The 56,061-nt window shown below is 72.9% G+C and carries 54 protein-coding genes (1 of these 54 running past the window's edge); 34 read left to right on the top strand and 20 right to left on the bottom strand.

Features of this window, described 5'->3' with window-relative positions; all coding sequences use genetic code 11:
* Positions 1-284 precede the first annotated feature (284 nt).
* A complete protein-coding gene (locus V7S47_RS23535; protein WP_336563857.1) occupies positions 285-1,772 on the bottom strand; it encodes a FadD3 family acyl-CoA ligase in 1,488 nt (495 codons plus the stop codon).
* Between the two features lie 87 nt (positions 1,773-1,859).
* On the opposite strand from V7S47_RS23535, the gene V7S47_RS23540 reads away from it, so the two are divergent.
* From V7S47_RS23540 to V7S47_RS23555, 4 genes are read left to right on the top strand one after another with little or no spacing between them, the layout of a single operon-like run.
* The gene (locus tag V7S47_RS23540) at positions 1,860-3,044 is read left to right on the top strand and encodes an acyl-CoA dehydrogenase family protein (RefSeq protein ID WP_336563858.1); all 1,185 of its coding nucleotides are present in this window, start codon (positions 1,860-1,862) and stop codon (positions 3,042-3,044) included.
* Positions 3,041-3,844, top strand: a complete 804-nt coding sequence (locus tag V7S47_RS23545; protein ID WP_336563859.1) for an SDR family oxidoreductase — start codon at positions 3,041-3,043, stop codon at positions 3,842-3,844. Before V7S47_RS23540 ends, V7S47_RS23545 begins: the two co-directional genes overlap by 4 nt.
* A 13-nt stretch (positions 3,845-3,857) precedes the next feature.
* Positions 3,858-4,448: a TetR/AcrR family transcriptional regulator gene (locus tag V7S47_RS23550; RefSeq protein WP_336563860.1), complete on the top strand. Its 591-nt coding sequence runs from the start codon at positions 3,858-3,860 to the stop codon at positions 4,446-4,448.
* A 3-nt stretch (positions 4,449-4,451) separates the two neighbouring features.
* Complete coding sequence (locus V7S47_RS23555) at positions 4,452-5,600, top strand: acetyl-CoA C-acetyltransferase (RefSeq protein ID WP_336563861.1); 1,149 nt, start codon at positions 4,452-4,454, stop codon at positions 5,598-5,600.
* 70 nt (positions 5,601-5,670) lie between these two features.
* Here the strand turns inward: V7S47_RS23555 and V7S47_RS23560 are convergent, their stop codons facing one another.
* Complete coding sequence (locus V7S47_RS23560) at positions 5,671-6,693, bottom strand: alcohol dehydrogenase catalytic domain-containing protein (protein WP_336563862.1); 1,023 nt, start codon at positions 6,691-6,693, stop codon at positions 5,671-5,673.
* Between the two features lie 47 nt (positions 6,694-6,740).
* On the opposite strand from V7S47_RS23560, the gene V7S47_RS23565 reads away from it, so the two are divergent.
* The 3 genes from V7S47_RS23565 to V7S47_RS23575 are packed head-to-tail and all read left to right on the top strand — an operon-like array spanning position 6,741 to position 10,191.
* On the top strand, positions 6,741-8,687 hold the full coding sequence (locus V7S47_RS23565) for a flavin-containing monooxygenase (RefSeq protein WP_336563863.1): 1,947 nt from the start codon (positions 6,741-6,743) through the stop codon (positions 8,685-8,687).
* Positions 8,684-9,259: a TetR/AcrR family transcriptional regulator gene (locus tag V7S47_RS23570; RefSeq protein WP_336563864.1), complete on the top strand. Its 576-nt coding sequence runs from the start codon at positions 8,684-8,686 to the stop codon at positions 9,257-9,259. Before V7S47_RS23565 ends, V7S47_RS23570 begins: the two co-directional genes overlap by 4 nt.
* Positions 9,260-9,267: 8 nt before the next feature.
* Positions 9,268-10,191: an alpha/beta hydrolase gene (locus tag V7S47_RS23575; RefSeq protein WP_336563865.1), complete on the top strand. Its 924-nt coding sequence runs from the start codon at positions 9,268-9,270 to the stop codon at positions 10,189-10,191.
* On the opposite strand, the gene V7S47_RS23580 is transcribed toward V7S47_RS23575, so the two are convergent.
* Genes V7S47_RS23580 through V7S47_RS23590 form a run of 3 tightly spaced genes read right to left on the bottom strand, consistent with a single transcriptional unit; the run spans position 10,182 to position 12,280 of the window.
* Positions 10,182-10,532: a hypothetical protein gene (locus tag V7S47_RS23580; RefSeq protein ID WP_336563866.1), complete on the bottom strand. Its 351-nt coding sequence runs from the start codon at positions 10,530-10,532 to the stop codon at positions 10,182-10,184. The two genes, V7S47_RS23575 and V7S47_RS23580, sit on opposite strands and share 10 nt — an antisense overlap.
* The gene (locus V7S47_RS23585) at positions 10,529-10,969 is read right to left on the bottom strand and encodes a hypothetical protein (RefSeq protein WP_336563867.1); all 441 of its coding nucleotides are present in this window, start codon (positions 10,967-10,969) and stop codon (positions 10,529-10,531) included. The genes V7S47_RS23580 and V7S47_RS23585 overlap by 4 nt, the downstream gene beginning before the upstream one ends.
* A 27-nt stretch (positions 10,970-10,996) precedes the next feature.
* Positions 10,997-12,280 (bottom strand): DUF3604 domain-containing protein, encoded by a 1,284-nt coding sequence (locus V7S47_RS23590; RefSeq protein WP_336563868.1) that lies wholly within the window; start codon positions 12,278-12,280, stop codon positions 10,997-10,999.
* 71 nt (positions 12,281-12,351) lie between these two features.
* On the opposite strand from V7S47_RS23590, the gene V7S47_RS23595 reads away from it, so the two are divergent.
* Positions 12,352-13,344 carry a GNAT family N-acetyltransferase gene (locus tag V7S47_RS23595; RefSeq protein WP_336563869.1) on the top strand — a complete coding sequence of 331 codons (993 nt, stop codon included), beginning with the start codon at positions 12,352-12,354 and terminating at the stop codon, positions 13,342-13,344.
* A 3-nt stretch (positions 13,345-13,347) separates the two neighbouring features.
* On the opposite strand, the gene V7S47_RS23600 is transcribed toward V7S47_RS23595, so the two are convergent.
* From V7S47_RS23600 to V7S47_RS23615, 4 genes are read right to left on the bottom strand one after another with little or no spacing between them, the layout of a single operon-like run.
* The gene (locus tag V7S47_RS23600; protein ID WP_336563870.1) at positions 13,348-14,415 is read right to left on the bottom strand and encodes an NAD(P)H-dependent flavin oxidoreductase; all 1,068 of its coding nucleotides are present in this window, start codon (positions 14,413-14,415) and stop codon (positions 13,348-13,350) included.
* Positions 14,408-15,166, bottom strand: a complete 759-nt coding sequence (locus V7S47_RS23605) for a CoA-transferase subunit beta (RefSeq protein WP_336563871.1) — start codon at positions 15,164-15,166, stop codon at positions 14,408-14,410. The genes V7S47_RS23600 and V7S47_RS23605 overlap by 8 nt, the downstream gene beginning before the upstream one ends.
* Positions 15,163-16,053 carry a CoA transferase subunit A gene (locus V7S47_RS23610; RefSeq protein WP_336563872.1) on the bottom strand — a complete coding sequence of 297 codons (891 nt, stop codon included), beginning with the start codon at positions 16,051-16,053 and terminating at the stop codon, positions 15,163-15,165. The genes V7S47_RS23605 and V7S47_RS23610 overlap by 4 nt, the downstream gene beginning before the upstream one ends.
* On the bottom strand, positions 16,050-16,805 hold the full coding sequence (locus V7S47_RS23615; protein WP_336563873.1) for an enoyl-CoA hydratase family protein: 756 nt from the start codon (positions 16,803-16,805) through the stop codon (positions 16,050-16,052). Before V7S47_RS23615 ends, V7S47_RS23610 begins: the two co-directional genes overlap by 4 nt.
* A 37-nt stretch (positions 16,806-16,842) precedes the next feature.
* On the opposite strand from V7S47_RS23615, the gene V7S47_RS23620 reads away from it, so the two are divergent.
* Together V7S47_RS23620 and V7S47_RS23625 are read left to right on the top strand one after the other, a co-directional pair.
* Entirely contained in the window at positions 16,843-17,592 is a 750-nt protein-coding gene (locus tag V7S47_RS23620; RefSeq protein WP_336563874.1) for an SDR family oxidoreductase, read from the top strand.
* On the top strand, positions 17,589-18,467 hold the full coding sequence (locus V7S47_RS23625) for an SDR family oxidoreductase (RefSeq protein ID WP_336563875.1): 879 nt from the start codon (positions 17,589-17,591) through the stop codon (positions 18,465-18,467). Before V7S47_RS23620 ends, V7S47_RS23625 begins: the two co-directional genes overlap by 4 nt.
* A 194-nt stretch (positions 18,468-18,661) precedes the next feature.
* Here the strand turns inward: V7S47_RS23625 and V7S47_RS23630 are convergent, their stop codons facing one another.
* Entirely contained in the window at positions 18,662-19,603 is a 942-nt protein-coding gene (locus tag V7S47_RS23630; RefSeq protein WP_336563876.1) for a type IV toxin-antitoxin system AbiEi family antitoxin domain-containing protein, read from the bottom strand.
* A 138-nt stretch (positions 19,604-19,741) separates the two neighbouring features.
* Complete coding sequence (locus V7S47_RS23635) at positions 19,742-20,905, bottom strand: steroid 3-ketoacyl-CoA thiolase (RefSeq protein ID WP_336563877.1); 1,164 nt, start codon at positions 20,903-20,905, stop codon at positions 19,742-19,744.
* Between the two features lie 118 nt (positions 20,906-21,023).
* Here V7S47_RS23635 and V7S47_RS23640 point away from each other — a divergent pair, with 118 nt between their 5' ends.
* A complete protein-coding gene (locus tag V7S47_RS23640) occupies positions 21,024-22,268 on the top strand; it encodes a cytochrome P450 (RefSeq protein WP_336563878.1) in 1,245 nt (414 codons plus the stop codon).
* An 18-nt stretch (positions 22,269-22,286) separates the two neighbouring features.
* Here the strand turns inward: V7S47_RS23640 and map are convergent, their stop codons facing one another.
* On the bottom strand, positions 22,287-23,054 hold the full coding sequence (gene map, locus V7S47_RS23645) for a type I methionyl aminopeptidase (protein ID WP_090855934.1): 768 nt from the start codon (positions 23,052-23,054) through the stop codon (positions 22,287-22,289).
* Between the two features lie 91 nt (positions 23,055-23,145).
* On the opposite strand from map, the gene V7S47_RS23650 reads away from it, so the two are divergent.
* The 3 genes from V7S47_RS23650 to V7S47_RS23660 all read left to right on the top strand — a co-directional run bounded on the left by V7S47_RS23650 (position 23,146) and on the right by V7S47_RS23660 (position 25,286).
* The gene (locus tag V7S47_RS23650; RefSeq protein WP_336563879.1) at positions 23,146-23,742 is read left to right on the top strand and encodes a ClpP family protease; all 597 of its coding nucleotides are present in this window, start codon (positions 23,146-23,148) and stop codon (positions 23,740-23,742) included.
* Complete coding sequence (locus V7S47_RS23655; RefSeq protein ID WP_336563880.1) at positions 23,739-24,356, top strand: ClpP family protease; 618 nt, start codon at positions 23,739-23,741, stop codon at positions 24,354-24,356. The genes V7S47_RS23650 and V7S47_RS23655 overlap by 4 nt, the downstream gene beginning before the upstream one ends.
* A 156-nt stretch (positions 24,357-24,512) precedes the next feature.
* On the top strand, positions 24,513-25,286 hold the full coding sequence (locus V7S47_RS23660; protein ID WP_336563882.1) for a maleylpyruvate isomerase family mycothiol-dependent enzyme: 774 nt from the start codon (positions 24,513-24,515) through the stop codon (positions 25,284-25,286).
* A gap of 78 nt (positions 25,287-25,364) precedes the next feature.
* Here V7S47_RS23660 and V7S47_RS23665 read toward each other — a convergent pair whose 3' ends face one another.
* From V7S47_RS23665 to V7S47_RS23685, 5 genes are all read right to left on the bottom strand, one after another.
* The gene (locus V7S47_RS23665) at positions 25,365-25,682 is read right to left on the bottom strand and encodes a helix-turn-helix domain-containing protein (protein WP_336563883.1); all 318 of its coding nucleotides are present in this window, start codon (positions 25,680-25,682) and stop codon (positions 25,365-25,367) included.
* Between the two features lie 9 nt (positions 25,683-25,691).
* Complete coding sequence (locus tag V7S47_RS23670; protein WP_336563884.1) at positions 25,692-25,961, bottom strand: putative signal transducing protein; 270 nt, start codon at positions 25,959-25,961, stop codon at positions 25,692-25,694.
* A 95-nt stretch (positions 25,962-26,056) separates the two neighbouring features.
* Positions 26,057-27,223 carry a thiolase domain-containing protein gene (locus V7S47_RS23675; protein ID WP_090855951.1) on the bottom strand — a complete coding sequence of 389 codons (1,167 nt, stop codon included), beginning with the start codon at positions 27,221-27,223 and terminating at the stop codon, positions 26,057-26,059.
* Position 27,224: 1 nt separating this feature from the next.
* Entirely contained in the window at positions 27,225-28,286 is a 1,062-nt protein-coding gene (locus tag V7S47_RS23680) for a thiolase domain-containing protein (RefSeq protein WP_336563885.1), read from the bottom strand.
* A gap of 13 nt (positions 28,287-28,299) precedes the next feature.
* Entirely contained in the window at positions 28,300-29,262 is a 963-nt protein-coding gene (locus V7S47_RS23685; protein WP_336563886.1) for a Zn-ribbon domain-containing OB-fold protein, read from the bottom strand.
* Between the two features lie 58 nt (positions 29,263-29,320).
* On the opposite strand from V7S47_RS23685, the gene V7S47_RS23690 reads away from it, so the two are divergent.
* Entirely contained in the window at positions 29,321-30,364 is a 1,044-nt protein-coding gene (locus V7S47_RS23690; protein WP_336563887.1) for an LLM class F420-dependent oxidoreductase, read from the top strand.
* 206 nt (positions 30,365-30,570) lie between these two features.
* Here the strand turns inward: V7S47_RS23690 and V7S47_RS23695 are convergent, their stop codons facing one another.
* Complete coding sequence (locus V7S47_RS23695) at positions 30,571-31,131, bottom strand: hypothetical protein (RefSeq protein WP_336563888.1); 561 nt, start codon at positions 31,129-31,131, stop codon at positions 30,571-30,573.
* 88 nt (positions 31,132-31,219) lie between these two features.
* Here V7S47_RS23695 and V7S47_RS23700 point away from each other — a divergent pair, with 88 nt between their 5' ends.
* The 14 genes from V7S47_RS23700 (at position 31,220) to V7S47_RS23765 (ending at position 49,890) form a co-directional block, all read left to right on the top strand.
* Complete coding sequence (locus tag V7S47_RS23700; protein ID WP_336563889.1) at positions 31,220-31,846, top strand: hypothetical protein; 627 nt, start codon at positions 31,220-31,222, stop codon at positions 31,844-31,846.
* 34 nt (positions 31,847-31,880) lie between these two features.
* Positions 31,881-33,470, top strand: coding sequence for a fatty-acid--CoA ligase FadD8 (fadD8, locus tag V7S47_RS23705; RefSeq protein ID WP_336563890.1), 1,590 nt, complete (start codon positions 31,881-31,883; stop codon positions 33,468-33,470).
* Between the two features lie 13 nt (positions 33,471-33,483).
* Positions 33,484-33,747, top strand: a complete 264-nt coding sequence (locus V7S47_RS23710; protein WP_336563892.1) for a hypothetical protein — start codon at positions 33,484-33,486, stop codon at positions 33,745-33,747.
* Positions 33,748-33,790: 43 nt separating this feature from the next.
* Positions 33,791-34,582 carry a membrane protein insertase YidC gene (gene yidC, locus V7S47_RS23715; protein WP_336563893.1) on the top strand — a complete coding sequence of 264 codons (792 nt, stop codon included), beginning with the start codon at positions 33,791-33,793 and terminating at the stop codon, positions 34,580-34,582.
* A 479-nt stretch (positions 34,583-35,061) separates the two neighbouring features.
* Entirely contained in the window at positions 35,062-36,450 is a 1,389-nt protein-coding gene (locus V7S47_RS23720) for a serine hydrolase domain-containing protein (protein ID WP_336563894.1), read from the top strand.
* A 35-nt stretch (positions 36,451-36,485) separates the two neighbouring features.
* Complete coding sequence (locus V7S47_RS23725; protein WP_336563896.1) at positions 36,486-38,033, top strand: ABC transporter substrate-binding protein; 1,548 nt, start codon at positions 36,486-36,488, stop codon at positions 38,031-38,033.
* Between the two features lie 4 nt (positions 38,034-38,037).
* The gene (locus V7S47_RS23730) at positions 38,038-39,036 is read left to right on the top strand and encodes an ABC transporter permease (protein WP_336563897.1); all 999 of its coding nucleotides are present in this window, start codon (positions 38,038-38,040) and stop codon (positions 39,034-39,036) included.
* 3 nt (positions 39,037-39,039) lie between these two features.
* Complete coding sequence (locus tag V7S47_RS23735; protein WP_336563898.1) at positions 39,040-40,962, top strand: dipeptide/oligopeptide/nickel ABC transporter permease/ATP-binding protein; 1,923 nt, start codon at positions 39,040-39,042, stop codon at positions 40,960-40,962.
* Positions 40,959-41,696 carry an ABC transporter ATP-binding protein gene (locus tag V7S47_RS23740; RefSeq protein WP_336563899.1) on the top strand — a complete coding sequence of 246 codons (738 nt, stop codon included), beginning with the start codon at positions 40,959-40,961 and terminating at the stop codon, positions 41,694-41,696. Before V7S47_RS23735 ends, V7S47_RS23740 begins: the two co-directional genes overlap by 4 nt.
* Complete coding sequence (locus V7S47_RS23745) at positions 41,693-44,983, top strand: serine hydrolase (protein ID WP_336563900.1); 3,291 nt, start codon at positions 41,693-41,695, stop codon at positions 44,981-44,983. Before V7S47_RS23740 ends, V7S47_RS23745 begins: the two co-directional genes overlap by 4 nt.
* Positions 44,983-46,107: a M20/M25/M40 family metallo-hydrolase gene (locus V7S47_RS23750; RefSeq protein WP_336563901.1), complete on the top strand. Its 1,125-nt coding sequence runs from the start codon at positions 44,983-44,985 to the stop codon at positions 46,105-46,107. The genes V7S47_RS23745 and V7S47_RS23750 overlap by 1 nt, the downstream gene beginning before the upstream one ends.
* Before the next feature lie 23 nt (positions 46,108-46,130).
* On the top strand, positions 46,131-47,015 hold the full coding sequence (locus tag V7S47_RS23755; RefSeq protein WP_442945377.1) for a GNAT family N-acetyltransferase: 885 nt from the start codon (positions 46,131-46,133) through the stop codon (positions 47,013-47,015).
* A complete protein-coding gene (menC, locus tag V7S47_RS23760; RefSeq protein WP_336563903.1) occupies positions 47,012-48,118 on the top strand; it encodes an o-succinylbenzoate synthase in 1,107 nt (368 codons plus the stop codon). The genes V7S47_RS23755 and menC overlap by 4 nt, the downstream gene beginning before the upstream one ends.
* 86 nt (positions 48,119-48,204) lie before the next feature.
* Positions 48,205-49,890, top strand: a complete 1,686-nt coding sequence (locus tag V7S47_RS23765; RefSeq protein WP_336563904.1) for a PucR family transcriptional regulator — start codon at positions 48,205-48,207, stop codon at positions 49,888-49,890.
* A gap of 94 nt (positions 49,891-49,984) precedes the next feature.
* Here the strand turns inward: V7S47_RS23765 and V7S47_RS23770 are convergent, their stop codons facing one another.
* The gene (locus V7S47_RS23770; protein WP_336563905.1) at positions 49,985-50,869 is read right to left on the bottom strand and encodes an aldo/keto reductase; all 885 of its coding nucleotides are present in this window, start codon (positions 50,867-50,869) and stop codon (positions 49,985-49,987) included.
* A gap of 379 nt (positions 50,870-51,248) precedes the next feature.
* Between V7S47_RS23770 and V7S47_RS23775 the strand changes: the two genes are divergently transcribed.
* From V7S47_RS23775 to V7S47_RS23785, 3 genes are read left to right on the top strand one after another with little or no spacing between them, the layout of a single operon-like run.
* Positions 51,249-51,800: a TetR/AcrR family transcriptional regulator gene (locus V7S47_RS23775; protein WP_336563906.1), complete on the top strand. Its 552-nt coding sequence runs from the start codon at positions 51,249-51,251 to the stop codon at positions 51,798-51,800.
* A gap of 14 nt (positions 51,801-51,814) precedes the next feature.
* Positions 51,815-53,050 carry a hypothetical protein gene (locus tag V7S47_RS23780; RefSeq protein ID WP_336563907.1) on the top strand — a complete coding sequence of 412 codons (1,236 nt, stop codon included), beginning with the start codon at positions 51,815-51,817 and terminating at the stop codon, positions 53,048-53,050.
* An 18-nt stretch (positions 53,051-53,068) separates the two neighbouring features.
* Positions 53,069-53,629, top strand: a complete 561-nt coding sequence (locus V7S47_RS23785) for a cytochrome b/b6 domain-containing protein (protein ID WP_336563908.1) — start codon at positions 53,069-53,071, stop codon at positions 53,627-53,629.
* Here the strand turns inward: V7S47_RS23785 and V7S47_RS23790 are convergent.
* Entirely contained in the window at positions 53,605-54,690 is a 1,086-nt protein-coding gene (locus V7S47_RS23790) for an NAD(P)H-dependent amine dehydrogenase family protein (RefSeq protein WP_336563909.1), read from the bottom strand. The two genes, V7S47_RS23785 and V7S47_RS23790, sit on opposite strands and share 25 nt — an antisense overlap.
* Before the next feature lie 52 nt (positions 54,691-54,742).
* Between V7S47_RS23790 and V7S47_RS23795 the strand changes: the two genes are divergently transcribed.
* Both V7S47_RS23795 and V7S47_RS23800 read left to right on the top strand, forming a co-directional pair.
* On the top strand, positions 54,743-55,480 hold the full coding sequence (locus V7S47_RS23795; RefSeq protein ID WP_336563910.1) for an SDR family oxidoreductase: 738 nt from the start codon (positions 54,743-54,745) through the stop codon (positions 55,478-55,480).
* Between the two features lie 78 nt (positions 55,481-55,558).
* Positions 55,559-56,061: the 5' portion of a M15 family metallopeptidase gene (locus V7S47_RS23800; RefSeq protein WP_336563911.1), read on the top strand. It continues 40 nt past the right edge of the window; only the first 503 of its 543 coding nucleotides appear in the window; the start codon lies at positions 55,559-55,561; its stop codon lies off the right edge, out of view.

Genomic DNA, 56,061 nt, shown 5'->3' on the forward strand with positions numbered 1-56,061 from the left:
GTGGTGCTGCCGCCGTTGGTTGAGCAGGGAGGAGCGCTAGCGACGAGCGTGTCGAAACCCCCGCAGGCCAGGAGGTGGCGGTGATCGAGGTCGTCGTACGGCGCACCGGGTGTCGACACGGTCGCTGCGCGACCTGCTCAACCACCGGTGGTGCTGCCGCCGTTGGTTGAGCAGGGAGGAGCGCTAGCGACGAGCGTGTCGAAACCCCCGCAGGCCAGGAGGTGACGGTGATCGAGGTCGTCGTACGGCGCACCGGGTGTCGACACGGTCGCTGCGTGACCTGCTCAACCACCGGTGGTGTCCCGGAGCTCGTTCTTCAGGACCTTGCCGGAGAGGTTGCGGGGGAGCGCGTCGACCAGCGTCACCTGGCGCGGGACCTTGAAGTTGGCCAGCCGCTCCTGGGCGAAGGCGATCACGGTGTCGGGGGCGACGCTGCCGACGACGTACGCCCGGCCGACCTCGCCGAGCCGCTCGTCGGGCACGCCCACCACCGCGACGTCCTGGACGCCGTCGAGGCGGGCCAGGGTCTGTTCGACCTCGGCGGGATAGACGTTGAAGCCGCCGGAGATGTACATGTCCTTGAGTCGGTCGGTGATCGCCAGGTTGCCGTCGGCGTCGAGGGTGCCCGCGTCACCGGTGTGCAGCCAGCCGTCGGCGTCGATGGCGGCGGCCGTGGCGTCCGGGTCGTCGAGGTAGCCGAGCATCACGTAGTCGCCGCGGACCAGCAGCTCGTCGGTCTCGGGATCGATCCGCGTCTCCATGCCCGGGATCGCGCGGCCGCAGGTGCTGGCCACCAGGTCGGCCGGGTCGCCGTCGCGCGCCATGGTGACCACGACGGCCTCGGTCATCCCGAACGCGGTGACGACCTGGTCGATCTGCAGCTCCTGCCGCATCCGCTCGATCAGGACGACGGGTACGACGGCCGCACCGGTGACGGCGAGGCGCAGCGACGACAGGTCACGCTCGGCGCGCCCCGGAGCGCTCAGCAGCGAGGAGTAGATGGTCGGCGCGCCGGGGAGCACCGTGATCCGCTCGTTCTCGATGATCCGCATCGTCTCGTCGAGGTCGAAGGTGGTCAGCGGGTAGAGGGTGGCGCCGGTGAGCAGGCCGGTGACGATCCCGACCTTGTAGCCGAACGAGTGGAAGAACGGGTTGATCACCAGGTAGCGGTCCTGGCCGGTGACCCCGCCCAGCTCGCCCCAGGCGCGCGCCACGCCGACGGTCTGGCGGTGCGCCGACATCGCGCCTTTGCTGCGCCCGGTGGTGCCGGAGGTGAACAGGATGTCGGCGACGTCGTCGGCCGACACCGCCTCGGCGATCGCGTCGACCTGCTCGGTCGTCACGGAGCCCCGGTCGAGGTCGGGCAGGTCGGCCAGGTCCAGGACGGTGACACCGGTCAGCTCGCCGGCGGCTCGGAGGTCGGCGATCTGGGTGCGCCCGAGGAAGCCGTCCTCGACCACGACGAGGCGGGCGCCGGTGCGCTCGACGACGTCGGCCACCTCGTGGCCGGTGTAGCGGGAGTTGACCGGGACCAGCACCCCGCCGGCGTACGACGTCGCGAGGGCCGCGACCACCCAGCCGATGCTGTTGGGCGCCCACACGCAGACCCGATCGCCGGGCTGCAGCCCGAGCGCGACGTAACCCCGCGCGGTGCGGCGCACCCGGCGCAGCAGCTCCAGGAAGGAGACGACCTCGCCGTCGGCGACGTACGCCGGGTGGTCGCCGAAGCGGTCCGCCGCGTCGCCGAGCGCGGCCGGGATCGTGTCTGCCATGCCTTGCCTCACGTCTCGGTGGTTGAGGTGCGAGCGGAGCGAGCCTCGAAACCCCCAACCAAGCAATTGCTTGGTACTGTAGCACTCGTGGACCTGAGCTACTCGGCCGAGGACGAGACCTTCCGTGCGGAGGTCCGGACGTTCCTCGAGGACTCCCTGAGCGGCGAGTGGGGATCGTTGCGCGGCCTCGGAGGTCCCGGCAAGGACCACGAGGCGATCGACGAGCGGCTGGCCTGGAACCGCCACCTCGCCGCCCACGGCTGGACCTGCGTGGGCTGGCCGACCGAGTACGGCGGCCGCGGGCTGAGCCTGTGGCAGCAGGTGATCTTCCACGAGGAGTACGCCCGCGCCGAAGCGCCTGCGCGGGTCAACCACCTCGGCGAGGAGCTGCTCGGCCCGACGCTCATCGCCTTCGGCACGCCCGAGCAGCAGCAGCGGTTCCTGCCCCGGATCGTCGCCGTGGAGGAGCTGTGGGCCCAGGGCTACTCCGAGCCGAACGCCGGCTCCGACCTGGCCAACGTGCAGACCAAGGCGCGCCTCGACGCCTCGTCGGGCACGGAGGAGTGGGTGATCGACGGTCAGAAGGTGTGGACGTCGAACGCGCACTTCTCCCAGTGGCTCTTCGTCCTCGCTCGCTCCGAGCCCGGCTCCGAGCGTCACCACGGGCTGAGCTTCCTGCTGGTCCCGATCGACCAGGACGGCGTCGAGGTTCGCCCGATCGAGCAGCTCACCGGCGGGTCGGAGTTCAACGAGGTCTTCCTCACCGGGGCCCGCACGTCCGCGTCGCTCGTGGTGGGCGAGCCGGGTCAGGGCTGGCAGGTCGCGATGGCGCTGCTCGGCTTCGAGCGGGGCGTCTCGGTGGTCGGCCAGGTGGTCGGCTTCGCCCGCGAGCTCGCCGGCGTCGTCGCCCTGGCCCGCGAGAACGGCGCGTACGACGACCCGGTGCTCCGCGACCGGCTGGCCGGGCTGAAGGTCGAGCTCGAGGTGATGCGGCTGCAGGCGCTGCGCGGCCTGTCGGCCGCCGACGACGCCGGCGCCGCCTCGATCTTCAAGCTCGTCTGGGCCGGCTGGCACAAGCGGCTCGGCGAGGTCGCGATGGCCGTCCTCGGCGCGGAGGGGCTGACCGCCCGCGGCGCGCCGTACGACCTCGACGAGTGGCAGCGGATCTTCCTCTTCTCGCGCGCCGACACGATCTACGGCGGCAGCGACGAGGTGCAGCGCAACATCCTGGCCGAGCGGGTGCTCGGCCTTCCGAGAGAGGCACGTGGATGACGACCCTTCGCCCCGAGCAACCCGTCCCGGCGTACGTCGCGGGCCACGACCTGCTGGCCGGCAAGGTGGTGGTCGTGACGGCCGCCGCCGGCGCCGGCATCGGCGCGGCCGTCGTACGCCGGTCGCTGGAGGAGGGCGCGAGGGCGGTCGTGTTCAGCGACACCCACGCCCGCCGGCTGGCCGAGGCCGAGGCCGCGCTGGCGGAGGAGTTCGGCGCCGACCGGGTCCGCCAGGTGGTCTGCGACGTGACCGACGAGGCGCAGGTGAGTGCGCTCCTCGACCTGGCCGACTCCGTCGGCGGGGTCGACGTGATGGTCAACAACGCCGGTCTCGGCGGCACGGCGAGCGTGCTGGAGATGACCGACGAGCAGTGGCTGAAGGTCCTCGACATCACCCTGACCGGCACCTTCCGCTGCGTGCGCGCCGCGGGCCAGCGGTTCGTCGCCTCGGGACGGCGCGGGGTGATCGTGAACAACGCCTCGGTCATCGGCTGGCGGGCCCAGGAGGGGCAGGCCCACTACGCGGCGGCCAAGGCCGGCGTGATGGCGCTGACGCGGTGCGCGGCCGTCGACCTTGCCCCGCACGGCATCCGGGTCAACGCGGTCTCGCCCAGCCTGGCCATGCACCCGTTCCTCGCCAAGGTCACCTCCGACGAGCTGCTGGCGGAGCTGAAGCAGCGCGAGGCGTTCGGGCGCGCGGCCGAGCCCTGGGAGGTCGCCAACGTGATGGTGATGCTCGCGAGCGACTACGCGTCGTACATGACCGGCGAGGTCGTGGCGGTCAGCAGCCAGCAGGCCTAGGACAATCTCTCCCATGACCGCCGAGGCCGCGCCCACCCGTCGTACCGAGCTGCTCGCCATCGCCGCGCAGCTCTTCGCCGACAAGGGCTTCAAGAACACCACCGTCCGCGACATCGCGGAGGCGGCGGGGATCCTGTCGGGCAGTCTCTACCACCACTTCGACTCCAAGGAGTCGATGGTCGACGAGATCCTGTCGACCTTCCAGGAGCAGCTCTTCGCGTCGTACGACGCGGTGCTGGCCAGCGACGTCGACGCGCGCACCAAGATCGAGCAGTGCGTCCGGCTGTCCTTCGCCGCGATCGACGAGCACCCCCACGAGGTCGCGATCTTCCAGAACGAGGCGGCCTACCTGCTGACCTTCGACCGGTTCGGCTACCTCGCCGACCGCAACGCCCAGTCGCGCAACCTCTGGATGACGCTGCTCACCGAGGGCGTGTCGTCCGGGGCGCTGCGCGGCGACCTCGACGTCACCCTCACCTACCGCTTCATCCGCGACACCGTCTGGGTCGCGGTCCGGTGGTACCGCCCCGGCGCCGGCCACTCCCACGAGGCCATCGCCGACCAGTACCTCACCATCCTGCTCGACGGGATAGCGAAGGAGTAACCCATGCCCGAGGCCTACATCGTCGACGCGGTCCGCACCCCGGTCGGGAAGCGCGGCGGAGCGTTGGCGGGGGTCCATTCCGCCGACCTCGCCGCCCACACGCTCTCGGCGCTGATGAGCCGGACGGGCGTCGACCCGGGTGCCGTCGACGACGTGATCCTGGGCTGCTGCGACACCATCGGCTCGCAGGCCGGCGACGTCGCCCGTACGGCGTGGCTGGTGGCCGGGCTGCCCGACCACGTGCCCGGCGTGACCATCGACCGCCAGTGCGGCTCCTCGCAGCAGGCCGTGCACTTCGCCGCCCAGGGCGTGCTGTCCGGCACCCAGGACCTGGTCGTCGCCGGCGGCGTGCAGAACATGAGCGCCATCCCGATCTCCGCGGCGATGCTGGTCGGCCAGCAGTACGGCTTCACCACCCCCTTCGCCGAGTCGCCCGGTTGGGTCGAGCGGTACGGCGACGTCGAGGTCTCGCAGTTCAACAGCGCCGAGATGATCGCGGAGAAGTGGGACATCTCGCGTGCGGACATGGAGGCCTACGCGCTGGCCTCGCACGAGCGGGCCCGCGCCGCGATCGCCGGGGGCCGGTTCAAGAACGAGATCGAGCCGGTAGGCGACCTCGACACCGACCAGTGCCCGCGCGAGACGTCGCTGGAGAAGATGGCCGGCCTCGAGCCCCTGGCCCCCGGCGGTCGGATCACCGCGGCCGTCGCCTCCCAGATCTGCGACGCCTCGAGCGCGATGCTGATCGCGTCGCAGGCGGCGGTCGAGACCCACGGGCTGACGCCCCGGGCGCGGATCCACCACCTGTCGGTCCGCGGCGACGACCCGGTCTGGATGCTCACCGGCCCGATCCGCGCCACCAGCCACGCGCTCGAGAAGACCGGGCTCACCGTCGACGACATCGACCTCTTCGAGTGCAACGAGGCGTTCGCGTCCGTCGTGCTCGCGTGGATGAAGGAGCTCGACGTCCCGCACCAGAAGGTCAACGTCAACGGCGGCGGCATCGCCCTGGGCCACCCCATCGGCGCCACCGGCACCCGCCTGATGACCACCCTGCTCAACGAGCTCGAGCGCACCGGCGGCCGCTACGGCCTGCAGACCATGTGCGAGGGCGGCGGCCAGGCCAACGTGACGATCATCGAACGCCTCTGACCGGGCCGCCTGTGGATGACCTCGCCGAGTCGGCGCACATGTGCGCCGACTCGGCGGGACTGTGCACAGGTCAGGGGCGCATCAGGACCTTCACGCAGTCGGCGGTGCGGGCGGCGACCGCGGCGTATGCCGACGCCGCGTCGGCGAGCGCGAACTCGTGGGTGAAGATCCCGGTCGTGTCGATCCGGCCGCTCCCGATGAGTGGGACCAGCGAGGCCCAGGTGCCCTGGATGGGCGCGGTGGTCATCCGCAGGGTGATGCTGCGGAAGAGCGCCCCCAGGATCGGCAGCGGGTACGGCGCGAGGTCGTGCACGCCGATCACCGACACCGTGCCGCCGGGCCGGACGGCGTCGAACGCGTCGTCCAGCGTGGCGTCCAGCGCGACCGCGTCGATGACCGCCTCGGCCCCGCGACCGCCGGTGGCCTCGAGCACCGCCTCCACCGTCGGCCCCTCGATCGCGACTGCCCCGGCCGACACGGCCCGGGCGCGCCGACCGGCCACGGGATCCGCCACCAGGACCTGCCCCGCCCCCAGCGCGTACGCCGCCCGCACGGCGCACTGACCGACCGCGCCCAGGCCGAGCACCACCACCGTGGCCCCGGGCGCGAAGTCGGCCCGCTGCGCCCCGGCCCAGCCGGTGGCCAGGTTGTCGGTCAGCAGGAGCGCGGCCTCGTCGGTCATGCCGTCGGGGATCGCAAGGAGCTGGAAGTCGGCCGCCGGCACCGCCAGCAGGTCGCTCTGGGCCCCGCCCAGCTCACCGGCGCCGAACACCTTGCCGCCGTGCACGCAGGTGACGGAGTCGCCGAGCGCGCAGCGGTCGCAGGCGCCGCAGCCGGCGACCGACGCGACCAGGACCCGGTCGCCGACGGCGACGCGTCGTACGTCGGGGCCGGCCTCGACCACGGTGCCGATCGCCTCGTGGCCGACGGCCACCGGGAAGAGCGGCAGGTCACCGTCGTAGAAGTGCAGGTCGGACCCGCAGATGGACGTCGCCGACACCTGGACGACGGCGCCGTCCGGGCCGGGCAGGGCGGGGTCGGGACGGTCCTCGACGGCGACGACCCCGGGGGCCTCGATCACGACGGTGCGCATGGTCGGGACGGTAGACAGATTTCGACATCTGTGCACCAATGCGTCCCATGCAGAGGAACCACGGCCGGAACCCGCACGCCGGTGCCCCGTTCACCGCCGCCGAGATGGACGACGCGGCCATCGGCCGGGCGCTCGAGGACGTCTCCGTGCCGACCCTGCTGCTCTCCTGCGTCCACATGACCGACGATCCCGCGGTCGTCGAGGAGATCCTCACCGGACCGCTGCGCCCGCAGGGGCTGTTCCTCAACGAGGTCCAGGGCTTCATGTCGCCCGAGGACCAGGCCGCCGCCCGGGCCTACGCCGCGGGAGTCGTCCGCGACTGGCGCGACCGCGGCTGCCCCGAGCCCGAGCCGGTCGGCCCGGACCTGCTGAAGCGGATGATGGACTGGATCACCTGCGAGGACGTCGGGGCGGAGTACGTCCCGATGCTGCTGGAGGAGATGGAGCTCGACGGCACCGACGCCCGGGCGGCGGCGCGGCCGGTCGACCCGGCCACCGCGGCCGCGCTGCCGGTCGTGGTGATCGGCTGCGGCATGTCCGGCCTGCTGGCCGCGATCCGCCTGCAGGAGGCGGGCTTCCCCTACACGGTGGTCGAGAAGAACGACGGCGTCGGCGGCACCTGGTGGGAGAACACCTACCCGGGCGCGCGGGTCGACGTCGGCAACCACTTCTACTGCTACTCGTTCGAGGGCTCGGACCACTGGACCGAGTACTTCGCGCGCCAGCCCGAGCTGCAGGCCTACTTCCAGCGGGTCCTGGAGAAGTACGACGTGGGCCGGCACGTCCGCTGGGGCACCGAGGTGACCGGCGCGACCTGGGACGACGCGAGCGGGAGCTGGACGGTGCACCTCGACACGGGGGAGACGCTCAGCGCGCGGGCCGTGATCTCGGCCGTGGGCATGCTCAGCCGACCGGCGCTGCCCGCCGTACCCGGCGAGTTCGGGGGGCCCTCGTTCCACACCGCGCGCTGGGACCACGACGTCGACCTGGCCGGGAAGGACGTGGTGATGGTCGGCGCCGGAGCGACCGGCTTCCAGGTGGCGCCCGCGATCGCCGACGAGGTCGGCAGCCTGACGGTGATCCAGCGCAGCGCGCAGTGGATGTTCCCGAACCCGAACTACCACGGCGAGGTCGGTCCGGGCGTCCGGTGGGCGCTGCGGCACCTGCCCTTCTACGCGCGGTGGTACCGCTTCCTGATCTTCTACCCCGGCTGCGACACCGGGCTGGTCGCGGCCAGGGTCGACCCGGCGTGGGCGCCGCAGGAGACGTCGGTCAGCGAGGCCAACGACCTGGCCCGGATGATGTTCGCCGACTGGATCACCAGCCAGGTCCCGGACGACCCGGAGCTGCTGGCCAAGGTGCTGCCCGACTACCCGCCCACCGGCAAGCGCACCCTGCAGGACAACGGCAGTTGGCTGCGCACGCTGCAGCGCGAGCACGTCGAGCTGGTCCGGGCCGGCGTCGACCGGCTCGAGCCCGACGGCGTGGTCGACAGCGACGGGACCTTCCACCGTGCCGACGTCCTGGTCTGGGCGACCGGCTTCCGGGCCAACGAGTTCCTCCTGCCGCTGCGCATCACCGGCCGCGACGGCGTCGACCTGCGCGGGCACTGGGGCACCCGGCCGCGCGCCTACCTCGGCATGACCGTGCCCGGCTTCCCCAACTTCTTCTGCCTCTACGGCCCCGGCACCAACCTGGCCAGCGGCGGCAGCCTGATCATCAACTCCGAGATGGAGGTCCGCTACGTCGTGCAGTGCCTGACCGCGCTCGCCGACGGCGGCCTCACCGCGCTCGAGCCCCGTCAGGAGAAGTACGACGAGTGGTACGACCGCTGCCAGGCCGAGCTCCGGCAGACCGTGTGGGCCTCGCCCCACATCGAGCACAACTACTACACGAACGACGACGGCGAGGTGCACGTGCTGAGCCCCTGGCGGATCGTCGACTTCTGGGCCTGGACCCGCACCGTCGACCTGGCCGACTTCGAGGTCCGGTGAGCGCGGCGACGAGCACCCGCGAGCGCCTGCTCGACGCCGCGGAGGCGTGCCTGCGCCGCGACGGCATCCGTCGTACGACGGTCGCGGGCGTGGCCGAGGAGGCCCGGGTGTCGCGGGCCGGCCTCTACAAGCACTTCCCCGACAAGGCGACCCTGCTCTCGGCCGCGCTGATCCGGCGCGACCAGGCCTTCTGGGCCGAGGCGCACGAGCGGGTGGGGCGCGCCGCGGGGATGGCCGCGAAGGTGGCGGAGGCCGTGGTGATGTCGCGCAGCTCGCCGCTCGGGCCGCTGGCCCTGGAGCTGCAGGAGGCCGAGCCGCAGGCCTTCGCGTCGGTGATGGGCACCTTCGCCGACGACATCGTCCCGGGCCTCTCCGGCTTCTGGGAGCACCACCTGGCCCGGGCCCAGGAGGCCGGCGAGGTCCGCGCCGACCTCGACCTGACCGGCGCCGCCGAGTGGATCCTGCGGATCGTCATCTCGCTCGTCCAGGTGCCGGGCCTCGCCGTCGACACCGCCGACCGCGCGTCGGTCCGCGCCTACCTGCAGACCTACCTCGTCCCCGCCCTGACCTGAGGATTGCCATGGACACCACGCCGTACCCCACCCTGGACGCCGAGCTCCGGCCGATCGTCGAGCTGCTGCCCGACCTGGCGGACTCGCTCACCGACGTCGCGGGCGCGCGGGCGCTGCTCGCGGGCTTCGTGCCGGAGGGACCGGTGCCGGGCGAGGAGCTGGTCGAGACGACCGAGGAGTCGATCGGCGCCGCCGCGCGGGTCCGGTTCTACCGACCCCGGGATGCGACCGGACGGCTGCCCGGCCTGCTCTACGTCCACGGCGGCGGCTTCTGCCTCGGCGACATCGAGCTCGAGCACGGGCTCGCCGTCGAGCTGTGCCACACCCTGGGGGCGGTGGTCGCGAGCGTCGACTACCGGCTGGCGCCGGAGCACCCGTACCCCGCGGGGCTCGACGACTGCTACGCCGCGCTCGGGATGCTCGCCGGCCACGCGGACGTGGACCCCGCCCGGGTCGCCGTGCACGGCCAGAGCGCGGGCGGAGGACTGGCGGCCGCCGTCGCCCTCCTGTCCCGCGACCGCGGCGGGCCGGCACTCTGCTTCCAGGCGCTCGGCATCCCCGAGCTCGACGACCGGCTGGACACGCCGTCGATGCGGGCGTTCGAGACGACCCCGATGTGGAGCCGCCGGCAGGCCGAGCTCTCGTGGCGCTACTACCTCGGGGGCCGGGACGCCGACGCGTACGCCGCCCCGGCGCGGGCCGAGGACCTCGCCGGGCTGCCGCCGGCGTACGTCGTCACCTGCGAGCTCGATCCGCTGCGCGACGAGGGCCTGACCTACGCGATGCGGCTGCTCGCGGCCGGGGTGTCGGTGGAGCTGCACTCGTTCCCGGGGACGGTGCACGGCTCCCAGCTGGTGCGCGACGCCGCCGTCGTCAAGCGGATGGACGCCGAGCTGGTGGACGCGCTCCGGCGGGCGCTGGCTCAGGCGTAGCAGATGACCAGGCCGATGACCGTCGGCACCAGCCCGAGCAGCAGCCAGGCGGAGGGGAGCGGCTTGCGGTGGATGACCAGTGCCACCGCGACCGCGATGATCCCGAAGGCGCCCGCGATGACGTTGAGCCCGATCCGGGCCGCGTCGTTGGTCTCGTCGACGAAGACGGCCGCGATGACCAGGCCCGCGGAGAGGTGGAAGATCGTGGTCGCGACCAGGACCGAGAGCACCCACTTCTGGACGCCCTCGATGGCCTTGCTGCCCGGCGGCGGGGGAGCGGGCTGCGGGTTGCTCGGGTCCATCAGGTGCCGGCGCCGGCGGGGCGCCTGCTGCTCGGTCATATCGCCAGCCTACGGCGGCCGGCGGTCAGGCTGACCAGCAGTGTCACCCAGGCGACCAGGCTGGCCACGGCGGCCACGACCGCCAGCAGGAAGCTGAGGTCGTACAGGCTGTCGGAGTAGCCGAAGAGCTGGGTGAGGCCCGAGCGCATGCTGTCGTCGGCGTCGCCGAAGTCGGGCATCACGGCCCCGAGGACGAACAGGCTGAGCCACAGCATGAGCTGGGAGAGCGTCTGGAAGACGGTCAGCTCCTTGGGGCTGCCGTCCTGGGTGAAGGCGAGCACGGTCGTGACGATCAGCATCACGAGCAGGATCAGGACCACCGGGAACAGGATGAGCATGAACCAGCCGCCCACGCCGAACACCAGCCGACCGATCCAGACCCACCCGCAGAGCAGGAGGTTGAGCGGGATCATCAGCCACAGCGTCACTCGGTTCACGACCGGAGCGTAGGGCCTCGGGAGCCGTCAGGTGCGCTGCGGCGCGATCCACCACGGACTGGTGTAGGCCACCCCCAGGTCGTTGCCGGGGTGCCCCGCCGGTCCGGGCGTGGCGTTGGGCTGCGTCGGGTCGGCGATCCTCAGCAGCAGCCAGTCCCCGTCGGCCTCGTCGACCCGCACCCGGAGCCGGACCACGGGGCCGACCTCGAACTCCTTCACCCGCACCACCTCCGGTACGGCGCGGCCCGGCCGGAGCACCTGCACGCTCAGCGGCCGTCCGACCCAGGACGGGTCCCGGGCCAGGTCGAGCCGGATCGTGACGACGCCGCGACGCATCGGCAGCCGACCGCCCATCCGCACCCAGCGGCCGTCCGGCGTACGTGCGGTCGCGTCGACCCGCAGCCCGGAGGTGCGGGTCGCGAAGAACCGGCGCTGCAGCATCGCCCGCTTCACCCCGGCCCGGCTGTGCTCGGCGACCCAGAGGCCGGTGCGGCCCTTGCCCTCCGGGTGGCCCCAGTCGGTGCCGTGCTCGTCGGTCACGCCGGTGATCCCGGTGCGCCAGCCGGCGTTCAGGCAGGCCACGAGCGGGGAGGTCCGGCCGTCGGCGTACCCCTCGAAGAGGTAGTCGTCGCCGCGGTTGAACATCTCCAGCGAGACCACCTGGCGTCGTACCCGCGGGTCGTAGTGGAACTCCTGGAACCGGCCCGGCTCGCGGCCCGGGTGGTTGAACCCGGCGAGGCCGCCGGCGCCACCGTCGAGGACCAGGCCGGGCTCGCGGCGCAGCCACTCGAGGAGCGGCTGCATCAGCCCCGCCTGCAGGACGTCGACGTAGTGCTCGGTGAACCAGACGTTCACGTGCCCGATCAGCGGCTCGGACCACTCGAAGCCGCGGAGCGCGGTGAAGCGGCCGTCCTGGTCCGCCTGGTCGGCCAGCCGCTGGGTCCGCGCCCAGTCCGAGCGGGTCAGACCGGCGACGTCGCGGTACTCCGGTGGCAGCAGCCCGGCCAGCACGTCGCCGAGCAGGTGGTCGCTCAGGGTGGCGTGGTCGGTCAGCGCGGCCACGTCGAGGCCGGCGCTGCGCATCGAGGCGAACGCCCGCGCCGGGTCGCCGTCGCCGTCCGACATCAGGGTGTGGTTGTGCAGGTCGGCGTGCACGAGGCGGGTGCCCCGGCTGATCCGCGAGCGGCGCCGGGCGCCCGGCCGTGGGGCCGGCCCGTGGTCGGCGATCGCGCCGGTGGCGGAGCCGAGACCCTGGGCGAGCAGCAGCGACGAGCCGGCGCCGAGGGCGGCGCGGCGGGAGAGGCCGGTCATACCGGGCGCCTTCCCGCTGGGGGTGCCGTTAATCAGGTGCGCGGGTAAACGCTCGGGGTCATGCTCGGGAGGTGAGGCTCGAGCAGGTCGACCCCGACGACGACGCGACCGTCGAGGCGTACGTCGCGGTCTCGAACGCCGTCCGCGCCGCCGACGCCCCGTGGGAGCACCCGCTCACCCCGCAGGAGGCGGCCGGCCAGCTGCGGCACGGCTGGGACGGCGAGCCGGAGGTCGGCTTCCTCGCTCGCGTCGACGGCGTCGCGGTGGCGACCGCGACGTACGAGACCAGTGAGTACGACAACCTCCACCTGGCCTGGGTCGGCGTGCAGGTGCACCCCGGCCACCGGCGTCGGGGACACGGGACCACCGTCTTCGCCGCGCTGCGGGACCGCGCGCGTGCGCAGGGCCGCACCTCGATCGGCATCGCCGGCTGGGACTCCCCGGCCACGGTCGGGTTCGCGACGGCACAGGGGCTGGCCCGGAAGGCGGTCGAGGTGAACCGACGCCAGTCGCTCGGCGAGCTCGATCGCGTCGCCCTCGACACGGCGTACGACGAGGCCCGGCCGTACGCGGCCGGCTACGAGCTGGTGCGGATGTCCGGCCGCAGCGACGATGCCGAGCTGCCCGCGCTGGCCGAGATGACCGCGGCCATCAACGACGCCCCGACCGACGACCTCGACATCGAGGACAACGTCTTCCCGCCCGAGCGGGTCCGGGCCTACGAGGACGCTCAGCTCGCCCGCGGGCAGGTGCTGCTCCGCGTGGTGGCCCGCGAGACCGCCACCGGCGCCCTGGCCGGACAGAGCGTGGTCGCGGTCGACGGCGAGCGCCCGACCCTGGCCGAGCAGCACGACACCTCTGTCGTCGCCGCCCACCGCGGTCACCGGCTCGGGCTGCTCCTCAAGCTCGTGATGCTCCGCTGGCTCGCCGAGGAGCACCCCCGGGTCGAGACCGTCGACACCTGGAACGCCGAGTCCAACGGCCGGATGATCGGCGTCAACGAGCTGCTGGGCTACCGGGTGCTGGGGCGGGAGCTGGTGTTCCAGGGTTCGGTCGACCGCTGAGACCTACACGACGTACGACGCGCCGCGGCGCAGCTCCTCGACCGCCCGGGTGACCACCCGCTCGATCAGCTCGGCGCAGCTCGGCAGGTCGTCGAGCACGCCGACCACTTGGCCGGAGGCGAGCACGCCCGCGGTGGTGTCGCCCTCGACCAGGCCGGCCCTGAGCATCGTCGGGGTGTTGGCCGCGAGCGCCATCTGGGCCAGCGAGCGACCCTGCGCCTTCTTCATCGCGCGGCCGTCCTTCAGCAGTGCGGCCCAGGACATCTCGCTGTCCCGCTTGAACTCCAGGGTCCGGCGCACGGTCGGGCCGAGGCGCTTCAGGGCGCTGGTCTCCTCGATCTCCTCGACCAGCTTCGTGCGCAGCATCCGGTGGGGCATGCCGTCGACCTTGGCGGTGACGACGGTGCCGGTCAGGTCGTGGGAGAGGTAGAGCTCCTTGACCGCGTCCGGCACGGCGGAGTCGCGGGTCAGCAGGAAGCGGGTGCCCATGCCGATGCCGGCGGCGCCGTACGAGAGGGCGGCTGCCAGGCCCCGGCCGTCGAAGAAGCCACCGGCCGCGATCACCGGGATGTCGACGGCGTCGAGGACCGACGGGAGCAGCAGCGTGGTCGGGGTGGAGCCGGTGTGCCCGCCGCCCTCGCCGCCCTGGATCATCACCGCGTCGGCGCCCCAGGAGGCGACCTTCTTCGCGTGCTTGGGCAGGCCCACGCTCGGGATCACGACGATGTCGTGCTCCTTGAGCCGGGCGATCAGCTCGGGCTTGGGTGCCAGGGCGAACGACGCCACCTTCACCCCGTGGTCGATGAGGAGCTGGCAGCGGGCGGGCGCATCGCCCGCGTCGGCCCGCAGGTTGACCCCGAACGGCTGGTCGGTGCGGCCCTGCACCTCGACGATGGCCTTCTCGAGCTCCTCGATGGTCATCGTCGCGCTCGCCAGGATGCCGAGCCCGCCGGCCTTCGCCGTACCGCTGACGAGGCGGGGGCCGGCGACCCAGCCCATCCCGGTCTGCACGACGGGGTGGCGGACGCCGACCAGGTCGGTGAGCGGGGTCCGGAGCTGCTGCTCAAGCATCCTGGGGGACCTCCTTGAAGCGCAGCCCCTTCGGGTCGAGCACCTCGCGGATGATCACCTGCTCCTCCGGCGTGGGCTCGCGCGTGGTGGGGATGTCGGCGTGGACGTCGATCTCGAAGCCGGTCGCCTCGCGGACCTCGTCGACGGTGACGCCCGGGTGCACGCTGAGCAGTCGCACCGTGTCGTCGGGGCCGCCGACGTCGAGCACGGCGAGGTTGCTCACGACGCGGTGGATGTCGTTGAAGCGGGCCGCCGCCGGCCCGGCCGCCTTCGCCCGGGCCGGGCCGACGCCGGAGACGATGTCGACCTGCTCCACGAAGACCCGCGAGGAGTGCTTCGGGACCCAGTACGACGTCCGGTTGTTGACGGTGTTGCCGGGCGCGCCGCGCGAGCCCAGCAGCTGGCGCTTCGGCCGGTCGAAGTCGCCGATCGCGGAGATGTTCTGGTTGCCGTGCCGGTCGACCTGGGTGGCGCCCATCATCACGTGCCGGGGGCCGTTGGCGACCACGTCGAAGACCTTCCGGAACGGGATCCAACCCTCGACCACGTCGGCCTTCGCGAACAGCGGCGGCGTGCCGGCGAGGAAGAGCGACTCTCCGTCGGAGATCACCAGGTCGGGGTTGCTGGTCAGCCGGGCCAGCCGGACCCCGAGCATCGGCAGCAGCCCCATCGGGCTGGCGAAGATCTCGCCGTCGTCGGCGAAGGCGTCGGCGATCGCCGCCGCGCACACGTCCGCGCGGGTGGTGCTCATGCCTGCTCCTCCTGGAACTCGCGGACGGCCGCCTGGTACGCCGCCTCGTCACCGGCCAGGAACCGCTGCTCGAAGGCGGTCCAGTCCTCGTCGCTGCCGGACGCGGCCTTCGCGTAGGCCCGCTGGAACCGTTCGTCCCGCTCGTAGTCGGGCGTGCAGGTCGTGAAGTGGGCGCCGTTCGGCGTCTCGACGACGCCGTCGACGAGCATCCGGCTCAGCAGCAGCCGTTGCACCGGGGTGTCGACGGTCAGCCCGGCGGTGTCGACGACCTCCTCGACGGACAGGTAGGTCTTCTCGGAGGCCATCGCGAACAGGTCGTCGAAGTAGGGGTCCGGACCGAGGTACGTCGCGTTCCCGTGGCGGTCGGCCCGGTTGAGGTGGACCAGGGCGACGTCGAGCCGCAGGGCCGGGACGGCGACCAGCTCCTCGTGGCCGTGGCCCTCGTCGTACGGGCTCTCGACGGTCTTGATCCACGGGTTGTGGACCAGGACGTCGGAGCCGAGCCCCGCCCTCATGGGCAGGAACGGCAGTCGCTGGGCCGCGGCGCGCAGACCGGTCTGGAACATCCCCTCGTCGAGCTCGACGACCTCGGGGATCGTGCCCTCCTGGCGGGCCTTCTGGAAGCTGGGCTCCAGCGGCACCGAGTCGAGGCTGACGAAGGCGTAGACCAGCCGACGGATCTTGCCGGCCCGGGCGAGCAGACCGACGTCGGCGCCGCCCCAGCTGACGATCGTCAGGTCGGTCAGGTCGCTGTTGAGGATCGCGCGCACCAGCGCCATCGGCTTGCGCCGCGGCCCCCAGCCGCCGATGCCGATGGTCATGCCGCTGCGCAGCTCACCGACGACGTCGTCGATGCTCATCCGCTTGTCGCGGGGGCCCCTGCTCATCGCTTGCTCTTCTCCGTTCCGGCGAACTGGTCGCGCAGCTCGTCGCTGACGCCGGCGAGGTTGAGCTCCATCGTGAAGCCCTGCTCGAACCGGTAGCTCTTGTTGACGTCGATCGGGTCGATGCCGTTGAGGCACTCCTTGGCCGCTCGGATGACGCGCGTGTCGTGAGCCGCGATGTCGGTCGCGACCCGCAGGGCCGCGTCGTCGAGCTCGGCCCGGGGGACCACCTCCAGGACCGAGCCGAACTGCACGAGGTCCTGTGCCTTGATGGTGCGGGCGGTGAAGTAGAGGGTGCGCATCATGTGCTGGGGCACCAGCCGGGCCATGTGGGTGGCCGCGCCGAGGGCGCCCTGCTTGACCTCGGGTACGCCGAAGAACGCGTCGTCGCTGGCCACCACGCAGTCGGCGTTGCCGACCAGGCCGACCCCGCCGCCGAGGCAGAAGCCGTTGACCGCCGCGACGACGGGGACCGCGCACTCGTAGACCGCCTTGAAGGCGGCGAAGCAGCCCTTGTTGGCGCCGATCAGGGCGTCGAACCCGGTCGTGTGCTGCATCTCCTTGATGTCGACGCCCGCGTTGAACCCGCGGCCCTCGGCCCGGAGCACGACCACCTTGGTGTCCAGGTCGGTGGCGGCCTCGTCGAGGGCCGCGGCCACGTCGTACCAGCCCTGGACGGTGAGGGCGTTGACCGGGGGGTGCTCCATCGTGACCACGCGGATGCCGTCGTCGCGCAGCTCGGAGGTGATCGCCATGAGTGCCAACCTAACATTTGCTTGGTACGGTTGCAGCATGTCGCTCGCCCTGGATCTCTCCGGCCGCGTCGCGCTGGTCACCGGCGGGGCGCGGGGCATCGGGCTCGGCATCACCCGGGCGCTCCAGGCCGCCGGTGCGACCGTCGTGACCTGCTCGCGCTCGGACGTCGAACCCGTGCCGGGGACCACGCACCGGGTCTGCGACGTCCGGGACCCCGAGTCCGTGCAGGCGCTGGTGGCCTCCCTCGACCGGCTCGACGTGCTGGTCAACAACGCCGGGGGAGCACCGGCCGTCGACGCGGCCACCGCCTCTCCGCGCTTCCACGAGAAGATCGTCGGGCTCAACCTGCTCGCCCCGCTGCTGGTCGCGCAGGCCGCCAACGCGGTGATGCAGCAGCAGGACTCCGGCGGCACGATCGTCAACATCTCCTCGATCTCCGCGAGCCGACCGGCGCCGACGATCGCGGCGTACGCCGCCGCCAAGGCCGGTCTCGACTCGCTGACCGCCTCGCTGGCCATGGAGTGGGCGCCGCGGGTGCGCGTGAACGCGATCGACGTCGGCCTCTGTCGGACCGAGCAGACCGACGACCACTACGGCGACGACGCCTCGGTCGCCACCATCGAGCGGACCATCCCGCTCGGGCGGATGGCCCGGCCCGAGGAGGTCGGCCACGTCGCGGCCTTCCTGGCCAGCGACCTCGCGTCGTACGTCTCCGGGGCGAGCGTCGCCTGTCACGGCGGGGGAGAGACGCCCGCCTTCCTGTTGGTGCAGAAGGGACTGTCATGAGCCTGTTGGAGGGTCGCGTCGCGATCGTCACCGGAGCCGGCCGCGGCATCGGCCGCGCCCACGCGCTGGAGCTGGCCCGGCACGGGGCGGCGGTGGTCGTCAACGACTACGGCGTCTCGCTGGCCGGCGAGGACACGGGGGAGACCCCGGCCGAGTCGGTGGTCGCCGAGATCGAGGCCGCCGGCGGCCGGGCGGTGGTGAACCGCGCCGACGTCGCGGACTTCGAGGCGGCCTCGGACATGGTGCGCCAGGCCATCGACACCTTCGGCGGCCTCGACGTCCTGGTCAACAACGCCGGGTTCGTCCGCGACCGGATGCTGGTGAACACCTCCGAGGAGGAGTGGGACGCCGTCGTCCGGGTGCACCTCAAGGGCCACTTCGCCCCGCTGCGCCACGCGGGCGCCTACTGGCGCACGGAGTCCAAGTCCGGGCGTGAGCGCTCGGCGCGGGTCATCAACACCTCGTCGGGCGCCGGGCTGCAGGGCTCGGTCGGCCAGGCGACGTACTCCGCCGCCAAGGCCGGCATCGCCGGCCTCACCCTGGTCGCCGCCCAGGAGCTGGGCCGGTACGGCGTCACCGTCAACGCGATCGCCCCCGTCGCCCGGACCCGGATGACCGAGGGCGCGTTCGACACCTCCGCCATGGCCCTGCCCGAGGACAACTCCCCGATCGTCGCGTGGCTGGCCTCCGTCGACGCCGGCGACGTCACCGGTCGCGTCATCGAGATCGAGGGCGGGAAGATCACCGTCGAGAACGGCTGGTCCCACGGCCCCGCCCGCGACCTCGGCACCCGCTGGTCGGCCCCCGACGTCGGCCCCGCGCTCCGGCAGCTGCTCGCCGACGCGCCTGCCCCGGAGCCGGTGTACGGGGCGTGAGGGGTCGTCGCCGCCGCCGCAAAGGTTCATCGGCTGGCCGATGAAACTCACGCCGGGACGATGAAGCTTTGTCGTCCGGGCGGGAGGTTCGTGGTGGTCAGCTGGCCGGGCGGCCGTAAAGGTTCATCGGCTGGCCGATGAAACTCACGCCGGGACGATGAAGCTCTGTCGTCCAGGCCAGAGCTTCGCGGCCGTCAGCTGGCCCGACGCTGCTGGGCCACCCGGCGGACGCGTTCCGCCATGCTGCTGGGTCGGTCCAGGTCAGCCCAGACGAACCGCACCATCCTCAGGCCCGTGAGTTCCTCCAGCAGGACCTCGCGGGCGCGCTCGTCGCGGATGACGTCGGAGATGGTCTGACCGGGCTTCAGGAGCCGGCCGTACTTCACCGCGCCGTCGAACTCGACCATGACGCCCAGGTCGGGGAGGAGCGCGTCGACCAGTCCGGCCACGCGTCCGGACGGGTGGAGGACCTTCCACTGCGGTTCGGTCACGATGTGGTGGTCGTTCAGGTTCAAGCGCGTCCGGGTCTCGCCGACGGACTCCGAGCGTCCGTCGGCTCTCGCGACAGCACGGGGGAGCCCGATGCTGCCGGGCCACTCGCGCATGTGTGTCTCGGCGTACGCCGCGAGCTCATCCGGGGTCGCGAGCTTCTGCTGAAGCGTCCAGTCGAGCACGCAGACCGCGGCGACGTGCTCGGCCGCGGCCGCCGCCTCGACCGCGGTCCGGCCCGGCGAGGTGATCCAGTGGGGCTCGTGACGCGTGATGTCGCCGACCCGTACGGTCCCGTGGTGGTGGGTGATGCCCGCCTGGGTCCGGTCACCGCGCCCGAACAGGTTCGTGAGGTTGACCGTGCTCAGGTCCAGCCCCCAGTCCGGGCCGCCGCGCAGCAGGTGCGCACTCGCATGTGAGAGCGCGACGCGGTCGTCGTACTGCTGGAGGACGGCTCTGCTGAGCACGACGTGACGTTCCGCAGGGGTGAGGTGCGTCCACACCGACGGATCGGCGTAGGCGCCGTGCCGGATCCGGACGACGGCTCCGGCCTTGAGCATGCGGTTGAGCCAGTTGTCGTCGTACCCCGCGCGGATCGCCGTACGGCGCAGCAGGATGCCGTGCTGGTCGAACGGGATGTCGGGCATGGCCGACAGGCTGCCTGCCCGGACGGGCGATCGGGGGCGCTCCGGGGCATCTGTGGATAGGCGGTTCCGCGAGGCCCATCCCTGGACGACAAAGGTTCATCGGCTAGCCGATGAAACTCACGCGCCCCCGCCCGCCCCTCAGACCCGCTCGATGACCGTCCCGGTCGCCATGGCGCCGCCGGCGCACATGGAGATGAGGGCGGTGGAGGCGTCACGGCGCTCGAGCTCGTGGAGCGCGGTGGTGATCAGGCGGGTGCCGGTGGAGCCGACGGGGTGGCCGAGGGCGATGGCGCCGCCGTTGACGTTGACCTTGTCGAGGTCGACGTGGTGCTGGCCGGCCCAGGAGAGGACGACGGAGGCGAAGGCCTCGTTGACCTCGAAGAGGTCGAAGTCGGAGATCGCCATGCCGGTCCGGTCGAGGATCCGCTGCGTCGCGTCGATCGGTCCGTCGAGGTGGTAGTAGGGGTCGGAGCCGACCAGGCAGTGGCTGACGATCCGGGCGCGGGGCTGCAGGCCGAGGGCGGCGGCGCGGTCGGAGTCCATGATGAGTACGGCGGACGCGCCGTCCGAGATCTGCGAGGACGTGCCGGCGGTGTGGAGGCCGTCGGGGAGCACGGTGCGGAGCCCGGCCAGGCCCTCGAGCGTCGTGTCGCGCAGGCCCTGGTCGGTGTCGACCACCCGGGTGGACCCGGTCGGGGTGCCGTCCTCGCCGAGCACCGGCGCCTCGAGGGGCGCGATCTCCCGCTTGAACCGACCCTCGTCGACGGCGACGCGGGCCTTCTGCTGCGACGCCAGGCCGAACGCCTCGAGGTCGGCCCGCGACAGGCCCCGGTTCTTGGCGATCCGGTCGGCCGCCTCGAACTGGTTGGGCATGTCGATCGACCAGTCGTCGGGACGCGGGTCGCCGGTGCCGGGCGGCACGTTCGCGCCCAGCGGGATCCGGGTCATCGCCTCGACCCCGGCGGCGATGCCGATGTCGATCGTGCCGGCGGTGATCATGTCGTTGACCAGGTGGGCGGCCTGCTGACCCGACCCGCACTGGGCGTCGACCATGGTGCCGGCGGTGTGCTGGGCCAGGCCGGCGTGCAGCCAAGCGCGGCGGGCCATCCCGTTGGACTGCTCGCCCGCCTGCGTGACGCAGCCGGCCACGACCTGGTCGACGAGCTCGGAGTCGAGGTCCGACCGGGCCAGGACCTCACGCATCGCGTGGCCGATGAGGACGGCGGGGTGCACGCCGGCCAGCCAGCCCTTCCGCTTGCCGAGGGGGGTGCGGACCGCGTCGATGATCACAGGGGTGCCCATGCCGAGAAAGTAGAACAGGTTCTCGTTCCGCGACAAGTGTGCTTGGCAGGACGTACCGAGAGTATGTAACCTGGGCCACTAGAACCTGTTCCACCTCTCGTCGACCGAAGGAACCCACGTGACTGCTACCGATGTCCTCCCCGAGGGGTTCGACTTCACCGACCCGGACGTGAACCAGCGGGGGATCCCGCACGACGAGTTCCGGGCTGCACGGCAGAACGAGCCCATCATCTGGATCGAGCAGGACCAGATCTGGCGCAGCGGCTTCGCCCCGGAGTCCGGGACCGGCTACTACGCCGTCACGCGGCACGAGGACGTCGCCGCGATCTCCAAGGACAGCAAGAACTGGTCCACCGCCGAGAACGGCGCGATCATCCGCTTCCCCGGCGAGATGTCGCGCGACCAGATCGAGCTCCAGCGGGTCATCCTGATCAACCAGGACCCGCCCGAGCACGCGACGACCCGGCAGATCATCTCCCGCGGCTTCACGCCCCGCTCGATCAACGAGCTGGAGGAGACGATGATCAAGCGGGCCGCGCAGATCGTCCAGGACTCGGTGGCCAAGGGCACCGGCAACTTCGTCGAGGACGTGGCCGCCGAGCTGCCGCTGCAGGCCATCGCCGACCTGCTCGGCGTCCCGATGGAGGATCGTCACAAGCTGTTCGAGTGGTCCAACCTGATGCTCGCGGGCGAGGACCCCGACTACGAGGGCGCCAACGACGTCGCGGCCGCCGAGATCCTCGGCTACGCGATGATGCTGGCCGCGGAGCGACAGGCCAACCCGCGCGACGACCTGATCACCAAGCTGATCAACGCTCACAAGGGCGAGCGGGGCCTGAGCGACGACGAGTTCGGCTACTTCGTCATCCTGCTGGCGGTGGCGGGCAACGAGACCACCCGCAACGCGATCACCCACGGCATGAACGCCTTCTTCGACCACCCCGAGCAGTGGGAGATCTGGAAGCGCGATCGTCCGGCGACCATGATCGACGAGGTCGTCCGGTGGGCGACGCCGGTGACGGTCTTCCAGCGCACGGCCCTCAACGACGTCGAGCTCGGTGGGGTGCAGTTCAAGAAGGGCCAGCGCGCGGCACTCTTCTACGCGAGCGCGAACTTCGACGAGACCGTCTTCGAGGACCCGTTCACGTTCGACATCACCCGCGAGACCAACCCGCAGCTCGGCTTCGGCGGGCACGGCAACCACTACTGCCTGGGTGCCAACCTGGCCCGCCAGGAGATCAAGGTGATCTTCGACGCGCTGGCCGACTACGCGCCCGACATCACGCGGCTGGCCCCGGCCGCGCGGCTGCGGCACTCCTGGGTCAACGGCATCAAGGACCTGCAGGTCCAGTACGGCGCCTGACCCCGTCGTACGACGTGCTCAGCCCCGGGCGGTCAGCACCTGCGGACCGTCCGGGGTGATCGCCACGGTGTGCTCCATGTGGGCGCCTCGGGAGCGGTCGGCGCTGCGCAGCGTCCAGCCGTCGGGGTCGGTGTAGATCTCGTCGGTGGTGTGCAGGAACCACGGCTCGATGGCGATCACCAGCCCGGCCTGGAGCTTGAAGCCCCGGCCGGCGCGGCCGTCGTTCGGGATGTGCGGGTCGCCGTGCATCGTCCGGCCCACGCCGTGCCCGCCGAACTGGGTGTTGATCGCCAGGCCGGCCTCCCGGGCGACCCCGGCGATGGCCGCCGAGATGTCGCCGACCTTGTTGCCGACGGTCGCGGCGGCGATGCCGGCCTCGAGCGCGCGGCCGGTGGTGGCGATCAGGTCGAGGTCCTCCTGGCGCGGCGTACCGACGACGACGCTGAGCGCCGAGTCGGACACCCAGCCGTCGACGCTGGCCGCGAAGTCGACGCTGAGCAGGTCGCCGTCCTGCAGGACGTAGTCGTGCGGGAGACCGTGCAGCACCGCGTCGTTCACCGACGTGCACAGCACCTTGCCGAAGGGCGAGGCCCCGAACGACGGGTGGTAGTCGATGTAGCAGGACTCCGCGCCGCGCTCCCGGATCATCTCGTGCGCGACCGCGTCCAGCTCCAGCAGGTTGACGCCCACGTCGGCGACCTCGGCGAGGCGGGTGATGACGTCGGCGACGAACCGCCCGGCGGGGCGCATCTGCTCGATCTGGGCGGGGGTGCGGAGCTCGATCACGCGGCCAGCCTAGGCGGCGGATCTGCCCAGGGCAGAACCGCCGGCAGCAGAATCGCTGGGGTGGCGCCGTACGCCGGACCACGCTGGCTCCATGACCACGACGCTCTCACCCTCGGCGGCCGACCGGCTGCTCCACCAACGGATCCTCGTCCTCGGCCAGCAGGTGGACGACGAGATCGCCAACCGCCTGTGCGCCGAGCTGCTGCTGCTCTCGGCAGAAGACCCGCGGCGCGACATCAGCCTCTACATCAACAGCCCCGGCGGCTCGGTCTCGGCCGGCCTGGCCGTCTACGACACGATGCGGCTGATCCCCAACGACGTCAGCACGCTGGCCCTGGGGCTGGCGGCGAGCATGGGCCAGTTCCTGCTCTCGGCCGGTACGCCGGGCAAGCGCTTCGCCCTCCCGCACAGCCGGGTGCTGCTGCACCAGGGCTCGGCCGGGATCGGTGGCACGGCCATCGACATCGAGATCCAGGCCGAGAACCTGGAGCACACCAAGAACGTGATGATCGGCCTGATCGCCGAGCACACCGGCCAGCCGGTCGAGAAGGTGGAGCGGGACGCGCTGCGGGACCGGTGGTTCACCGCGCAGCAGGCCCTGGACTACGGCTTCGTCGACGCGATCCTCACCGACGTCGCCGACGTGACCCCGTCGTACCCGTCGCAGCGGATGGGGCTGAGCCGATGAGCTCCTACACGATCCCCAGCGTGGTCGAGAAGACCGTGCGCGGCGGCGAGCGCGCCGTCGACATCTACAGCCGGCTGCTGTCCGACCGGATCGTCTACGTCGGCACCGAGGTCGACGACGGCGTCGCCAACGTGGTGATCGCGCAGCTGCTGCACCTGGAGTCCGAGAGTCCCGAGGCGCCGATCAACCTCTACCTCAACAGCCCCGGTGGCTCGGTGACCGCGATGCTGGCGGTCTACGACACGATGCAGTTCGTCCGGCCGCCGGTCGGGACCACCTGCATCGGCCAGGCCGGCTCGTCGGCCGCGGTGCTGCTGGCCGCGGGGGACCCCGGGCGGCGGATGGTGCTGCCGCACGCGCGCGTCGTGCTGCACCAGCCCTCGGGTGGCGGGCAGGGCAGGCTGCCCGACCTGGCCCTGCAGGCCAAGGAGATCGTCCGGCTGCGCTCGGAGATGGAGCAGATCCTGGTCCGGCACACCGGGCAGGACCTGGACCGACTGCGCGAGGACACCGAGCGCGACCTGGTGCTCACCGCCCCGGAGGCGGTGGCGTACGGCGTCGCGGACGGCGTCCTCGACAGCCGCAAGCTAGTGGCGCGCGTCAGAAGTTCTTGAGCCCCTCGCGCACCCAGGACGCGCCCCTCGCGGCGTTGCCGACGCTTGCTGGACGAGCCAGTACGGCGGCGCGCCGGCGCCTTACGACGGCCACGCCCTGAGCACGCCAGGCACTCACAACTTCCGACGCCCGCCACGAGCGCTACCGTCGCTGGCATGACCCTTCTCCTGGACCGCGCGATCGCCTCGCTGCGCGCGCACCACGACGACCTGGCCCTGCTGGTGCCGACGCTGACCGACGAGCAGCTCGCCGGCCCGAGCGGCGCGTCCGAGTGGACCGTCGCTCAGGTGCTGTCCCACCTCGGCAGCGGAGCGGAGATCAGCCGCAAGCCGGTGGCCGCGGCGTCCGGCCAGCCGTTCGACGAGGAGGACAACCAGTCGGTCTGGGCCCGCTGGGACGGCTCGACGCCCCGCGAGCAGGCCGAGGCGTACGTCCGCCACGACGCCCGCTACCTGGAGACCCTCGCCGCGCTCACCCCCGAGCAGAAGGGGAGCATCAGCGTCGACATGGGGTTCCTGCCCGCCCCGGTGCCGCTGGTCGTCGGGGTCGGCATGCGGCTCAACGAGGTCGCCGCGCACGCGTGGGACGTCAAGGTCGGCTTGGACCCGGCGGCGACGGTCGACGGGGCTGCTGCGGAGGTGCTGCTGGAGCTCTTCGCGGGCGACCTCGGGTTCCTGCTCGGATTCTCCGGCAAAGCCGACCAGCTGGCCGAGCCGGCCACGGTCGCCGTGCCCGGCGCGGCGATCGTGGTCACCGACGCCGTGACCGTGACGACGGGGCCCGTGACGTCGACGGCGACCTTCGACGGTCCTCAGGAGGCCGTGCTGCGACTGCTCACCGGCCGGCTGCGCGCGCCGTACGACGGAGGCGTGAGCGTCACCGGCAACGTCAGCCTGGACGACCTGCGCCGGGTGTTCCCGGGCTACTGAGCCAGCGAGGCCAGATGAGGTCTCGACATGCCGGTCGCTCGCTCGACCACCATCGACGGATCCACTGGCGCGTCTCCGTCAGGCTGCCAGGCAGAGGGGGCCGGTGGGGCGGCCGGCGGCGATCGTGCGGGTGACTCGCGCCGTCAGGTCGACGAGCCGCAGGCCGAGCGCGCCGGCGACGGCGCCGAGGATCTCGGAGCTGGGCTCCTTCAGGCCGCGCTCGACCTCGGAGAGGTACTGCATCGAGACGCTCGACCGCTCGGCCACGTCGGTGAGGGTCCGGCCGGCCCGCTGGCGCTCGGAGCGCAGCTCGTGGCCGACGGCCTCGCGCCACAGCGGCTCGGGGCGGGACGGCTCGGGAGCCTGCGGAGCCGGGAATGCGACGACGTCACCCATGGACCGACCCTAGACGTCCGCGGACGGCGACGGCCGGCCGTTCGCCGCGGGCGAACGGCCGGGCTTCAGCCATTGACCGAGGTCGGCGTCGGTCAGGAGCTCACGCGCCTCGGCCTCCCGGTCGTCGGGGACCAGGACCCGCATCTGGAGGAAGTTGAGGCTGCCCTCGAGGAGACTCGCGTGCCGGTCCGCGACGTGGCACGGGATCCCTGCGTCCTGCAGGAGCGCCTCGACCACCGAGATGAGCGCGACGTCGTTGGTGCGGATCAGCTCGCTCATGCCCGTTCCAACGTACGGCGGGCCGCGGTGGTGCCCGGCCGGCACGCCCTCCCAGATCGCGCCGGCCGGAGACCGTCCCCCGGTCCGCGAGCGGGTCAGTTCGTCGGCTTGTCCGCGCCGACGACCCACATCGCGAAGAACTGCGAGCCGCCGCCGTACGCGTGGCCCAGGGCCTTGCGGGCGCCGTCGACCTGGTGCTCGCCGGCCGCGCCACGCACCTGCAGGGCGGCCTCGCCGAAGCGGAGCATGCCCGAGGCGCCGATCGGGTTCGACGACAGCACGCCGCCCGAGCAGTTGACCGGGATCTTGCCGTCCATGGCGGTGCCGCCCGACTCCGTCAGCCGCCAGCCGCCGCCGTTCGCGTCGGCGAAGCCGAGGCTCTCCAGCCACATCGGCTCGAACCAGGAGAACGGCACGTAGATCTCGGCCGCGTCGATCTCGTCGATCGGGCTGGTGATCCCGGCCTGCTTCCATAGTGCGGCCGCGGCGTCGCGGGACGCCTGCGGGTTGACCTGGTCGCGCTCGGCGGCCGAGGTGGCCTCGGAGCGCATCACGGTGCCGTGGATCCAGGCGGGGTTGGGCGAGGCCTTCGCGGTGTCCTCGTCCACGATGACCAGCGCGCAGGCGCCGTCGGAGGAGGGGCAGGTCTCGTCGTACCGGATCGGGTCCCAGAGCATCTGCGAGGCCAGCACCGACTCCACAGTGGTGCCCTCGTTGTGCAGGTGGGCGTAGGGGTTGCGCAGCGCGTTGTTGCGGTCCTTGGCCGCCACGATCGCGCCGATGTGCGTGGGCGCGCCGGAGCGGCGGATGTAGGAGCGCACGTGCGGAGCGAAGTAGCCACCCGCACCGGCGTGCACCGGCATGTTGAACGGCACCGGTACCGACAGGGCCCACATCGCGTTGGACTCCGACTGCTTCTCGTAGGCCACCGTGAGCACCCGCTTGTGCACCCCGGCCTGGACGAGCGACGAGGCGACGATGGCGGTCGAGCCGCCGACGGAGCCGGCCGTGTGCACGCGGAGCAACGGCTTGCCGGCCGCGCCGAGCGACTCGGCCAGGAAGAGCTCGGGCATCATCACGCCCTCGAACAGGTCGGGAGCCTTGCCGACCACGATCGCGTCGATGTCGTCCAGGGTCATGCCGGCGTCGAGGAGCGCCCGGTCGATGGCCTCGCGGCACAGGCCGGCCATCGAGACGTCCTCGCGCTTCGCGCGGTGGTGGGTCTGACCGATGCCGACGACGGCAGCAGGCTGCTTGGCCATCTCAGGACCCCTTCTGCTCGGCGTCGAGGACGCACACGAGGTTCTGCTGGAGGGCCGGGCCGCTCGTGGCGTGTCCCAGCGTGCGGCCGGCCTCGCCGGACCAGATCTTCCTCGCCGCCTCGCCGATCCGGATGCCGCCGGCGGAGAACATCGGGTTGCCGGAGAGCGCGCCGCCCGACGGGTTGATCGCGACGTCGTCGCCGAGCCCGAGCTCGCGGCGCAGGATCAGCTCCTGGTGGCTGAACGGCGCGTGCAGCTCGGCCACCTCGACGCCGGCGGTGCCCGCCGCGGCGGCCGCCCGCTCCGCCGAGGGGGACCGGGTGAGGTCGCGGGTGCCCATGCTCATCGGGTCGACGTAGTGCGCGAGCCCGCTGATCCAGGCCGGTCGGTCGCACACCTCGCGGGCCTTGTCGCCGGCAGCGAGCACGATCGCCGCGGCGCCGTCGGTGACGGGGGCGCAGTCGTGCTTGCGCAGCGGGTCGGCGTACAGGGGGCGCGCCAGCAGCTCCTCGACCGAGGAGCCGCCCTTGCGGACGGCGTACTCGTTCTTCTCGGCGGCGGTGAGCGAGCGGTTGACCACCTCGGCCATCGCGCGCTCGTCCCAGGCGCCGGCGTCGAGGCCGACCCGGGCCTGCAGGCCGGCGAGGCTGACGGTGTCGGGCCACAGCGGCGTCATCGTGTAGGGCTCCAGCTGGAGCGCGAGGGTACGGCGCAGCACGCCGGCCGAGCTCTTGCCGAACGCGTAGACCAGCGCCGTGTCGACCTCGCCGGTCTGGATCTTCAGCCAGGCCTCGTAGAGCGCCCAGGCCAGGTCCATCTCGACGTGGGACTCGTTCACGGGCGGGATGACGCCGATCGCGTCGACCGCCTGCACGAACGAGAACGACCGGCCGGCCAGGTAGTCCGAGGACCCCGAGCACCAGAAGCCGACGTCCTTGCGGGTCCACCCGGTCTGCTCGTAGCACTCCTCGAAGAGCGGCACGAGCAGCTCCACGCAGGTCGGCGACCCGTCGAACTCCTCCATCTGTCGCTGGGCGAACCCGACGACGGCAACGTCACGCAATGTTCTCGCCCTCTCAGAGGTGCTGCTTGTAGGACTCGTAGTCCGCGTCCGGGTCACCGGTCGGACTGAAGTGGCTGATGTTCTCGATCGTGGTGCCCCACTCCTCGCGGGGCTTCCAGACCGCCTTGACCCGCATGCCCATCCGGACCTCGTCGGCCGGGATGTCGAGGATCAGGTGCAGGATCGCGATGTCGGCGCCGTCCAGGAGGACGTACGCCGAGACGTACGGCGGCTTGATCTTCTGGCCGAGGAACGGGACGTTCACGATGCAGAAGGTGGTGATCGTGCCGACCTCGGAGAGCTCGACCTCCTCGGTCGTCGCGACGCCGTCGACCGGGCAGGCGCTGCGCGGCGGGACGTAGACCTTGTGGCAGGCCGGGCAGCGCTGGCCGAGGATCCTGCCCTCGGCCAGGCCCCGGTAGAAGGCCGACTCCTCGGGCGAGGCGGCGTACAGGTAGTCGAGCTCGACGGGCGTGACGACGCCGGTGACCAGGTGGTCCTCCAGCAGCCCGCCGCCGGCGGGGGAGGCGCTGTCCTCGTCGGCCAGCGGCACGAAGGCCTCGATGTCGGTGACCGCGCCGGTGCGCTCGCCGCGCCAGCGCACCTGCACCCGCATCCCGGTCGAGACCTCGTCGGGCGAGGCGACGTCGAGCGCGTGCAGGAACGGCGTGTCCGCCCCGTCGAGGGTGACCAGCGCGAACGCGAACGGGTGGTCGAGGGGCTGACCCTTCACCGGCTCGGGGACCCAGGTCCACGAGCTGACCGTGCCGGTGGCCGCGACCTCGACGAAGTCGGTGAGCGCCTCGTGGGTGACCGGGTCGAACTCCGGCGGGGGTACGACGACCCGGCCCTCGGACGTGCGTCCCGCGACGACCACCCCGTCCCGCAGACCGGTGAGGAACCTCCCCACGACGGGTCCGGTGGAGCGCGTGTAGTCGAAGGCGACCGTCACCGGCGCCGAGAGCGTGCGAGCCATGTCCGGCAAAGTAGAACACGTTCTAGCGAACGCACAAGGTCTCTGAGAGGGTGTCGGCATGAAACTGGGACTGCAGCTGGGCTACTGGGGCGCACAGCCGCCGGCCGGTGTCGGCGAGCTGGTGGCCGCCGCCGAGGAGGCCGGCTTCGACGCGATCTTCTCCGCCGAGGCGTGGGGCTCCGACGCCTTCACCCCGCTCGCGTGGTGGGGCAAGGACACCTCGCGGATCCGCCTCGGCACCTCCATCGTGCAGATGTCGGGCCGCGCGCCGACCTCGATCGCCATGCACGCCCTGACCCTCGACCACCTCACCGGTGGCCGGGTCGTGTTGGGCATGGGCGTCAGTGGGCCGCAGGTCGTCGAGGGCTGGTACGGCCAGCCGTTCGCCAAGCCGCTCGCCCGCACTCACGAGGTCGTCGACATCATCCGGCAGGTGCTGGCCCGCGAAGCGCCGGTGACCAACGCCGGCCCCCACTACCCCCTGCCGTACGACGGCCCGGGCTCGGTCGGCCTCGGCAAGCCGCTGAAGCCGATCACGCACCCGCTGCGCCCCGACATCCCGATCTGGCTCGGGGCCGAGGGACCCAAGAACGTCGCGCAGACCGCCGAGATCGCCGACGGCTGGATCCCGATCTTCTACACGCCGAAGTCGGCCGCGATGTACCAGCCCTGGCTCGACGAGGGGTTCGCCCGACCCGGCGCGCGTCGTACCCGCGCGGACTTCGAGATCGCCGCCACCTGTCACCTGCAGATCGTCGACAGCGCCGAGATCAAGCAGCTGGTGATCGACGCGATCAAGCCGTCGGTCTCGCTCTACATGGGCGGCATGGGCGCTCAGGAGGCCAACTTCCACAACCAGGTCTTCGTGCGGATGGGCTACGAGGACCTGGCCGCGGAGGTGCAGAGGCTCTACCTGAGCGGCCAGAAGGACCAGGCCACGGCGCTGATCCCCGACGAGCTGGTCGACGACATGCACATCATCGGCACGCCCGGCGAGGTCAAGGAGCGGGTCGCGCAGTGGGAGGAGACCGGCGTGACCACGCTGATGCTCAGCTGCCGCTCGCCCGAGGAGGTCCGGCAGGTCGCGGAGCTGCTGGCCTGACAGCCGTCTGCGGGGCCGACGTACCTCATCTTGATGATGACCGGGCCCGGGCGGCGACCTAGCGTGGTCGAAGGCGGTCCAGGCGATCTCGGTGTGGTGACTCTTCTTGGAGGGAGCGGCGCCACGGGCGACCGGGTACGCGACGGACCGACCCCGGGCTCCGGGGTGCGCCCTCCCCGTGGGGTGGACCCCGGAGCCGTCCTACGTCACGGCCCGCTGAGGGCCAGGTCGACGGCGACGATGGCGCCGTCCCCGTCGGTGGCCACGGCGATCGCGAAGTCGGTGACGCAGTCGCGGTGGTCCTCGTCGGGCCGGATCCAGACGGTCCCGGCGCCCTCCCATGGCAGCCGGTAGGTCGAGCAGCCGACCGTCTCCGGCGCGTCGGTCTCCAGCCGGGGCTCGCCGCCCTCGCGGACCAGCGCGCGGACGGGGTTGAGTCCGGAGACCGGGCAGCGCCGGCCCTCGTACTCGGTCACTGCTCCGGGGCAGCGGACCCAGCCCTCGCGGCGGGCGGCGAAGTCCGGGCTGAGCTGGGCGACCTGCTCGCCGGCGATCGAGAACCGGACGCTGTCGCCCCACGGCACGTCGGTGCCGGCCCCGTCGTCCCCGGCGTACGCGACGAAGGCCCGGGCGGCGTCGTCGGCGGTGGGGGCCGCCGCGGGCGTCGGGTCGGACGCTGTCGGTCCCGACGTGCCGGCGCAGGCGGGTACGGCGGCCAGCAGGACCAGGGTGGGGAGGGTGGCGAGGACGCGCCCGAGCTTGCTCACGCCAGGGATGACGCCCGTTCGGCCGTCCGGGTTGTCCCGCGGGGGTCACGATCCGGCAACGACGGCCCGTGTGCGCGATGATCGGACGGTGAGCGACGACGGTGGGCGGGGCGAGCGGCTGGCGATCTGGCTGGAGGGTCTCGGGTTGGCCGAGCACCTGCCGGCGGCCGGGCTGCCGGTGCTCGACCGGGACGCGGACGGCCGGGCGGTGTGGACCGACCCCGGCACCCGGCGGCCGATGACCGACGACCAGCTGGCCGAGCTGGAGCGGCTGCTGCGGCAGGACGGGTCGGAGCCGGAGCACGCCGTACCCGTCTCGCTCGTGCAGCTGGCACGGCGGGCGCGGGTGCGCGAGCAGCTGCTGGCGAGCCCGTGGTTCAGCTACGAGACGCTGGCCGCGGTGCGCGGGGCGACCGTCGACGCGACCCGGTTCTCGGTCCACAAGGCGGCGTCGGCGCACCGGCTGCTGCTGGTCGCGGCCGACGAGCGCACGCTGGTCCCGGCCTTCCAGCTGACCGACGTCGGCGAGGCCCGGCCCGAGCTGGTGCCGGTCCTGGAGCCGCTGCTCGCGGCCGGGACCGATCTCTGGCACGTGTGGGCCTGGCTGACCCAGCCGGCGGCGCTGCTCGGCGGCCAGGTCCCCGAGCGGGCCGTGGCGGATCCGGACGAGGCCCCGGTCGTGCTGCACGCGGCGGTCCGACTCGCGGAGCGCTAGCCAGGAAAGTGGAACAGGTTCTAGTCTCGGCGCCATGAGCGACGAGATGCGGACCGGGACCCACAACGGCCACCTGATGGTCGCCGCGCTGAAGCGGCACCGGGAGAAGCCGGTGATGTTCCTGGGCGACACCACCCTCACCGGCGGCGAGACGGCCGCGCGCATCAGCCAGTACATCCAGGCCTTCGAGTCGCTCGGCGCCGGACGGGGTACGGCGGGCGCGCTGCTCGCGCTCAACCGCCCCGAGGTCCTCTTCATCATCGGCGCCGGCCAGACCCAGGGCTACCGGCGCACGTCGCTGCACCCGCTGGGCTCGCTGGACGACCACGCCTACGTCATCAACGACGCCGAGATCACCACCCTCACCATCGACCCGGTGCCGATGTTCGTGGAGCGGGCGCTCGGGCTGCTGGAGAAGTGCCCCAAGCTCGAGAAGGTGCTGACCATCGGGCCGGTGCCCGACGAGCTCAGCCACGTCGGGCACGACCTGAACGCCGCGGCGGCGTCGTACCAGCCGGAGCCGCTGGCGGCCGTCACCCTCGAGCCCGACCACATCGTCTCGATCACCTACACCGGCGGTACGACGGGCAAGCCCAAGGGCGTGATCGGCACCAGCCGCGCCATGTCGGAGATGACCCGGATCCAGATGGCCGAGTGGGAGTGGCCGGAGTCGCCGCGGTTCCTGATGTGCACGCCGCTGTCGCACGCCGGAGCCGCGTTCTTCGTCCCGACGGTGATCAAGGGCGGCTCGCTGTTCGTGCTGGCCAAGTTCGACCCGGCCGAGGTGCTGCGGACCATCGAGGAGCAACGGATCACGGCGACCATGCTGGTCCCGTCGATGCTCTACGCGCTGATGGACCACCCGGACTCGAAGACCCGGGACCTGTCGTCGCTGGAGACCGTCTACTACGGCGCGTCGGCGATCAACCCGGTCCGGCTGAAGGAGGCCATCGAGCGGTTCGGGCCGATCTTCGCGCAGTACTACGGCCAGTCCGAGGCGCCGATGGTGATCAGCTACCTGGCCAAGGACGACCACCTCGGCGACGACCGCCGGCTGGCGTCCTGCGGTCGGCCGTCGGCGTTCATCCGGGCCGCGCTGCTCGACGAGGACGGGAACCAGGTCCCGGTCGGCGAGCCAGGGGAGATCTGCGTGGCCGGGCCGCTGCTGGCCGGCGGCTACTGGAACCTGCCCGAGGCCACCGCCGAGACGTTCCGCGACGGCTGGATGCACACCGGCGACGTGGCCCGCGAGGACGAGGACGGCTTCTGGTACATCGTCGACCGGACCAAGGACATGATCGTGACGGGGGGCTTCAACGTCTTCCCGCGCGAGGTCGAGGACGTCGTCGCCGAGCACCCCGCGATCGCCCAGGTGGGGGTCATCGGGACGCCGCACGAGAAGTTCGGCGAGGCGGTCACCGCGATCGTCGTACTCCGCGAGGGGCGTGAGCTCACCGACGAGGTGATCGCCGAGATCCAGCAGATGGTGAAGGACCGCAAGGGCTCGGTGCAGGCGCCCAAGCAGGTCATCGCGGCCGACGCGCTCCCGCTGACCGGGCTGGGGAAGCCGGACAAGAAGGCGCTGCGTGCGCAGTTCTGGACGGGCGACCGCGCGGTCGGGTGAGTAGCATCGCGCCATGACCCGGGTGCTGGCCGCGCTGCTCGCGCTGCTGGTCCCTGTCCTGGTCTCGACGGCGGATGCTCCCGGGGCCGCCACGATCGCGGTCGTGGCGCTCGCGCTGGCCACCCTCGTCGCGGTGGCGTCGTATGGCGGCCTGCCGGTCGTGCGCGTCGCGCGTCCGGTGGCGGTCGGCGACGACGCCGTCCCTCTCGTGCTGCGCGGCCGGGTCGTCGACCCCGTCGCCCACCCGCGCCGTCCGCGTGCTCCGGGACGTGGCTGAGCCTCCTCAGCCACCCGTCCCACCACTCCTCAGGAGCACGCGCATGTCCCTGCTCGACCCGATCTCGCACGCCCTGGCGGCCGTCGTCGCCGCCACCCACGCCGGCCTCATCGCGCTCGGCACCGACCCCGACTCCGGCACCACCTGGCTGCTCTGCCTGGCCGCCGTGGTGGTCGCCGTCCGGCTGGTCCTGCTGCCGTTCACCGTCCACGGCGTCCGCCAGGCGCACGCCGGATCCCGAGCGAGGCCGCAGCTGCGCGCGCTCCGGAAGCAGTACGGCGGTCGCACCGACCCGGACAGCCTGCGGGCCCACGCCGCCGCCCGGCAAGAGGTGTCCGCGGAGCACGGTCTGTCCCGGCTCGGGTGCCTGCCGGTGCTCCTCCAGCTGCCGGTCTGGTTCGGGCTCTACCACCTGCTGGCGACCGTCGCGGACGGCACGAGCGTGGGCGCCATGGACGGCGGGCTGGTCGCCTCGCTCGGCGCCGCCACGCTGCTCGGCGTACCGCTTGCCGAGCGCGGCTACCTCGGCGCCGGCCCGGCCCACCTGGCCGTGGTGGCCGGGCTCGCGGTCGTCGCGGCGGTGCTGTCGTTCGTGACGCAGCGCTACCTGGTCGCGCCGAACACGGTCACCGACGACCTCCCGGAGACCGTCGCGCGGGTCCAGCAGCTGATGCCGGCCGTCTCCGCGGTGGGACTGCTGGTCGCGGGTGGCGCCGTACCGGTGGCGCTGCTGGCGTACTGGGTGCTCAACGGGACCTGGACCCTCGCACAGAGCGCGGTGGTCCGCTTTCTCTTCCCGACCCCGGGCTCGCCGGCCGCCCACCCCGGTGGTTGAGCAGGGACGGAGTCCCGTGTCGAAACCCCCGCAGCCCGAGCGCCGGCCTTGGTCCGGGTGGTGGGTCGGCTCACCGGGGCGGGCGCCGGTGGTTGAGCAGGGACGAAGTCCCGTGTCGAAACCCCCGCAGCCCGAGCGCCGGCCTTGGCTCGGGTGGTGGGTCGGCTCACCGGGTTTCGACACGGTTGCTGCGCAACCTGCTCAACCACCGGGGTTCGGTGGTTGAGGAGGGACGGAGTCTCGTCTCGACACCCGTCGCGCCGGGTGTCGGCCTTGATCAATGCCGAGTCTTGGCTCACCGGGTTTCGAGAGGGTCGCTGCGCGACCTCCTCAACCACCGGGGCGACGGTCGCTGCGCGACCTCCTCAACCACCGCAGGGCGGGGGTGGGGGCCGCCTCGTCCGGGGCGACAGGTGACCCCGGGCGGGGTTGTCGCGTACGACGAACACCGCGGGGGACGGCGTTCCTAGGGTCCTTCCATGAGCACCCTGAGCGAGGTGGAGGCCTGGGTCAGCGAGACGCTGCCGGGCCTGATCGAGAAGTACCAGGTCCCCGGTGCGGCGTGGGCCGTGCTGCAGGGCGACCAGGTCGTCGACGGCGCCGCGGGCGTCCTGAACAAGGCCACCGGCGTCGATGCGACGGCCGACTCGGTCTTCCAGATCGGCTCGATCACCAAGCTCTGGACCAGCACGCTGGTGATGCAGCTGGTCGACGAGGGGAAGGTCGACCTCGAGGCGACGGTGCGGTCCTACCTCCCGGAGTTCGTGATCGGCGACGAGGCCGCGGCGGCGGCGATCACGGTCCGCCAGCTGCTCAGCCACACCGCCGGGTTCGAGGGCGACATCTTCACCGACACCGGCCCCGGCGACGACGCGGTCGAGAAGTACCTCGGGGTCCTCCACGACGTGCCCCAGCTCTTCGCGCCGGGCGAGCAGTTCTCCTACAACAACGCCGGCTACGTCGTCCTCGGCCGGCTGGTCGAGGTGCTGCGCGAGAAGACGTACGACGACTGCCTGCGCGAGCTCCTGTTCGCGCCGCTCGGCCTGACCCATGCCGCCACCGGCCCGTACGACGCCATCACGTACCGCGCCGCCATGGGCCACCTCGAGCTCGCACCCGGCGAGGGCTTCCAGCCCGCGCCGGTCTGGGCGCTGGCCCGGTCCAACGCTCCGGCCGGGACGATGCTGTCGATGCGCCCACGTGACCTGGTCGCGTTCGCGCGGATGCACCTGGAGGACGGCCGGGCCGACGACGGCACCCAGGTCCTGGCGCCCGGCACCGCCGCCCGGATGCACGCCCGCGAGGTCGACGTGCCCTACCTCGGCGTGATGGGCGACTCGTGGGGCCTGGGCTTCGAGCGCTTCGACACCCCGACCGGCGCCATCATCGGCCACGACGGCAGCACCCTGGGCCAGAACGCGTTCCTGCGGATGGTCCCCGAGGCCGGGCTGGCCGTCGCGCTGCTGACCAACGGCGGCGACGTCCTCTCGCTCTACCACGACCTGGTCGGCCACGTGATCGCCGAGCTGAGCGACGCCACCCTGCCCGGCCTGCCGGTGCCACCGGCCACGCCCACGCAGGTCGACGCGAGCCGCTTCGTCGGCACCTACTCCGCGCAGGTGATGGACCTGGTCGTCAGCCAGGAGGCGGACGGCCGGATCTACGTCGAGCACGTCCCGAAGGGGCTCTTCGCCGACCTCGGCGAGCAGCCGGAGCGCAAGGAGCTGGTGCCCTTCCGCGAGGACAGCCTCATCTACGCCGAGCCGGACAACGGCCTGCACATGCCCCACGCGTTCGTCGGCGACGACGGCTCGGGACGCGCCCAGTTCGTCCACATCGGCCGCGCCGTCCGGCGCGCCGACTCCTGAACCGACCGCCAGCACCGCGACGAAGAGGACCCGCCATGAAGCCAGCCGTGCCCGCTCTCGGACTCTGCCTGACCGCCGCCCTGCTCGTGGGGTGCGGGGGATCCGACGACTCGGGCGGCGGGGGAGGCAGCGGCGAGTACGTCGACGGCGCCACCTTCACCATGGCCCTGGCCGGCGACCCCGGGAAGCTCGACCCGCACTCGTCGGCGAGCACCCAGCTCTTCACGGTCAACCAGCTCGCCTACGACAACCTGGTCTCGGTCGACAGCGAGACCGGCGAGATCCGCTCCCAGCTCGCGACCGACTGGGCGGTCGACGGCACGACGGTCACCCTCACCCTCGCGAAAGACGTCACCTGCGCCGACGGCAGCGCCCTGACGGCCACCACCGTCGCCGAGAACATCGCGTACGTCGGGGACCCGGCCAACCAGAGCGCCTACCTCGGCGTCTTCCTGCCGGCCGGGGCGACCGCGAAGGCCGACGACGCGGCCGGCACCGTGACCATCACCCTCGCCGAGCCCGCGCCGTTCGTGCTCAACGGGTTGGCCAGCCTGCCGATGGTCTGCGACGCGGGCCTGGCCGACCGGGCGTCGCTCGCGGACGGCACCTCCGGCTCGGGCCCCTACGAGCTGACCGAGGCCGTGCCCGGCGACCACTACACCTACGCGCTGCGCGAGGGCTACGCCTGGGGACCGGACGGCGCCACCACGGCCGAGAAGGGCCTGCCCGCGACCGTCGTCCTGAAGATCATCCAGAACGAGGGCACCGCCACCAACCTCCTGCTCGCCGGCGACCTCAACGCCGCGGCCGTCCAGGGGCCCGACGCGAAGCGGCTCGAGGCGGCGGACCTGTTCACCACCGAGACGCCGGCCCTGGTCGGGGAGCAGTGGTACAACCACGCCCCCGGGTCGGCGGCCAGCGACGCCGACGTGCGGATGGCGCTGACCCAGGCCCTCGACCTCGAGGAGCTGGCGTCGGTCGCGACCGCCGGTGCCGGGACCCCGGCCACCACGCTCGCCGCCATCCAGCCCACCTCGTGCCCGGGTGACTCGGTCTCGGGGTCGCTCCCGGGCCAGGACGTGGACGCGGCGAAGGCGGTCCTCGACGGCAAGAAGCTCACCTTCCTCTACTCCAGCGCGGCCGGCAGCGCGGTGGCCGCGGCCGCCGAGCTGGCCGTCCAGCAGTGGGACGAGGCCGGCGCGACGGTCACGGCCAAGGGGGTCGACGAGACCGCGCTCCAGGGTGCGGTGTTCGGGAGCGGTGAGTGGGACATCGCCTGGGTCCCGCTCAACGTGAACAGCCCCGACCAGCTGGTGCCGTTCCTGTCCGGGGCCGGTCCGGCCGACGGGGGCACCAACTTCTCCGGGATCGACAACGCCGACTACACCGCCGGGGTCGAGGCGGCCAGCGCCACCAACGGGGTGGAGGGCTGCGACGCCTGGCTGGAGGCCGAGTCGGCCCTGTTCTCCGCGGCCGACATCGTGCCCTTCGCCAACAACCAGGTGAAGACGTACGGCAACGGGGCGGAGTTCGAGTACCCCGGACAGCTGGTGCCCACCAGCATCCGGATGCTGGCGAAGTAGCACGATGGCCTCGGCGAGCTCGGTCGCCCCGGCGACCCCGCGGGTGGGCGCGGGAGTCCACCCCTGGGTGCGCTTCGGCGCACGACGGCTCGGGCGGCTGCTGGTCTCCCTGTGGGTGCTGGTCACCGCGTCGTTCCTGATGATCCACCTGATCCCGGGCGACCCGGTGCGGGGCGCCCTGGGGCCGACGGCTCCCGCGAGCCTGGTCGCCGCGAAGCGGGAGGCGATGGGGCTCGACGACCCGATCCTGGTGCAGTACTGGCACTACCTGCAGGGCCTGTTCACCGGTGACCTCGGCACCTCGCTCATCTCCCAGCTGCCGGTCTCGCAGATCGTGTCCCAGCGGTTGCCGGCGACGTTGCAGCTCGCGCTGCTGGCGTTCCTGGTCGCGGTGGCGGTCGCCGTACCGGTGGGGGTGAGCGTCGGCGTGCTGACCCGCGCCGGCCACGGCCGTCGTACCGAGCTGGTCTTCACCACGGGCAGCGTCGTGCTCGGGACCGTGCCGGACTTCCTGCTGGGCGTCGGGCTGGTCTACGTCTTCGGCGTGCAGCTGGACTGGCTCCCGGTCGCCGGCAACGACAGCGCGAGCGCGTACGTGCTGCCGGTGCTCGCCCTGGCCATCGGGCCGGCCGCGATCCTGGCCCGCATCGTCCGGGTCGAGATGGTCGCGGTGCTCGAGGCCGACTTCGTGCGGACCGCGCGGGCCAAGCGGCTGCCCCGGCGCACGATCCACCTCGGCCACGCCCTCCCGAACGCGCTCACCGCGTCCCTCACCCTGGGCGGGCTGTTCCTCAGCTCGATGGTGGCCGGCACGGTCCTGGTCGAGAACGTCTTCGCCTGGCCGGGCCTCGGCAGCACGATCGTCTCCTCGATCCTCACCAAGGACTACCAGGTCGTGCAGGCCGTCGTCCTCGTGTACGGCGTGGGCGTGCTGGTCGTGAACACCCTCGTCGACGTGGCCCTCGCGCTGCTCGACCCGCGCTCGACGATCCGGGAGGACTGAGCCGTGCAGCGCTGGAAGTCCGTGCTCCGCACCCCGCTGGGGCTGACCGCGACGATCCTCACCCTGGCCGTGCTGGTGCTGGCCGTCGTCGCTCCGATGCTCTGGACCGGCGACGCGGACGCGGTCGACACCGACGACATCCTCTCCGGCCCGTCGGCCGAGCACTGGGCCGGCACCGACAACCTGGGCCGCGACATCTTCTTCCGGACCCTGGTGGCCACCCGGCTCTCGGTCGAGCTGGCCCTGGCCGCGACCGCCATCGCCGTCGCCGTCGGTCTGGTGCTCGGCACCGCGTCGTTCCTGCTCGGTCGCCGGTCCGGACGACTGGTCACGGCCGGCATCAACATCGCCGTGGCCTTCCCGGGGATCCTGCTCGCACTGTTCTTCGCGGTCGTGTTCGGCGTCGGTGCCACCGGGGCGGTGCTCGCGATCGGCATCGCCGGCGCCCCGATGTTCGGCCGGCTGACCCAGACGCTGGTGGCCGGCGTCGAGGCGCGCGACTACGTCGCGGCGGCCCGCGTCGCCGGCGTCGGCCGGGTCCGGATCCTGCTGCGGCACGTGCTGCCGAACATCGCCGAGCCCCTGGTCATCAACGCCACCATCGGCGCCGGCGGCGCTCTGCTCTCCTTCGCCGGCCTGTCCTTCCTGGGCCTCGGCGTCCAGCAGCCGTCGTACGACTGGGGCCGGCTGCTCTTCGACGGCATCACGTCGATCTACGTGAACCCGGCCGCCGCGCTGGCCCCCGGAGCGGCGGTGCTGCTCGCGGGCCTGGCGCTCAACCTGCTCGGCGAGTCGGCGGCCAAGGCGCTCGGCGTCGGCGTGGTGGGCGGGATCCCCGCGCTCCCGGCCGTCGCCCGGGTCGCGCCGGCCGAGCCGGTGGCGGAGGGAGCCGGCCACGAGAGCTCCGACCTGGTCCTCGACGTCCGTGAGCTCGAGGTCACCTTCCCCGGGCCGACCGGTCCGATCCGCCCGGTCCGCGGCGTCACCTTCGCCGTACGACGGGGCGAGGCGGTCGGCATCGTGGGGGAGTCCGGCTCGGGCAAGTCCCTGACGGCGCTGGCCGTCAGCCGGCTGGTGGCCGAGACGGGTCGGGTCGACGCGGACCGGCTGGAGCTGCTCGGACACGACCTGCGCGGGCCGGACACCCGGGCGCAGCGACGGCTCCTCGGCACCTCGCTGGCCATGGTCTTCCAGGACCCGATGACGTCGTTCAACCCCACGCGGCGCATCGGCGGGCAGCTGGCCGAGGTCTCGCGCCACCACCACGGGCTGGACCGGCGCGCCGCGCTGGGCCGGGCCGTGGACCGGCTGAGGGCGGTGCGGATCTCCGACCCGGAGCGCCGCGCCCGCCAGTACCCGCACGAGTTCTCGGGCGGGATGCGCCAGCGGGCGATGATCGGGATGGGCCTGATGGGCTCCCCGGCCCTGGTCGTGGCCGACGAGCCGACCACGGCGCTCGACGTCACCGTCCAGCAGCAGGTCCTCGACCTGCTCGCGGCGATCCGGGAGCAGGACGACGTCGCGCTGGTGCTGATCAGCCACGACGTGGCGGTCGTCGCGCAGGTGTGCGACCGGGTGCTGGTCATGTACGCCGGCCGGATCGTCGAGGACCTGCCCGCCGCCGACCTGCACACCGCCGCCCGGCACCCCTACACGCGAGCGCTGGCGGCCGCCGTACCGGACATGGAGACGGACCTGGACCAGCCGCTCGCCGTCATCCCGGGCCGGCCGGTGGACCCGGCCGACGTCCCCGTCGGCTGCGCGTACGCCGCCCGCTGCCCGCTGGCCACCGCGCGCTGCCGCGAGCAGGACCCGCCGCTGGAGACCGACGCGGCCGGCCGTCGGGTGGCCTGCTGGCACGCCGACGAGGCCCTGGAGCTGGGGATCGACGAGCTCGGCTCGCTGGCGGAGGTGGAGGCGTCGTGACCAGCCTGCGGTTCGACGACGTGACCGTGCGATACGGCGCCACGACCGCGGTCGACGGGGTCAGCCTCACCGTGCGCTCCGGTCAGGTCGTCGGCCTGGTAGGGGAGTCCGGGTCGGGCAAGTCGACGCTGGCCCGGGCCGCGGTCGGGCTGGCGCCGGTGCACGGCGGGTCGATCCTGCTCGGCGGCGAGCCGGTGCCCACCCGCGGTCGGCACCGGCCGCTCCAGATGGTCTTCCAGGACCCCTACTCCTCCCTCGACCCGCGGATGTCCATCGGCGAGAGCATCGCCGAGGCGATCCCGCGGGGCAGCTCCCGGGCCGAGCGGCGGGCCGAGGTCGAGCGGCTGCTGGAGCTGGTCCAGCTCGACCCCGGCCGCTCGGCGGCGCTCCCCGCCCGGCTCTCCGGCGGCCAGCGGCAGCGGGTCGCCCTGGCCCGGGCGCTCGCCGGCCGGCCCGAAGTGGTCGTCGCCGACGAGATCACCTCCGCGCTCGACGTCTCGATCCAGGGCGCCGTGCTCAACCTGGTGCGCGAGCTCCAGGCCGAGCTCGGTCTCTCGATGCTGTTCATCTCGCACAACCTCGCCGTGGTCCGGTACGTCGCGTCGCACGTCGCCGTGATGCACCAGGGCCGGATCGTCGAACAGGGCCCGACCGACCGGGTGCTGGCCCAGCCCGACCACGACTACACGCGCGCGCTGCTGGCCGCCGTACCCGGGAGAAGGAGCACCTCATGACCTCACGCATGCGCCTCGACGACCTGACCGACCTCGCCGTCCCCTCGCAGCCGGCGCTGGCGCCGGACGGCTCGCGGGCCGTCTACGTGCTCCGCACCCTGGACGCCGCGGCCGACCGCAGCGTCGACCGGCTCTGGAGCGTCGACCTGCCCGGCGGGACCCCGCGACCGCTGACCGCCGGTCCCGAGGACTCGGCGCCCGCCTGGTCACCCGACGGCACCCGGCTGGCCTTCCTGCGCGCCGGCCAGGTCCACCTCCTCCACACCGGCGGTGGCGAGCCCGAACGGGTCACCGAGCTGCCGCTGGGCGCGGGCGCGCCGGTCTGGTCGCCCGCCGGGGACCGGCTGGCGCTCCTGGCGCCGGTCGACCCCACCGACGGCACCGGTCCGCTCGTGACGACCCGGCTGGACTACCAGTCCGACGGCGCCGGCCTCGTCGGCCCGGTACGACGCCAGCTGCACCTGGTCGACCTCGGCACCGGCGCCGTGCGCCAGCTGACCGACGGCCCCGAGCACGTCGGCTCGCCCGCGTTCTCGCCCGACGGCACGACCCTGGCCTTCACCCGCGGCGTCGGCGCCGACACCGACCTGACCTTCCGGTCCGCCGTGCACCTGCTCGACCTCGAGGACCCGAAAGCGCGGCCGCGGATCGTCGCCCTGGCCGACGGCGTCGCCGGCACGGTCTCCTTCGCACCCGACGGCGCCAGCCTCCTGGTGGTCGGCTTCCCGGGCGACCCGGTGGGCCACCAGCACCTGCTCCGCGTGCCGCTGGACGGCGGGCCGCTGGTCGACCTGGCCGGCCACCTGGACCGCAACGTGATGCCCGGCGGCCCGGCGTACCCCGGAGCCTTGCCGGTCGAGCTCGCCGACGGCCGGGTGCTGCTCGCCCTGCGCGACCGCGGCTGCACCCACCTGTGGGCGGTCGGCGCCGACGAGGGGCCCGTGGTCGGCGGGACCGGTCGGGTCGTGTCGGGGCTGTCGGTGGTCGGCGACACGGCGGTGGTCGCGCTGGCCACCCCCACGTCGTACGGCGAGATCGTGGCGGTCGACCTGGCCACCGGGACCGAGACGGTGCTGACCGACCACGGCGCCGCGCTCGGCGATGTCGAGCTGTTCGTGCGCGAGGAGCGCACGTTCGCCATCGGCGACGGCACCGAGGTGCAGGCCTGGCTGGTCCGCGACCCGGCGCTGCGCGGGCCGCGGCCGCTGCTGGTCGACGTGCACGGCGGCCCGCACAACGCCTGGAACGGCGCGGCCGACGAGATGCACCCCTACCACCAGGAGCTGGCCGCGCGCGGCTGGACGGTGCTCCTGGTCAACCCGCGGGGGAGCGACGGGTACGGCGAGGCGTTCTACGACGCGGTCCACGGCGCCTGGGGGGTCGCCGACGCGAACGACTTCCTGGAGCCGGTCGACGCGCTGGTGGCCGAGGGGCTGGCCGACCCGGAGCGGCTGGCGATCACCGGCTACAGCTACGGCGGCTTCATGACCTGCTGGCTGACCGGCCGCGACCACCGGTTCAAGGCGGCGGTCGCCGGCGGCGTGGTCAGCGACCTGGTGAGCATGTACGGCACCTGCGACGACGGCACCTGCCTGAGCAGCTTCGAGCTGGGCGGCACCCCCTGGGAGCAGCCCGAGCGGTACGCCGCGATGTCGCCGCTCACCCATGTCGCCGGGCTCAGCACGCCCACCCTGGTGCTGCACGGTGGCGAGGACCGGACCTGCGCGGTCGGCCAGGCCCAGCAGTGGTTCACCTCGCTGCGCGAGCGGGGCGTGCCGACCGAGCTGGTGCTCTACCCCGGCGCCGCGCACGCGTTCGTCCTCCTCGGGCCGCCGTCGCAGCGGATCGACTACGGCCGCCGGGTCGTCGACTGGGTCGAGCAGCACACGCTGCGGGCCGGCCGGCCGCGCGTCGACATCGCCCGCTGGCAGCGCCGGCTGGCGCAGCTCGCCGAGCGGCACGGCGTGCCCGGCGCGCAGCTGGGCATCCTGCGGCTCACGCCCGACGGCGACGACGAGCTGGCGACCTCGTCGTACGGCGTCCTGAACACGCGGACCGGCGTCCCGACGACCGACGAGTCGCTGTTCCAGATCGGCTCGATCTCCAAGGTCTGGACCGCCACGGTGGCGATGCAGCTGGTCGACGAGGGGCTGCTGGAGCTCGACGGGCCGATCGTCGAGGTGCTGCCCGAGCTGCGCCTCGCCGACCCCGACGTGACCAAGAGGGTGACCCTGCGCCACCTGCTCACCCACACCAGCGGCATCGACGGCGACGTGTTCACCGACACCGGTCGCGGCGACGACTGCCTCGAGAAGTACGTCGACCTGCTCGCCGACGCCGCCCAGAACCACCCGCTCGGCGCGACCTGGTCCTATTGCAACTCGGGCTACTCGCTGATGGGCCGGCTGATCGAGAAGGTCACCGGGCTCACCTGGGACGCCGCGATGCGCGAGCGGCTCTTCACCCCGCTCGGCCTGAGCAGCACCGTCACCCTCCCCGAGGAGGCGCTGCTGTACGGCGCCGCCGCGGGGCACGAGGACCAGGACGGCGTCCCGGTCACCGCGCCGATCTGGCAGCTGCCCCGCTCGCTCGGCCCGGCCGGGCTGATCACGTCCACCGTCACCGACCTGCTCGGCTTCGCCCGGCTGCACCTCACCGGCGGGCTGGCTGCCGACGGGACCCGGCTGCTGAGCGAGTCCGCCGCCGCGCAGATGGCCGAGCACCAGGCCGACCTGCCGGACAAGTACATCCTCGGCGACTCCTGGGGCCTGGGCTGGATCCGCTTCGGCTGGGGCGAGGACGGCGGGCGCCGGGTGATCGGCCACGACGGCAACACCATCGGCCAGGCCGCGTTCCTGCGCGTCCTGCCCGAGGCCGGGCTCGCGGTCGCGCTGCTGACCAACGGCGGGCACACCCGCGACCTCTACGAGGATCTCTACCGCGAGCTGTTCGCCGAGCTGGCCGACGTCGAGATCCCCGCGGCGTTCGCCCCGCCCGCGGCGCCGGTCGACGTCGACGTCACGCCGTACGTCGGCACCTACGCCCGCGCGTCGGTGCGGATGGAGGTGCTGGCCGAGGGGCCGACCCTGCGGACCACGCTGCTCGGTCCGATCGCCGAGATGGTCCCGGACCCGGTCGAGGAGCACCCGCTGGTCCCGGTCGGGCCCGGCCTGTTCGCCGTCCGGCCGGAGGGCGTGGAGACCTGGGCGCCGGTGACCTTCTACGACCTGCCGACCGGGGAGCGCTACCTGCACTTCGGCGTGCGGGCGACCCCGCGGGTCGACTGATGGACCTCGACCTGCTCCTCGACGACCTGCGCACGATGATCGAGTGCGAGGCGCCCTCGTCGGACCTGGCCGCGGTCGCCCGCTCGGCGGCGGTCGTCGCGGGCCTCGGCACCACGCGGCTCGGGGTCGCCCCGGAGACGCTGGTCGTCGATGGTCGCACCCACCTGCGCTGGCGACTCGGCGCCGGCCCGCACCGGGTGCTGGTCGTCGGCCACCACGACACGGTCTGGCCGATCGGGACGCTGCAGCGGACGCCGTACTCGGTGGTGGACGGAGTGCTGCGCGGTCCCGGCTGCTTCGACATGCTGGCCGGCCTGGCCCTGGCCTTCCACGCCCTGCCCGGCCTCGACGGCGTGACGCTGCTGGTCACCGGTGACGAGGAGCTCGGCTCGCCGTCCTCGCGCGGACTGGTCGAGGACGAGGCCCGCGCCCACGAGGCCGCGCTGGTGCTGGAGGCCTCGGCCGACGGCGGCGCGCTGAAGACCGAGCGCAAGGGCGTCTCCCTGTACGACGTCCGCGTGACCGGTCGCGCCGCGCACGCCGGCCTGGAGCCCGAGCGGGGCGTCAACGCGACCCTCGAGCTGGCCCACCAGGCCCTCGCGGTCAGCGCGCTGGCCGATCCCGCGCTGGGCACGACGGTCACGCCGACCCTGCTGGCCGCGGGGACGACGACCAACACCGTGCCGGCGGCGGGCTCCTTCGCCGTCGACGTGCGGGTCCGCACGCGGGCCGAGCAGGAGCGGGTCGACGCCGCCCTGCGGGCGCTGCGACCGACCCTGGACGGCGCGGTCGTCGAGGTCGCCGGCGGACCCAACCGCCCGCCGCTCGAGGCGGCGTCGTCCGCCGCGCTGCTGGCCCGGGCCCGGGCGCTGAGCCCGGAGCCGCTGAGCGCGGTCGCCGTCGGGGGTGCCTCCGACGGCAACCTGACCGCCGGGGTCGGCACCCCCACCCTCGACGGACTCGGAGCGGTCGGTGGCGGGGCGCACGCCGAGGGCGAGCACGTCCTCGTCGAGCACCTGCTGCCGCGGGCCACGTTGCTCCGTGCGCTCGTCACCGACCTGCTCGACCGGCCGCTGGCCGACCCGACGAACTCCCTCGCCACGGCTGGTCGGGGACGACCATGACGCAGCGCCCCGACCTGACCAGCATGGGAACCGTGAGCAACCTGACCGCCGTCGACCCCGACCTCGACCACGCCGTGCAGGCGGCCGACGCCGCCGCGCTCGCGGCCGGAGTCGCCGTCCGCGAGCTGACCGACCTGTCGGACCTGGAGGACGCGGTGCGGCTCTACGCGACCATCTGGGGCCGCGACGCGAACCCACCGGTGACCGTCGAGTTGCTCCGCGCCTTCGCCAAGGCCGGCAACTACGTCGGCGGCGCCTTCGACGGCCACCGCCTGGTCGGCGCCTGCGTCGGCTTCTTCCACGCGCCGTCCGAGGACGCCCTGCACAGCCACATCGCCGGGGTGGCCCGCGACCTGGCCGGCCGGCACGTCGGCTTCGCGCTGAAGCTGCACCAGCGGGCCTGGGCCATGCTGCGCGGCGTCTCCGACATCGTCTGGACCTTCGACCCGCTGGTCAGCCGGAACGCCTACTTCAACCTGGCCAAGCTGGCCGCCGAGCCGGTCGAGTACCTGCCGAACTTCTACGGCACCATGCTCGACACCATCAACGGTGTCGACGACTCCGACCGGCTGCTGGTGCGGTGGCGGCTGCGCGACCCGGCGGTGGTGGCCGCCTGCGCCGGCGGCCCCGGGCTCGCCCCGGTCTCGGTCGCCGATGAGCTGGCCGCCGGAGCCGTGGTCGCCCTCGGCCGCTCGCGGACGGGGACCCCGGTCGCCGGCCCGCTCGACGGACCGGTCTCGCTGGTCGCCGTACCCGCGGACATCGGGGTGCTGCGGGCGGAGGACCCGGGGCTCGCGCACGCCTGGCGCAACGCCGTCCGCGAGGCGCTGACCACGCTGGTCACGGGCGGGGGCCGGGTGAGCGGCTTCGACCGGGCCGGCTGGTACGTCGTCCGGGGCACGCGATGAAGCTCGAGGGCGTGGAGCTGCGCCGGATCTCGATGCCGCTGGTCGCGCCGTTTCGCACGTCCTTCGGCACCCAGACCACCCGGCACCTGCTGCTCCTGCGGGTCGTCACCGACGTCGGCGAGGGCTGGGGGGAGTGCGTCGCGATGGTCGACCCGCTCTACTCCTCCGAGTACGTCGACGCCGCCGTCGACGTGCTGCAGCGGTTCCTGGTCCCGGCTCTCGGTGCCGCCGGGGACCTCGACGCACCGGCCGTGGCGCGGGTGCTGGCCCCCTTCAAGGGACACCGGATGGCCAAGGCGGCGCTGGAGATGGGGGTGCTCGACGCGGAGCTGCGCGCCGGCGGCCGCTCGTTCGCCCGGGAGCTCGGCGCGGCTCACGACCGGGTCCCGTGCGGCGTCTCGGTCGGGATCATGGACAGCGTCCCGGCCCTGCTCGACGCCGTCGGCGGCTACCTCGACGAGGGCTACCTGCGGATCAAGCTGAAGATCGAGCCCGGCTGGGACGTCGAGCCGGTGCGCGCCGTCCGGGAGCGGTACGGCGACGACGTGCTGCTCCAGGTCGACGCGAACACGGCGTACACGCTCGCCGACGCGCGGCACCTGGCCCGGCTGGACCCGTTCGACCTGCTGCTGATCGAGCAACCGCTGGAGGAGGACGACGTCCTCGGCCACGCCGACCTGGCCCGGCTGATCCGCACGCCGGTCTGCCTCGACGAGTCGATCACCTCGGCCCAGTCGGCCGCGGCCGCGCTGCGGCTGGGGGCCTGCTCGGTGGTGAACATCAAGCCCGGGCGGGTGGGTGGCTACCTGGAGGCGCGGCGGATCCACGACCTGTGCGCCGCGCACGGCGTCCCGGTCTGGTGCGGCGGGATGCTGGAGACCGGCCTCGGTCGGGCGGCGAACGTGGCGCTGGCCGCGCTGCCGGGCTTCACGATGCCGGGCGACACCTCCGGGTCGGGCCGCTACTACCGCACCGACGTCACCGAGCCGTTCGTGCTCGCCGACGGCCACCTCGCGGTGCCCCAGGGGCCGGGGCTCGGCGTGGAGCCGCTCCCGGAGGCGTTGGCCGAGGTCACCACCGGCGTGGCGTGGGTCGCGGTCTGAGCGTTCGTCCGATCCGACGAATCGGGCGCTGGATGCGGTCGGATCGGACGACGTAGGGTCGCCGTACCGACCCCTACGGTCCAGAGGTGGCCACCACCATGAGCACGCCCGTTGTCCGACCCCGCGCGAGCCTCGGTCGCGTGCTCGACGACCTGGGAGCGTCGCTGCTCGACCTGGTCCACGGCGTCCCCGAGCGCGACCTCGACATCGGGGGCGTGGTGATCCACGACCCCGCGGACGAGCCGGTGTTGCCGCCCGGTGCGCTGGTGCTCGGGGTGGGCGTGGCCGCCGAGGACGTCGTCGACCTGCTGGGGTCGCTGGGGGAGCAGGACGCGGCCGGGCTGGTGCTGCGCGCTCCGGTGCCGGTGACCGACGAGGTGCGCGCGGCCGCCGACCGGGCCGGAGTGGCCGTGCTGGGGCTGAGTCGAGGTGCCCCCTGGGCCCACCTGGCCGCCATGCTGCGCTCCCTGCTCGCCGAGGGCGACGTGGCCGTCGCCGACTCGGAGTCGCTCGGCGGGCTGCCGTCGGGCGACCTGTTCGCGGTCGCCAACGCGGTCGCCGCGCTGCTCGACGCCCCGGTCACCATCGAGGACCGCAGCTCGCGGGTGCTGGCCTTCTCGGGCCGCCAGGACGAGGCCGACCCCTCGCGCGTCGAGACGATCCTGGGGCGTCAGGTCCCCGAGCGCTACTCGCGGATCCTGCAGGAGCGCGGGGTCTTCCGCGAGCTGCACCGCAGCGACCGTCCGGTCTACATCGAGCCGGTGAACGAGGCCGGCGACCCGTTCTCGATGCCCCGCGTGGCGGTCGCGGTCCGGGCCGGCGAGGAGGTGCTCGGCTCCATCTGGGCCGCCGTGCGCGGCCCGCTCAGCGACGAGCGCACCGAGGCGCTCTGCGACGCGGCCAAGCTGGTCGCACTGCACCTCCTGCGGGTCCGCGCGGGCGCGGACGTGCAGCGGCGGCTGCGCACCGACCTGCTCAGCCAGGCGCTGGAGGGCGGCCCGGGCGCGCGGGAGGCGGCCGAGCGGCTGGGCCTGAGCGGGCAGTCGCTGATGGTGCTGGGCGTGGCCGTCGTACGTCCGTCGGTGGAGGCGGCGCCCGACGCGGACCCGATCGTCGACCTGGGGGGTGATCCCGTCGTCGCGCACGACCGGCAGCGGGTGGGCGACGCGTTCGCGATGCACCTGAGCGCGCTGCACCCGCGCTCGGCGTCCGCGTTGGTCGGCGACGTGACCTACGGACTGGTGCCGCTGCCGCGCGGCGTCGCGGACGGCGAGGACCGCGCGCTCCGGATCGCCCGCGACTTCCTGGAGCGGGTCGGCGACCGGGCCACCGTGGTCGTGGCCATCGGCCCGGTCGCGGCCGAGGTCGGCGCCCTCCCCGACGCCCGGGCCGGCGTCGACCGCACCCTCCGCGTGCTTCGCGAGGGGCGCGGCGATCGCCGGGTGGCCCGGCTCGCCGACGTCCAGGTCGAGGCTCTGATGACCGACCTGCGCGACATGGTCGCCGCCCGCGGCGACCGCCCGACCGGCTCGCTGGCCCGGCTGATCGACTACGACCGGGTCCACCAGAGCCAGCTCGTCCAGACCCTCGAGGCCTGGCTGGACGCGTTCGGCGACGTGGTCGCCGCCGCGGCGACGGTGTACGTCCACCCCAACACGTTCCGCTACCGGCTGCGCCGGGTCGCCGAGGTCGGCGAGCTCAACCTGACCGACCCCGACGCCCGGTTCGTGGCGATGCTGCAGCTGCGGGTGCTCGGCGCGGACGGCGGGTGAGCCGCCGGCTGACCTGAAGACGCCGCTTGGTCACAAACGGCAACTAAGAGCCCTCCTAGTCGCTGAATGTGACCAATCAGCACGACCCGACCGGCTACGAGGCGTCGAGCCGGGCCAGCTCGTCGGCGGTCAGGTCGATCTCGGCCGCGGCGGCGGAGTCGCGGATCGACTGGGGCCGCTTGGCGCCGGGGATCGGGATCACCTGCGGTGACTGGGCCAGCTCCCAGGCCAGCGCGACCTGCTGCGGGCTGACCTCGCGAGCGGCCGCGACCTCGGCGAAGGCCGGGTGCTTCTCGGCCAGCTCCTTGGCGTCGCCGAGGCCGCCGAGCGGGCTCCACGGCAGGAAGGCCAGGCCGAGCTCGTCGCAGACGTCGATCTCGGGGGCGCTGGTGCGGAAGGCGGGGGAGAACTGGTTCTGCACGCTCACCAGGTGCTCGCCCAGCACGGTGTGGGCGAGCCGGATCTGGGCGGGGTCGGCGTTGGAGAGACCGACCATCCGCACCTTGCCGGACTCGGCGATCTCGCGCAGCGTGCCGACGACCTCCTCGTACGGGACCTTCGGGTCCGGGCGGTGGTGCTGCCACAGGTCGATCTGCTCGACCCCGAGCCGCTCCCGGCTGGCGTCCACGGCCTGGTGGAGGTGCTCCGCCGAGGAGTCCAGCGCCCAGGCGCCGCCGGCGCTGCGGACGTGCCCGCCCTTGGTGGCGAGCAGGACCCGGTCCCGCACGCCGAGCTCGTCGAGGAGCGAGGCGATCAGCCGTTCGTTGGCCCCCTGCGCGTGCTCGCCCAGCTCCTCGCCGGGACCGTAGGCGTCGGCGGTGTCGAAGAGCGTGACGCCGGCGTCGAGCGCCGTACGGATCGTGTCGAGCAGCTGCTCGCGGGGCTGGGTCCCGGTCTGGTCGAACGTCATCAGGCCGAGCCCGATCGCGCCCACCTCCACGGTGCCGACGGTCTCGTTGCCCAGGGTGCGTGTCCTCATGGGTGGATCGTTACCCATTCCTCGGCGAGGACCGCCACACCTCGGTGTCCCATCGGCGACCGGCGTGCTCGAAGTCCTGGCGCAGGGTGCCGTCGTGCTTCATGCCCAGCCGTACGGCGACCGTCGGAGGCGGTGCCGTCGGCGTACCGCTGCAGGAAGGCGCGGGCGGCGTCCTCGTCGGTGATCGACACGCCCCAGGGGAGCCAGGGAGCCAGGTGCGCGCGATGGCGCTCGACGTAGGCTGCGAACGTCGGCGCCTGCCATGGCTCGAGCGGGCGGAGCTCGGCGTCGGTGCCGAGGGAGTGGGCGAGCATCGGACCTCCAGGAGCGGCGGGAGTACGGCGTGCCAAGTCGACCACGGCGCCACTAGCCTCGCCCCGTGACCGTGGGGACGACGAGGGAGCTGATCGCCGCCGAGGCGCGCCGGCAGTTCATGGCCCAGGGGTACGCCGCCACGTCGGTGCGCGGGGTGGCGGGCGCGGCCGGGATCGATCCGGCCCTGGTGATCCGGCACTTCGGGTCCAAGGAGCAGCTGTTCCTGGCGACGGTCGACGTCGAGGGTCCGTTCGCGCCGGCACTGGCCGGCCCGCTCACCGGGATGGGGGAGCGACTGGTCGCGCTGGTCCTGGACGAGCGGCTCTCGGGGGTGCTGCGGACGCCGTACCGCGCCATGATCCGGGCCACCGACAGCGCCGCCGTGCGCGAGCAGCTGGTCGCGGCGATGGAGGCCACGCTGGCGCGGCCGCTGGCCGAGCGGCTCGAGGGTCCGGACGCGGAGCTGCGCGCCCACCTGGTCGCCGCCCAGGTGGGCGGCCTGCTGGAGGCGCTGGTGATCCTGGAGGACCCGACCGTCGTCGACGCCGATGCGGCGTCCGTCGCGCGTCTCTACGGGGCCGCGGTGTCAACGCTGTTGACACCGCCTCCGGGCTAACCCACGATCGGCCCATGACCAGCCGGTACGCCGACCTGTCCCGCGAGGAGCTCGCCGTCCTCGTCCCCGAGCTGCTGCTGATCGGCCAGCTCATCGACCGCTCCGGGATGGCCTGGTGCATCTCGGCGTTCGGCCGTGAGGAGATGGCCCAGATCGCCATCGAGGAGTGGGCCGGCTCCAGCCCGATCTACACGCGGCGGATGCAGCGCGCGCTGGGCTACCAGGCGCCGCCGGGCGAGGGTGACATCGTCACGATCTTCAAGGGGCTCCAGCTCGACATCGGCGCCCCGCCGCAGTTCATGGACTTCCGCTACGCCGTCCACGACCGCTGGCACGGCGAGTTCCACCTCGACCACTGCGGCGCCCTGATGGACGTGGAGCCGATGGGGCCCGACTACGTCCGCTCGATGTGCCACGACATCGAGGACCCGACCTTCGACGCGACCGCGGTCGCGACCAACCCGCGCGCCCAGGTCCGACCGGTCCACCGCCCCCCACGGCTCCCGGCCGACCGGAACCCACACTGCGCCTGGACGGTGGTGATCGACGAGTCGCACCCGCCGGTGTCGCCGCACCCGGCCTACTACGTCGTCGAGACCACGCACGCGGCCACCGTCGACCTCGACCCGATCGATCCCGCCGACGACGGCCGCGCCGACTACTCCGGCCCGCTCCTCGCCGATCTCGACTTCGCGGCCTTCTCCCGCTCGGCGCTGGTCCGGATCGCCGACGAGGTCTGCCTGCAGATGCACCTGCTGAACATCTCGTTCGTCCACGCGGTCGAGCAGCGCGCGGCCGACACCGTCCAGCTGCGCGAGATCTGCCTCAAGCAGCTGGTCGGCATCGCGGGCGTCGCCGCCGAGCGGATCCGTCGCGCGCTCGACCTCCCGGGCGGGCCCGCGGGCGCGCTCCGGCTGCTCGCGCTGCACCCGCTGCTCAACCCGGCGGCGTACGTCGCGGCCTCCTTCGGCGACGTCACCCTCGAGGTCACCGACTCGCCGGCGTACGACGACGGCACCTGGATCGCCCTCTGCGGCCCCGACTCCCTCGCGCCGCTGCAGGCGGTCGTCCGCGCGGTCGACCCGCGCCTGGAGGTCGAGGTCAGCGGCTCCGCGCGCGACTGGTCGCTGCGGGTGGTCGAGCGCGACGAGCCCGCTCCGGAGCCGGGCGAGGTGGCCGTGGTCCGGTTCAGCACCGGCGCGGCCTTCGAGTTCGAGCCGCGGCTGAGCCTGCCGATCACGCCGGTCTGAGGCGGGTACCTCCGGTCGGTGCCCCTGCGCAACGGACCGCACGGCTACGGCGCCGTCACCAAGACCCTGCACTGGCTGACCGTGCTCGCGCTCGTCGCCCAGGTGGTCGTCGGCTACGCCATGGACGGCGACGGGTCGGGACACGGACGGGGCCGCGGGCGCGGTCGGTCGGGGGAGAGCGGCCGCGGCCGCGGGCGTGGAGGGGACGACGAGTTCTCGCTGTTCGACGGGCCGTTCGACCTGGTCGACCTGCACGTCGTGCTGGGGCTCGCAATCATCGCGCTCGCGCTGACCCGCCTCGTCTGGCGCCGTACGACGCCGCTGCCGCCGTGGTCGGCTCGCCTCAACGCGCGCGACCGGCGCCTGGTGAGCGCCACCGAGAAGGTGCTCCTGGCGCTGCTCGTCGTCGTCCCCGCGACCGGCATCGCGCTGGTGCTCGGCGACGACGACCTGCTCCCGTTGCACGTCGCCGGGCACGTCGCGCTCTACGCCACGGTCGCGCTGCACGTCGGCGTCGTCGTACGACGGCGCCTGGTCGGGCGGATGCTGCCGGATCAGCCCCGGGGTGGACCCGCGTAGGTCCCGCGGCCGGTCGGCAGCGGCAGGTCCAGCGTGGTGCGGATGCCCGGGGCGGCCGCGCGGACGTCGGGGATGGCGTTCACGATCCGGCCGCAGGCGGCGACGATCGCCGCGTGGTTGTGGTCGCCGTGCTCGCTGCTGGGGACCACGTCGACGACGTACGACGGCTCGCCGACGATCTCGACCCGGTAGGAGCCGCCGCCCGCGGCGGGCCGGGCCCAGTCGGGGCGGAGGTCGTCACGGGTGCGGGTGACGTGCTCGACGACGATCGCAGGGTGGCCGTCGACCAGGCCGGAGATGGAGAAGTGCAGGGCTGCGATGGTGCCGGCCTCGATCCGGCCGGCCGCGATGTCGTAGGACTCGGGCGCCGGCTCGGCCTCCCAGAACTCGACGATCTCGTCGACCTCGATGCCGAGCCCGGTGGCCAGCATCCGGATCGCCGTGCCCCAGGCCATGGCCAGCACGCCGGGCAGGAACAGCAGCGGGGTCTCGTCCAGCGGCTTGCCGAAGCCCATCAGGTCGAACATCACCTCGGCGCCGTCGTACGTCGCGTAGTCGGCGAGCTCATAGCAGCGGACCTGCTCGACACGCTGGCAGGTGCTGGCCAGGGCCAGGGGGACCAGGTCGCTGGCGAACCCCGGATCGACGCCGGTGACGTAGACGCTCGCGCCACCCGCCTGCGCCGCGGCCTCGACCTTGGCGATCACCTTCTCGGGCATCGTGCCCCAGGGGTACTGCAGCGTCCCGGGCGCCGAGCCGACCACGTCGATGCCCGCCTCCAGCAGCCGCCGTACGTCGTTGGTCGCCTCGACCGGGCGGGTGTCGCCCATCGCGCAGTAGACGACGCACTCGGGCCGGGCCGCGATCAGCTCGTCGAGGCTCCCGACGGCCGTGATCCCGGTGACCGTCTCGACCCCGGCCAGCTCGCCCGCGTCCCGGCCGACCTTCTCGGCGGTAGACGTCGAGACGCCCACCAGCTCGAAGCGCTCGTCGGCGATGAGCTGGCGCAGCGTGAGCCGGCCGGCGTTGCCGGTGCTGACCTGGGCGACGCGGATCGTCATGCGGAGTCTCGTTTCTAGAACCGGTTCTAGTTGCGCTGCTATCTTGCCGCACATGGGTCGTGTGGAGGGCAAGGTCGTCCTGATCAGTGGCGGCGCGCGCAACATCGGGGGCGCGAGTGCCCGGATGCTGGTGGCGGAGGGGGCGAAGGTCGTCATCGGCGACCTGCTCGACGAGGAGGGCGCGGCGCTCGCCGAGGAGCTGGGGGAGAGCGCCCGCTACGTCCACCTCGACGTCACGAGCGACGACGACTGGCGCGCGGCGGTCGCGTTCACCGTCGCCGAGTTCGGGCGCCTCGACGGCCTCTTCAACAACGCCGGCATCTTCAACGGCGGCCAGCTGCAGCGCTACAAGCGAGACCTCTGGCAGCAGATGCTCGACGTCAACCTCACCGGTGCCTTCCTCGGCATCCGTGCTGCGACCGAGGCCCTGATCGCCGCCGGCGGCGGCTCGATCATCAACACCTCCTCGATCGAGGGACTCCGGGGCACCGGGTGGGCGCACGGGTACGTCGCCTCGAAGTGGGGCCTCACCGGCCTGACCAAGTCGGTGGCCACCGAGCTCGCCCCGCACGGCATCCGGGCCAACTCCCTGCACCCGGGCCGGATCAGCACCCCCGCGACCGACCAGATGCCCGAGGGCCTGATCCCGATCCCGCTGGGCCGGGCCGGTCGGCCGGAGGAGGTCGCGTCGTTCGTGGTCTTCCTGATCAGCGACGAGTCGTCGTTCTCGACCGGCTCCGAGTACGTCGTCGACGGCGGCACCGTGATGCACATCCCGACCAACGTCTGACAGGTCCGGGCCCCGGGTGCTGCGACCCGGCACCTGCGACGGAGGTCCCGGGCGTCCCACGCTGCCTAGCGTGCTCGCGTGCTCACCTCACTCTCCCGCCCCGTCCTCACGACCCTCGTGGCCGTCGCCCTCGCTGTCGCCGCCTGTGGGACGACGGACTCCACCTCGTCCAGCGGCGTCCGGGCCCGGCCGGCCACCGACCTCCCGGCCGCCGAGCCCCCCGTCGACCTGGGCATCGACGACGCCGACCGGCTCGACCCCGACCTGCTCGCCGCCGTCCGGGCCGCGGCACGCGACGCGCGGGCCGACGGCATCACCGTCCAGGTCACCAGTGGCTGGCGCAGCCGCGAGCACCAGCAGCGCCTGTACGACGAGGCCCTGACCCGCTACGGCAGCGAGCAGGAGGCGCGCCGGTACGTCGCCACCCCGGACGCCTCGGCCCACGTCACCGGCGACGCCGTCGACATCGGTCCGACGGACGCCGCGGACTGGATGGGGCGCCACGGGTCCGCCCACGGCCTGTGCCAGACCTTCGCGAACGAGATGTGGCACTTCGAGCTGGCCACGACGCCGGGCGGCGA

Source organism: Nocardioides sp. CCNWLW216 (assembly GCF_037120545.1).
In the GTDB taxonomy this organism is placed as follows: Bacteria; Actinomycetota; Actinomycetes; order Propionibacteriales; family Nocardioidaceae; genus Nocardioides; species Nocardioides lianchengensis.

Coding starts and splice junctions, on each gene's coding strand:
- V7S47_RS23535 (WP_336563857.1), bottom strand. CDS start 1,772: ATGGCAGACACGATCCCGGCCGCGCTCGGCGACGCGGCGGACCGCTTC.
- V7S47_RS23545 (WP_336563859.1), top strand. CDS start 3,041: ATGACGACCCTTCGCCCCGAGCAACCCGTCCCGGCGTACGTCGCGGGC.
- V7S47_RS23550 (WP_336563860.1), top strand. CDS start 3,858: ATGACCGCCGAGGCCGCGCCCACCCGTCGTACCGAGCTGCTCGCCATC.
- V7S47_RS23555 (WP_336563861.1), top strand. CDS start 4,452: ATGCCCGAGGCCTACATCGTCGACGCGGTCCGCACCCCGGTCGGGAAG.
- V7S47_RS23560 (WP_336563862.1), bottom strand. CDS start 6,693: ATGCGCACCGTCGTGATCGAGGCCCCCGGGGTCGTCGCCGTCGAGGAC.
- V7S47_RS23565 (WP_336563863.1), top strand. CDS start 6,741: ATGCAGAGGAACCACGGCCGGAACCCGCACGCCGGTGCCCCGTTCACC.
- V7S47_RS23575 (WP_336563865.1), top strand. CDS start 9,268: ATGGACACCACGCCGTACCCCACCCTGGACGCCGAGCTCCGGCCGATC.
- V7S47_RS23580 (WP_336563866.1), bottom strand. CDS start 10,532: ATGACCGAGCAGCAGGCGCCCCGCCGGCGCCGGCACCTGATGGACCCG.
- V7S47_RS23590 (WP_336563868.1), bottom strand. CDS start 12,280: ATGACCGGCCTCTCCCGCCGCGCCGCCCTCGGCGCCGGCTCGTCGCTG.
- V7S47_RS23600 (WP_336563870.1), bottom strand. CDS start 14,415: ATGCTTGAGCAGCAGCTCCGGACCCCGCTCACCGACCTGGTCGGCGTC.
- V7S47_RS23605 (WP_336563871.1), bottom strand. CDS start 15,166: ATGAGCACCACCCGCGCGGACGTGTGCGCGGCGGCGATCGCCGACGCC.
- V7S47_RS23610 (WP_336563872.1), bottom strand. CDS start 16,053: ATGAGCAGGGGCCCCCGCGACAAGCGGATGAGCATCGACGACGTCGTC.
- V7S47_RS23615 (WP_336563873.1), bottom strand. CDS start 16,805: ATGGCGATCACCTCCGAGCTGCGCGACGACGGCATCCGCGTGGTCACG.
- V7S47_RS23620 (WP_336563874.1), top strand. CDS start 16,843: ATGTCGCTCGCCCTGGATCTCTCCGGCCGCGTCGCGCTGGTCACCGGC.
- V7S47_RS23625 (WP_336563875.1), top strand. CDS start 17,589: ATGAGCCTGTTGGAGGGTCGCGTCGCGATCGTCACCGGAGCCGGCCGC.
- V7S47_RS23630 (WP_336563876.1), bottom strand. CDS start 19,603: ATGCCCGACATCCCGTTCGACCAGCACGGCATCCTGCTGCGCCGTACG.
- V7S47_RS23635 (WP_336563877.1), bottom strand. CDS start 20,905: ATGGGCACCCCTGTGATCATCGACGCGGTCCGCACCCCCCTCGGCAAG.
- V7S47_RS23650 (WP_336563879.1), top strand. CDS start 23,146: ATGACCACGACGCTCTCACCCTCGGCGGCCGACCGGCTGCTCCACCAA.
- V7S47_RS23655 (WP_336563880.1), top strand. CDS start 23,739: ATGAGCTCCTACACGATCCCCAGCGTGGTCGAGAAGACCGTGCGCGGC.
- V7S47_RS23660 (WP_336563882.1), top strand. CDS start 24,513: ATGACCCTTCTCCTGGACCGCGCGATCGCCTCGCTGCGCGCGCACCAC.
- V7S47_RS23665 (WP_336563883.1), bottom strand. CDS start 25,682: ATGGGTGACGTCGTCGCATTCCCGGCTCCGCAGGCTCCCGAGCCGTCC.
- V7S47_RS23670 (WP_336563884.1), bottom strand. CDS start 25,961: ATGAGCGAGCTGATCCGCACCAACGACGTCGCGCTCATCTCGGTGGTC.
- V7S47_RS23675 (WP_090855951.1), bottom strand. CDS start 27,223: ATGGCCAAGCAGCCTGCTGCCGTCGTCGGCATCGGTCAGACCCACCAC.
- V7S47_RS23685 (WP_336563886.1), bottom strand. CDS start 29,262: ATGGCTCGCACGCTCTCGGCGCCGGTGACGGTCGCCTTCGACTACACG.
- V7S47_RS23690 (WP_336563887.1), top strand. CDS start 29,321: ATGAAACTGGGACTGCAGCTGGGCTACTGGGGCGCACAGCCGCCGGCC.
- fadD8 (WP_336563890.1), top strand. CDS start 31,881: ATGAGCGACGAGATGCGGACCGGGACCCACAACGGCCACCTGATGGTC.
- V7S47_RS23710 (WP_336563892.1), top strand. CDS start 33,484: ATGACCCGGGTGCTGGCCGCGCTGCTCGCGCTGCTGGTCCCTGTCCTG.
- yidC (WP_336563893.1), top strand. CDS start 33,791: ATGTCCCTGCTCGACCCGATCTCGCACGCCCTGGCGGCCGTCGTCGCC.
- V7S47_RS23720 (WP_336563894.1), top strand. CDS start 35,062: ATGAGCACCCTGAGCGAGGTGGAGGCCTGGGTCAGCGAGACGCTGCCG.
- V7S47_RS23725 (WP_336563896.1), top strand. CDS start 36,486: ATGAAGCCAGCCGTGCCCGCTCTCGGACTCTGCCTGACCGCCGCCCTG.
- V7S47_RS23730 (WP_336563897.1), top strand. CDS start 38,038: ATGGCCTCGGCGAGCTCGGTCGCCCCGGCGACCCCGCGGGTGGGCGCG.
- V7S47_RS23745 (WP_336563900.1), top strand. CDS start 41,693: ATGACCTCACGCATGCGCCTCGACGACCTGACCGACCTCGCCGTCCCC.
- V7S47_RS23750 (WP_336563901.1), top strand. CDS start 44,983: ATGGACCTCGACCTGCTCCTCGACGACCTGCGCACGATGATCGAGTGC.
- V7S47_RS23755 (WP_442945377.1), top strand. CDS start 46,131: ATGGGAACCGTGAGCAACCTGACCGCCGTCGACCCCGACCTCGACCAC.
- menC (WP_336563903.1), top strand. CDS start 47,012: ATGAAGCTCGAGGGCGTGGAGCTGCGCCGGATCTCGATGCCGCTGGTC.
- V7S47_RS23770 (WP_336563905.1), bottom strand. CDS start 50,869: ATGAGGACACGCACCCTGGGCAACGAGACCGTCGGCACCGTGGAGGTG.
- V7S47_RS23780 (WP_336563907.1), top strand. CDS start 51,815: ATGACCAGCCGGTACGCCGACCTGTCCCGCGAGGAGCTCGCCGTCCTC.
- V7S47_RS23790 (WP_336563909.1), bottom strand. CDS start 54,690: ATGACGATCCGCGTCGCCCAGGTCAGCACCGGCAACGCCGGCCGGCTC.
- V7S47_RS23795 (WP_336563910.1), top strand. CDS start 54,743: ATGGGTCGTGTGGAGGGCAAGGTCGTCCTGATCAGTGGCGGCGCGCGC.